General features: G+C 70.6%; 53 protein-coding genes and 1 other RNA gene (1 of these 54 running past the window's edge). 29 read left to right on the top strand and 25 right to left on the bottom strand.

Annotated elements, in window-relative coordinates:
* A protein-coding gene (locus ABD747_RS09690) for a glutamine synthetase family protein (RefSeq protein ID WP_344803836.1) crosses the window boundary here: on the bottom strand, positions 1–1,187 show its 5' portion. 151 nt of this gene lie to the left of the window's left edge; only the first 1,187 of its 1,338 coding nucleotides appear in the window; it begins with the start codon at positions 1,185–1,187; the stop codon falls past the left edge of the window.
* On the opposite strand from ABD747_RS09690, the gene ABD747_RS09685 reads away from it, so the two are divergent.
* From ABD747_RS09685 to ABD747_RS09640, 10 genes are all read left to right on the top strand, one after another.
* Positions 1,186–1,428 (top strand): hypothetical protein, encoded by a 243-nt coding sequence (locus ABD747_RS09685; RefSeq protein ID WP_344803834.1) that lies wholly within the window; start codon positions 1,186–1,188, stop codon positions 1,426–1,428. The two genes, ABD747_RS09690 and ABD747_RS09685, sit on opposite strands and share 2 nt — an antisense overlap.
* A gap of 404 nt (positions 1,429–1,832) precedes the next feature.
* Positions 1,833–2,426, top strand: coding sequence for a DinB family protein (locus ABD747_RS09680; protein ID WP_344803832.1), 594 nt, complete (start codon positions 1,833–1,835; stop codon positions 2,424–2,426).
* A gap of 258 nt (positions 2,427–2,684) precedes the next feature.
* Positions 2,685–3,152, top strand: a complete 468-nt coding sequence (locus ABD747_RS09675; RefSeq protein ID WP_344803830.1) for a DUF2231 domain-containing protein — start codon at positions 2,685–2,687, stop codon at positions 3,150–3,152.
* 83 nt (positions 3,153–3,235) lie between these two features.
* Positions 3,236–5,275 (top strand): sensor histidine kinase, encoded by a 2,040-nt coding sequence (locus ABD747_RS09670; protein ID WP_344803828.1) that lies wholly within the window; start codon positions 3,236–3,238, stop codon positions 5,273–5,275.
* A 154-nt stretch (positions 5,276–5,429) separates the two neighbouring features.
* Entirely contained in the window at positions 5,430–6,629 is a 1,200-nt protein-coding gene (locus ABD747_RS09665; RefSeq protein ID WP_344803826.1) for a sensor histidine kinase, read from the top strand.
* Positions 6,630–6,668: 39 nt separating this feature from the next.
* Positions 6,669–7,337 (top strand): response regulator transcription factor, encoded by a 669-nt coding sequence (locus tag ABD747_RS09660; RefSeq protein WP_344803824.1) that lies wholly within the window; start codon positions 6,669–6,671, stop codon positions 7,335–7,337.
* A 1-nt stretch (position 7,338) separates the two neighbouring features.
* Positions 7,339–7,716 carry a response regulator gene (locus ABD747_RS09655; protein ID WP_344803823.1) on the top strand — a complete coding sequence of 126 codons (378 nt, stop codon included), beginning with the start codon at positions 7,339–7,341 and terminating at the stop codon, positions 7,714–7,716.
* Positions 7,717–7,858: 142 nt separating this feature from the next.
* Complete coding sequence (locus ABD747_RS09650) at positions 7,859–9,613, top strand: choice-of-anchor D domain-containing protein (protein ID WP_344803822.1); 1,755 nt, start codon at positions 7,859–7,861, stop codon at positions 9,611–9,613.
* An 88-nt stretch (positions 9,614–9,701) separates the two neighbouring features.
* A complete protein-coding gene (locus ABD747_RS09645; RefSeq protein WP_344803821.1) occupies positions 9,702–10,583 on the top strand; it encodes a DUF2510 domain-containing protein in 882 nt (293 codons plus the stop codon).
* Between the two features lie 52 nt (positions 10,584–10,635).
* Entirely contained in the window at positions 10,636–11,508 is an 873-nt protein-coding gene (locus ABD747_RS09640; protein ID WP_344803820.1) for an oxidoreductase, read from the top strand.
* Between the two features lie 105 nt (positions 11,509–11,613).
* On the opposite strand, the gene ABD747_RS09635 is transcribed toward ABD747_RS09640, so the two are convergent.
* The 5 genes from ABD747_RS09635 to ABD747_RS09615 all read right to left on the bottom strand — a co-directional run bounded on the left by ABD747_RS09635 (position 11,614) and on the right by ABD747_RS09615 (position 15,520).
* Positions 11,614–12,777, bottom strand: a complete 1,164-nt coding sequence (locus ABD747_RS09635; protein WP_344803819.1) for an alkaline phosphatase family protein — start codon at positions 12,775–12,777, stop codon at positions 11,614–11,616.
* A 50-nt stretch (positions 12,778–12,827) separates the two neighbouring features.
* Positions 12,828–13,637 carry a tyrosine-protein phosphatase gene (locus ABD747_RS09630; RefSeq protein ID WP_344803818.1) on the bottom strand — a complete coding sequence of 270 codons (810 nt, stop codon included), beginning with the start codon at positions 13,635–13,637 and terminating at the stop codon, positions 12,828–12,830.
* A gap of 409 nt (positions 13,638–14,046) precedes the next feature.
* Positions 14,047–14,490 (bottom strand): Fur family transcriptional regulator, encoded by a 444-nt coding sequence (locus ABD747_RS09625; protein WP_344803817.1) that lies wholly within the window; start codon positions 14,488–14,490, stop codon positions 14,047–14,049.
* A gap of 84 nt (positions 14,491–14,574) precedes the next feature.
* Positions 14,575–14,760: an SPOR domain-containing protein gene (locus ABD747_RS09620; protein WP_344803816.1), complete on the bottom strand. Its 186-nt coding sequence runs from the start codon at positions 14,758–14,760 to the stop codon at positions 14,575–14,577.
* Between the two features lie 52 nt (positions 14,761–14,812).
* Entirely contained in the window at positions 14,813–15,520 is a 708-nt protein-coding gene (locus ABD747_RS09615; protein ID WP_344803814.1) for a VIT1/CCC1 transporter family protein, read from the bottom strand.
* 123 nt (positions 15,521–15,643) lie between these two features.
* Here ABD747_RS09615 and ABD747_RS09610 point away from each other — a divergent pair, with 123 nt between their 5' ends.
* From ABD747_RS09610 to ABD747_RS09585, 6 genes are all read left to right on the top strand, one after another.
* A complete protein-coding gene (locus ABD747_RS09610) occupies positions 15,644–16,789 on the top strand; it encodes a phospholipase D-like domain-containing protein (RefSeq protein ID WP_344803812.1) in 1,146 nt (381 codons plus the stop codon).
* 39 nt (positions 16,790–16,828) lie between these two features.
* The gene (map, locus tag ABD747_RS09605; RefSeq protein WP_344803810.1) at positions 16,829–17,674 is read left to right on the top strand and encodes a type I methionyl aminopeptidase; all 846 of its coding nucleotides are present in this window, start codon (positions 16,829–16,831) and stop codon (positions 17,672–17,674) included.
* Positions 17,675–17,846: 172 nt separating this feature from the next.
* An RNA gene (rnpB, locus tag ABD747_RS09600) (RNase P RNA component class A) lies at positions 17,847–18,229 on the top strand.
* Between the two features lie 102 nt (positions 18,230–18,331).
* Positions 18,332–18,601, top strand: coding sequence for a hypothetical protein (locus ABD747_RS09595; RefSeq protein ID WP_344803808.1), 270 nt, complete (start codon positions 18,332–18,334; stop codon positions 18,599–18,601).
* Between the two features lie 179 nt (positions 18,602–18,780).
* The gene (locus ABD747_RS09590) at positions 18,781–20,361 is read left to right on the top strand and encodes a M15 family metallopeptidase (RefSeq protein WP_344803806.1); all 1,581 of its coding nucleotides are present in this window, start codon (positions 18,781–18,783) and stop codon (positions 20,359–20,361) included.
* Entirely contained in the window at positions 20,358–21,125 is a 768-nt protein-coding gene (locus ABD747_RS09585; RefSeq protein ID WP_344803804.1) for a hypothetical protein, read from the top strand. Before ABD747_RS09590 ends, ABD747_RS09585 begins: the two co-directional genes overlap by 4 nt.
* A gap of 25 nt (positions 21,126–21,150) precedes the next feature.
* On the opposite strand, the gene ABD747_RS09580 is transcribed toward ABD747_RS09585, so the two are convergent.
* From ABD747_RS09580 to ABD747_RS09570, 3 genes are all read right to left on the bottom strand, one after another.
* Positions 21,151–21,324, bottom strand: a complete 174-nt coding sequence (locus ABD747_RS09580) for a hypothetical protein (protein ID WP_344803802.1) — start codon at positions 21,322–21,324, stop codon at positions 21,151–21,153.
* 130 nt (positions 21,325–21,454) lie between these two features.
* Complete coding sequence (locus ABD747_RS09575; protein WP_344803800.1) at positions 21,455–22,873, bottom strand: RNB domain-containing ribonuclease; 1,419 nt, start codon at positions 22,871–22,873, stop codon at positions 21,455–21,457.
* An 85-nt stretch (positions 22,874–22,958) separates the two neighbouring features.
* Positions 22,959–23,885: a zinc ribbon domain-containing protein gene (locus tag ABD747_RS09570; protein WP_344803799.1), complete on the bottom strand. Its 927-nt coding sequence runs from the start codon at positions 23,883–23,885 to the stop codon at positions 22,959–22,961.
* Between the two features lie 131 nt (positions 23,886–24,016).
* Between ABD747_RS09570 and ABD747_RS09565 the strand changes: the two genes are divergently transcribed.
* Positions 24,017–25,279: a multidrug effflux MFS transporter gene (locus ABD747_RS09565; RefSeq protein WP_344803797.1), complete on the top strand. Its 1,263-nt coding sequence runs from the start codon at positions 24,017–24,019 to the stop codon at positions 25,277–25,279.
* Between the two features lie 11 nt (positions 25,280–25,290).
* Here the strand turns inward: ABD747_RS09565 and ABD747_RS09560 are convergent, their stop codons facing one another.
* Entirely contained in the window at positions 25,291–26,463 is a 1,173-nt protein-coding gene (locus ABD747_RS09560) for an L-talarate/galactarate dehydratase (RefSeq protein ID WP_344803795.1), read from the bottom strand.
* An 85-nt stretch (positions 26,464–26,548) separates the two neighbouring features.
* On the opposite strand from ABD747_RS09560, the gene ABD747_RS09555 reads away from it, so the two are divergent.
* Positions 26,549–27,337, top strand: coding sequence for an IclR family transcriptional regulator (locus tag ABD747_RS09555; protein ID WP_344803793.1), 789 nt, complete (start codon positions 26,549–26,551; stop codon positions 27,335–27,337).
* Between the two features lie 110 nt (positions 27,338–27,447).
* Here ABD747_RS09555 and ABD747_RS09550 read toward each other — a convergent pair whose 3' ends face one another.
* Both ABD747_RS09550 and ABD747_RS09545 read right to left on the bottom strand, forming a co-directional pair.
* Complete coding sequence (locus tag ABD747_RS09550; protein WP_344803791.1) at positions 27,448–28,026, bottom strand: histidine phosphatase family protein; 579 nt, start codon at positions 28,024–28,026, stop codon at positions 27,448–27,450.
* Complete coding sequence (locus ABD747_RS09545; protein WP_344803789.1) at positions 28,023–28,937, bottom strand: acyltransferase domain-containing protein; 915 nt, start codon at positions 28,935–28,937, stop codon at positions 28,023–28,025. Before ABD747_RS09545 ends, ABD747_RS09550 begins: the two co-directional genes overlap by 4 nt.
* A gap of 80 nt (positions 28,938–29,017) precedes the next feature.
* Between ABD747_RS09545 and ABD747_RS09540 the strand changes: the two genes are divergently transcribed.
* Together ABD747_RS09540 and ABD747_RS09535 are read left to right on the top strand one after the other, a co-directional pair.
* Complete coding sequence (locus ABD747_RS09540; RefSeq protein WP_344803787.1) at positions 29,018–30,523, top strand: aminopeptidase P family protein; 1,506 nt, start codon at positions 29,018–29,020, stop codon at positions 30,521–30,523.
* Between the two features lie 10 nt (positions 30,524–30,533).
* Positions 30,534–31,661, top strand: coding sequence for a magnesium and cobalt transport protein CorA (locus ABD747_RS09535; RefSeq protein ID WP_344803785.1), 1,128 nt, complete (start codon positions 30,534–30,536; stop codon positions 31,659–31,661).
* Between the two features lie 76 nt (positions 31,662–31,737).
* Here the strand turns inward: ABD747_RS09535 and ABD747_RS09530 are convergent, their stop codons facing one another.
* The gene (locus tag ABD747_RS09530) at positions 31,738–33,537 is read right to left on the bottom strand and encodes an SLC13 family permease (protein ID WP_344803783.1); all 1,800 of its coding nucleotides are present in this window, start codon (positions 33,535–33,537) and stop codon (positions 31,738–31,740) included.
* 129 nt (positions 33,538–33,666) lie between these two features.
* Between ABD747_RS09530 and ABD747_RS09525 the strand changes: the two genes are divergently transcribed.
* Both ABD747_RS09525 and ABD747_RS09520 read left to right on the top strand, forming a co-directional pair.
* Entirely contained in the window at positions 33,667–34,041 is a 375-nt protein-coding gene (locus ABD747_RS09525) for an ArsR/SmtB family transcription factor (RefSeq protein WP_344803781.1), read from the top strand.
* Positions 34,034–34,507 carry an SRPBCC family protein gene (locus ABD747_RS09520; protein WP_344803779.1) on the top strand — a complete coding sequence of 158 codons (474 nt, stop codon included), beginning with the start codon at positions 34,034–34,036 and terminating at the stop codon, positions 34,505–34,507. Before ABD747_RS09525 ends, ABD747_RS09520 begins: the two co-directional genes overlap by 8 nt.
* A gap of 123 nt (positions 34,508–34,630) precedes the next feature.
* On the opposite strand, the gene ABD747_RS09515 is transcribed toward ABD747_RS09520, so the two are convergent.
* The 3 genes from ABD747_RS09515 to ABD747_RS09505 all read right to left on the bottom strand — a co-directional run bounded on the left by ABD747_RS09515 (position 34,631) and on the right by ABD747_RS09505 (position 37,524).
* Entirely contained in the window at positions 34,631–35,140 is a 510-nt protein-coding gene (locus tag ABD747_RS09515) for a YflT domain-containing protein (RefSeq protein ID WP_344803777.1), read from the bottom strand.
* A 50-nt stretch (positions 35,141–35,190) separates the two neighbouring features.
* Positions 35,191–36,669: a D-alanyl-D-alanine carboxypeptidase/D-alanyl-D-alanine endopeptidase gene (dacB, locus tag ABD747_RS09510; RefSeq protein ID WP_344803775.1), complete on the bottom strand. Its 1,479-nt coding sequence runs from the start codon at positions 36,667–36,669 to the stop codon at positions 35,191–35,193.
* A 165-nt stretch (positions 36,670–36,834) separates the two neighbouring features.
* Complete coding sequence (locus ABD747_RS09505; protein ID WP_344803773.1) at positions 36,835–37,524, bottom strand: VOC family protein; 690 nt, start codon at positions 37,522–37,524, stop codon at positions 36,835–36,837.
* Positions 37,525–37,567: 43 nt separating this feature from the next.
* Between ABD747_RS09505 and ABD747_RS09500 the strand changes: the two genes are divergently transcribed.
* From ABD747_RS09500 to ABD747_RS09490, 3 genes are all read left to right on the top strand, one after another.
* Entirely contained in the window at positions 37,568–38,902 is a 1,335-nt protein-coding gene (locus ABD747_RS09500) for a magnesium transporter MgtE N-terminal domain-containing protein (protein ID WP_344803771.1), read from the top strand.
* Positions 38,895–39,485 (top strand): DUF1003 domain-containing protein, encoded by a 591-nt coding sequence (locus ABD747_RS09495; RefSeq protein WP_344803769.1) that lies wholly within the window; start codon positions 38,895–38,897, stop codon positions 39,483–39,485. The genes ABD747_RS09500 and ABD747_RS09495 overlap by 8 nt, the downstream gene beginning before the upstream one ends.
* Positions 39,486–39,884: 399 nt before the next feature.
* On the top strand, positions 39,885–41,051 hold the full coding sequence (locus ABD747_RS09490; RefSeq protein ID WP_344803767.1) for an Mrp/NBP35 family ATP-binding protein: 1,167 nt from the start codon (positions 39,885–39,887) through the stop codon (positions 41,049–41,051).
* 156 nt (positions 41,052–41,207) lie between these two features.
* Here ABD747_RS09490 and ABD747_RS09485 read toward each other — a convergent pair whose 3' ends face one another.
* From ABD747_RS09485 to sigE, 4 genes are read right to left on the bottom strand one after another with little or no spacing between them, the layout of a single operon-like run.
* A complete protein-coding gene (locus ABD747_RS09485; protein WP_344803765.1) occupies positions 41,208–41,630 on the bottom strand; it encodes a sec-independent translocase in 423 nt (140 codons plus the stop codon).
* Between the two features lie 4 nt (positions 41,631–41,634).
* Entirely contained in the window at positions 41,635–43,131 is a 1,497-nt protein-coding gene (locus ABD747_RS09480; protein WP_344803763.1) for a trypsin-like peptidase domain-containing protein, read from the bottom strand.
* A gap of 3 nt (positions 43,132–43,134) precedes the next feature.
* Positions 43,135–44,691 carry a zf-HC2 domain-containing protein gene (locus ABD747_RS09475; RefSeq protein WP_344803761.1) on the bottom strand — a complete coding sequence of 519 codons (1,557 nt, stop codon included), beginning with the start codon at positions 44,689–44,691 and terminating at the stop codon, positions 43,135–43,137.
* Positions 44,691–45,368 (bottom strand): RNA polymerase sigma factor SigE, encoded by a 678-nt coding sequence (gene sigE, locus ABD747_RS09470; protein ID WP_344803759.1) that lies wholly within the window; start codon positions 45,366–45,368, stop codon positions 44,691–44,693. The genes ABD747_RS09475 and sigE overlap by 1 nt, the downstream gene beginning before the upstream one ends.
* 220 nt (positions 45,369–45,588) lie before the next feature.
* Between sigE and dapA the strand changes: the two genes are divergently transcribed.
* Both dapA and ABD747_RS09460 read left to right on the top strand, forming a co-directional pair.
* Entirely contained in the window at positions 45,589–46,509 is a 921-nt protein-coding gene (gene dapA / locus ABD747_RS09465; protein WP_344803757.1) for a 4-hydroxy-tetrahydrodipicolinate synthase, read from the top strand.
* A 20-nt stretch (positions 46,510–46,529) separates the two neighbouring features.
* Complete coding sequence (locus ABD747_RS09460) at positions 46,530–47,207, top strand: O-methyltransferase (protein WP_344803755.1); 678 nt, start codon at positions 46,530–46,532, stop codon at positions 47,205–47,207.
* On the opposite strand, the gene ABD747_RS09455 is transcribed toward ABD747_RS09460, so the two are convergent.
* From ABD747_RS09455 to ABD747_RS09435, 5 genes are all read right to left on the bottom strand, one after another.
* Entirely contained in the window at positions 47,197–48,480 is a 1,284-nt protein-coding gene (locus ABD747_RS09455) for a glycoside hydrolase family 32 protein (RefSeq protein WP_344803753.1), read from the bottom strand. The genes ABD747_RS09460 and ABD747_RS09455 overlap by 11 nt on opposite strands.
* 170 nt (positions 48,481–48,650) lie before the next feature.
* Entirely contained in the window at positions 48,651–50,048 is a 1,398-nt protein-coding gene (locus tag ABD747_RS09450; protein WP_344803751.1) for a glycoside hydrolase family 32 protein, read from the bottom strand.
* The gene (locus tag ABD747_RS09445) at positions 50,045–50,947 is read right to left on the bottom strand and encodes a carbohydrate ABC transporter permease (protein ID WP_344803749.1); all 903 of its coding nucleotides are present in this window, start codon (positions 50,945–50,947) and stop codon (positions 50,045–50,047) included. The genes ABD747_RS09450 and ABD747_RS09445 overlap by 4 nt, the downstream gene beginning before the upstream one ends.
* Complete coding sequence (locus tag ABD747_RS09440; protein WP_344803747.1) at positions 50,944–51,894, bottom strand: carbohydrate ABC transporter permease; 951 nt, start codon at positions 51,892–51,894, stop codon at positions 50,944–50,946. Before ABD747_RS09440 ends, ABD747_RS09445 begins: the two co-directional genes overlap by 4 nt.
* Positions 51,894–53,297, bottom strand: coding sequence for an ABC transporter substrate-binding protein (locus ABD747_RS09435; RefSeq protein ID WP_344803745.1), 1,404 nt, complete (start codon positions 53,295–53,297; stop codon positions 51,894–51,896). The genes ABD747_RS09440 and ABD747_RS09435 overlap by 1 nt, the downstream gene beginning before the upstream one ends.
* Before the next feature lie 137 nt (positions 53,298–53,434).
* Here ABD747_RS09435 and ABD747_RS09430 point away from each other — a divergent pair, with 137 nt between their 5' ends.
* Positions 53,435–54,526 (top strand): LacI family DNA-binding transcriptional regulator, encoded by a 1,092-nt coding sequence (locus ABD747_RS09430; RefSeq protein WP_344803743.1) that lies wholly within the window; start codon positions 53,435–53,437, stop codon positions 54,524–54,526.
* 44 nt (positions 54,527–54,570) lie between these two features.
* Positions 54,571–55,998 carry a GH32 C-terminal domain-containing protein gene (locus ABD747_RS09425; RefSeq protein WP_344803741.1) on the top strand — a complete coding sequence of 476 codons (1,428 nt, stop codon included), beginning with the start codon at positions 54,571–54,573 and terminating at the stop codon, positions 55,996–55,998.
* The last annotated feature ends 80 nt before the right edge of the window (positions 55,999–56,078 follow it).

The following is a 56,078-nucleotide window of genomic DNA, read 5'->3' as shown; positions in this document are numbered from 1 at the left end:
GCCTCGTCCAGGTTGCGCGGCAGTGGCTCGATGCCGAGAGCCCGGCGCTCTCGCTCGGTGAGCGACCAAACGTCGTCCTCCGCGCCCTCCGGCAGCTCGTACTCGCCTTCGATCCCGGCCAGCCCGGCGGCCAACATCAGCGCGAACGCCAGATACGGGTTGCAGGCCGAATCGACCGAACGCAGCTCGACCCGGGCCGAGGCGCCCTTGTTCGGCTTGTACATCGGCACCCGGACCAGCGCGGACCGGTTGTTGCGGCCCCAGCAGATGTAGCTCGGCGCCTCGCTGCCCCCGACCAACCGCTTGTAGCTGTTCACCCACTGGTTCGTCACCGCGGTGATCTCCGCGGCGTGCCGGAGCAGTCCGGCGATGAAGTAGCGCGCGGTCTTGGACAGGTGGTATTCCGCGCTGGCGTCGTAGAACGCGTTGTTGTCACCCTCGAACAGCGACATATGGGTGTGCATCCCCGAGCCGGCGTGGTCGGTGAACGGCTTGGGCATGAACGAGGCGTTGATCCCCTGGGACAGGGCGACCTCCTTGACCACCACCCGGAAGGTCATCAGGTTGTCCGCCATCGACAAGGCATCGGCGTAGCGCAGGTCGATCTCCTGCTGACCGGGCGCGCCCTCGTGGTGGGAGAACTCCACCGAGATGCCCATCTGCTCGAGCATGGTGATCGCCCGGCGGCGGAAGTCGCTGCCGGTGCTCTGCGGGGTGTGGTCGAAGTAGCCGGAGGAGTCGACCGGGACCGGCGGCTCCCCCGGGATCACCGGATCCTTGAACAGGAAGAACTCCACCTCGGGGTGGGTGTAGAACGTGAACCCGAGATCGGCGGCCTTCTTCAGGGTCCGCTTGAGGACATAGCGGGGGTCCGCGTACGACGGCGAGCCGTCCGGCATCGCGATGTCGCAGAACATCCGGGCGGTGGCCGGGCTGGTGTCGCGCCACGGCAGGATCTGGAACGTGGACGGGTCGGGCCGGAGCACCATGTCGGACTCGTAGACCCGGGCGAACCCCTCGATCGCGGAGCCGTCGAAGCCGAGGCCCTCGGCGAATGCGCCCTCCAACTCGGCCGGCGCGATCGCGACCGACTTCAAGAATCCCAGTACGTCGGTGAACCACATCCGAACGAACCGGACGTCGCGCTCCTCGATGGCCCGCAACACGAACTCGGTCTGCTTGTCCATGCCCGCAAGTCTGCCGATCACTGTGTTACAGCGTTGTTACGCGGTCGTCGAGCCGGGTCGATCCGCGGATGATCAACCGGCCGACCTCCGGCCGGTGCTCCGGGAGGCGTTCGCTTCTGAGCATCGCGAGCATGGTTTCGACGGCTCGCCGGACGAGGATCCCCCGTTCGCCACCGACCCCGGCACGCTGCTCACCACCAAGATCGCCCGGACCGTGATCGCGGGCGAACTCCACACCTGAGACCCGCGGCGCGCAGTCCTCCTCCGATCGGGGGACGGCCGCTTCCCCCGCACAGAGGGTCGATCGGCGGACTGACCGGGACTCCCCCGTCCAGCAGAGTGTCGGTCATCGGATCCAGTCCACACCACCGAAGGAGATCCACCGCCATGATCCTCACCACCCCGCTCACCGTGATTCCCGACGGAACCCCGATCTCGCTCACCTTCATCGCGGCGGCCCTGTCGTTCCTGCCGTCCCTCTTCGGCTTCTGACGCGCCGAACCGCCGCCGCGCGGGAGGGTCGGCCCGCGCGCACCATGCCGGGAGGGCGCCGGCCCCCGGTGACGCCGCCGAGGCCCCGCGATCAGAGCCCCCATCCGCCGCCGCCGGCGCTACGGCCTAGCGTCAGGCGGTATGCGGCGATTCATGGACGAAGACCTGAAGGGTGCCGAGTTCCGGGAATGCGAGTTCGACGGGGCGCGATTCGTCGGAGTCCTCATGCAGGACGTCGCGATCGACGGCCTTGTGGACCATCTCGTCGTCAACGGCGTCGACGTGACCGCGTACGTCGGCACGGAGCTCGACCGGCGCCATCCCGTACGAGTGCTGATCCGCTCCGACGAGCCCGCCGATCTGCGAGCGGCCTGGCGGCAGCTCGACGCCGACTGGGAGGCGACGATCTCTCTGATCCGCCGGACACCCGGCGTCGAGCATGAAAGCGTCAACGGCGAGTGGTCGGCGGTGCAGACGCTGCGGCACCTCGTCTTCGTGCACGACTCGTGGTTCCGGCGCTGCTGCCTCGGCTCGACCGCACCGTTCACCCCGATGGGCATCGGGCCCTCGGTCGAGCCCTACCGCGAGGCGCACGGTCTCGACCTCTCGGTCGAGCCGAGTCTCGACGACGTGGTCGGGGTGCGCCGGGCGCAGGCCGCCGAGCTGGCGTCGTGGCTGGCATCGGTCACGCCGGAGCAACTCGCGGCGACCGCACCCGTTCCCGACGACGACGTCTGGCCGCCGTAGGCCCGAGGTCGCACGGTGCGACGGTGTCTCGGCACCGTGCTCACCGAGAACTGCGAGCACCACCGCTTCACCGTCCGCGACCTGGACCTCATCGACGACCGCGACGCCTCGCGCGGCTGACGGACCCAGCCGACCGGCGCCCAGGCGCCCGTGGCACCTCCTCCTCGACAGCGCACCAGCACCGCCGTCGGCGCTCAGAAACGTCCAAGAAAACCTGCGGAAGGTTGGTCCTGCCATGACCGAGTCGAGGAGCCGACCATGATCACCATCTTTGGACTTCCGCTGCATCCCCTGATCGTGCACGCCACCGTCGTGATCGTCCCGACGGCCGCGATCGCCGTGCTCGCCTACGTCGTCTGGCCGAGGTTTCGAGGCTGGCTCGGGTGGGGCGTCGTAGCCCTGGCGGCCGCCGCGCTGCTGTTGGTGCCGCTGACCACGCAGTCGGGCGAACAGCTCGAGCATCAGCTGGGCCGCTCCGCTCTGATCGAGCGGCACGCGCAACTGGCGGACAGCCTGCTCCCCTGGGTGATCGCGCTGCTCGTCGGAGCGATCGGGACGTACCTCTGGCGCCCGGGTGCCCCACGGCTCACCCGTGGTGCAGTCCTGCCGCGCTGGCTCATCGGCCTGGCCCTGGTGGTCGCCGTCGTCGCCGCCCTGGGCACACTGGTGGATGTCGTGTTGGTCGGGCACAGTGGCGCAACGGCGGCGTGGTCCGGGGTCGGCTGAGCCCCGGTGCGATCGTGACGCTGCGCATCCCGCGCCTGGGTGAGGAAGCCTGGCCGGCACGACGGCGGTGAGGGAGGCCGGCCGTGATCGAGCAGCGTCGCAGCACGATCGCGATCCGCCTGCTCTTCGCCGGCTACGCGGTTGCGGTCGGCCTCTGGCTACTGCTCGGCGTCCTGACCCTCGTCGTCCGCCCGAGCATTGCCCCGGTACCCGCCGGTGAGGCGGTGATGGAGTACGCGTTCAGTCTGCTGAACCTGAGCCTCGCCCTGCTGCTCTTCGCCCGCCGACCCGACGACCTCGTGCCGAGACTGCTGGCGTTCGCCCTGCTGGGAACCGCGGCCACGTTCAACATGCCCAGCCATCGGGCGTTCTACCTGATCGGCACCCCGTGGCCGGTGCAGCTGATCCATTTCGCCATCCACATCACCTCGGGCGTGTGTTATGTCTGGGCGGTCGTGCTCTTCCCGGACGGGAGCTGGCCTCGCCGGATCCGGCTCGGCCGGCGTACGACCTGGGTGATCGTGGGCTTGTGGACGCTGGCCGTGGCCGTGATCAGCTGGCGCGGCAGCTTCTTGGCCCATCCCCAGTTCTTCATGGTCTTCTTCGGCATCGCCGTGCCGATGCTCGGCATCGGTGCCCAGACGCTCCGGTTGCGCGACGACCGGGCGGACGCTCAGCAGCGAGCGGTCGCCCGGCTGATGGGCGCGGCGCTGCTGCCGTCGCTCGCCGGAGGGTTGCTCTGGCTGGGCGGCCGCTGCCTGGTCTTGCTGGGGCAGCCCGCGGCCGCGACCTTCTGTGCCCGGATCGAGGACCTGTTCCCGGCGCTGTTCGCGATCGTGCCGATCGTCCTCGTCGCCGGCGTGCTCCGGTATCGGTTGTGGGACATCGACCGGCTGCTCAGCCGGGTGCTGCTCTACGGGGCCCTGTCGCTGGGCGTCGGCGGCTGCTACGTCGTGATCGTCGCCCTCGCGTCGCGGCTGGGCGGCGACGGCCTGTGGCCGACGGTCGTTGCGGCGACGGTCGCCGTGGCGCTGGTCGAACCGCTCCGGCTGGCGGCTCGGCGGTGGGCCAACCGGGTGGTGTTCGGCCAGGAGCTCAGCCCGACCGAGGCAACCCGCAGCCTGATCTCCGGCCTGGAACGGCTGAGTGCCGGACGTGAGATCGACCAGCTGGCCGCCGTCGCCCTTGCCGCGACCCGGGCCTACGACGCGTCCATCTGGCTCGACGACAACGGCACAACGGTTCGGCTGGCACACGCCGGGCCCGGCCGGCGAACCGAGCTGGCCCGGCACGACGAGGTCTGGCCGATCCGGTACGAGGGTGCGGAGCTCGGCAGCCTGACGCTCGGCGTGGTCGACGGTGAGCACCTTCCGCAGGCCGACCGGGCAACCGCGGCACGGATCGCCGATCATGCCGGTCTGGTCCTGCACAACGCTCAGCTGACCGTCCGGCTGGTCGACCGGGTCGCCGAGCTCGCCGATCGTACGGAAGCGCTGCGGCAGACTCGCCTCCGGCTGGTCGCGGCGCAGGACCAGGAACGCTACCGGCTCGAACGCGATCTGCACGACGGCGCGCAACAGGCGTTGGTCGCGGCGGTGATCGGCGCCGCGGCCCTCCGACCACCGATGGACGAGGCGGCGTGCGACGAACTGCACGAGGTGCTGCAGACCGCCCGGCACGACCTGGACGACGTGCTGGCCGACGCGCCGGCGGCCCTGGCTCGAGGTCTCGGCCCGGCGTTGCGCGATGCCGCCGCACTCGCCGAGCGCGGCGGGCTGGTCGTCTCGGTCGACCAGAGCGGCACGTGGCCGGTCGACTCCGAGGTCGAGTCCGCGGTCTACTACTGCTGCCGGGAGGCGCTGCAGAACGTTGCCAAGCACGCACACGCGCGGCATGCCCGGGTCGGGCTGGTGCTGGGACCCAGGGTGCGGTTCTCGGTCGCCGACGACGGCACCGGGATCGATCCGGGCTCGGCCACCGACGGCGCCGGTGGCCTGCTGCAGCTCGGTTCCCGGCTCGCGTTGCTCGGCGGCACCCTGACGGTCGAGAACGGCCCCGGCGGAACCGGAGTCGTGGTCCGCGGATCGATCCCGGCCCGCGCGAGCGAACAGGAAACACCGTGAGCGAGCGTCGAGTAGGCGCGCCGGTCTTCCGTGGTCGCGGAACGGAAGGCAAGATCGAGGCGAGCCATCGTCTCCGCGAGGCGAGCGGGCCTTCCGGGCCGTGGCCGCGGACGACCGGCTTCCCGGCGCCGGGCACGAGCGAACAGGAAACACCATGAGCAAGGTCGGCTGGACGGCCGGAGTGCTGCGCGGGCTGCTCGCGCTGGTCCTGTTCGCGATCTTGGCGCTCGGCTACCGGGCCGCGACCGGGCGTACCGATCGACCGCCCTGGTGGGGAGTGCTGGCGGCGACCGTCGTCGTCGCCGTGGTGCTCTGGCTGGTCCAGGAACCGGTGGAGCGGCTGGCGAATCGTGTGGTGCATCGGCAGCGCGCCGACGCCGAGGCCTCGATGGACGCTTTGCTGCGGAGCATGGCCGATGCGTTGCCGGTCGACGAGGTCGTGGTCCGGCTGGCCGAGGCCGCCGGACGGAACCGGCAGCGCGCCGAGGTACGTGTCTGGCTGGCCGACGGCTCCTCTTGGGGTCAGGCGTGGCCGTCGGGCCAAACCGCCGACACCGTGGCCTATCGGGTCGACGTCCGGCACGGCGAGGACCGGGTCGGCGAGATCGAGATCGCCGCCGGCGCGGAGCCGTTGACGCCGTTCGACCGCCGGCTGCTCGACGAGCTGGCCGCTCCCGCCGGCGTCGCGTTGTCGACCGTACGGCTGACCGTGGACCTGCGCCGGCGCGAGGCCGAGCTGATGCAGCTGGGCGAAGCACTCGCCGCGTCGACCACGAGACTGAGGGAGGCTCGCGCCGAGCAGCGGCATCGGCTGCGGGCCGAGGTCGAGCACCGCGTGTCGCCGCACCTCGTCGCGGCGACGGACGAGCTGGCCGCCGACCGGCCCGATCCGGCGATCGTCCGGCAGGAGGCGAGCCGGGCGCTGGACGAGCTCCGCGTCCTGGCCCGCGGCATCCACCCACCGCGGCTGTCGGAGGACGGCCTGGTCGCCTCGCTCGACGGGTGGATGGAGCGCCACGATCGTCTGCTGAGGATCACCGGCGCCGCCGGCGAGGCCGTGCCCGACCAGGTGCTGCGGGCCGCGTACTTCTGCGTGGTGACCCTGCTCGACACGCTGGTGGACGCCGGGGCGGAGGAGTTGCAGCTCGGGTTGTCGGACGACGACGCCGTGCTCCAGCTCCAGGTCGGCGGCCGGATCGCCGCACCGGCTCAGCCGGATCCGAGCGCCGTCCGGCTGGTTCGGGACCGGCTGGAGGCCTTCGACGGCAGCCTCACGTCATCATTGACCCACGACATGATGACCTTCACTGTCCGACTGCCCCGAACACCGAACCCCGAGCGGCCAGCGCCATGACCGCCACCTCCCACTCGTTCGTCACGAGAGGCTCCGCCGATGACCGTCCGGCTGATCGTCGCCGACGACAACTTCCTCGTCCGCGAGGGAACCTGTCGGCTGCTCGGCGGTGCGGACCGGCTCGAGGTCGTCGCGGCCTGCGCCGACTACGACCAGACCGTCTCCTCGATCGCCGCCACCGGCCCTGACGTCGTGCTCACCGACATCCGGATGCCGCCGACGCGAACCGACGAAGGGTTGCGGATCGCCGAGGTGTGTCGCAGCGCGTCGCCACCGATCGGCGTGCTGCTGTTGAGCCAGTATGCCGAGGCGGGATACGTGAAGGCGCTGCTGGCCCGCGGCACCGAGGGCCGCGGCTATCTGCTCAAGGAACGGGTGGGCGATCTGGACGAGTTGGTGCAGGCGATCGAGGCCGTGGCGGCGGGTGGGTCGGCCATCGATCCCAAGGTGGTGGAGGCGCTGGTCGCCGGCCGGGCCCGCGGCGGCAGTACGGCGCTCGCCTCGTTGAGCCCGCGGGAACGTGAGGTGCTCGCCGCGATCGCCCAGGGCAAGACGAACACGGCGATCGCGGGAAGTCTCTTCCTCAGCCAACGCGCCGTGGAGAAGCACATCAACTCGATCTTCGCCAAGCTCGACCTGAGCGGCGATCAGCACAACCATCCCCGGGTCCGGGCGGCCCTGATGTTCCTTGCCGACGACGGGGGCTGAGATGGCATCGGTGATCGTCGTCGACGACCATCCGCTTGCCCGGCGGGCGGCGTCGGCCCTGGTCCGGTCCAGCGCGTCGCTGGAGCTGGTCGGCTCCGCGGCGTCCGGGGCGGAAGCACTGGAGCTGGCCGAACGGCTGCGGCCGGATGTGGTGATCATGGACGTCCGGATGCCGGACCTCGACGGCATCGAGACCACCCGGCTGTTGCTCTCCCGGCTTCCCGACGTCCGCGTCGTGCTGATCTCCACCGGCATGGTCGGCGACCTGCCACCGGGCATCACCGACTGCGGCGCCGCCGGGTTCGTCAGCAAGCAGGATCTGACCCTGGACAGCCTGACCGCGGTGATCGACGGCCGGGGCCGCACAGCGCAAACCTGATCGCGGACCGCCACGCACGGGGGTGCCAGCACCCCCTCCGGGATCGACAGGTCCGCACCATCGTCGGAGCTCCGCATTTTCGCGACAGTTGTGACATCGATCCGCAAGGGGCGGGTCAGAGAACAACTCGGGAGCTCACATCATGATCAACAGCAGCATGATCAACAACAGCAGCTTCGTCCGGCGGGCGCTGGTCGCGCTCAGCGTGCCGGCCACCTTGGTGGCAGCCGCGATCGGCACGACGATGCCGGCAAGCGCCGACGTGCCGTTCGGCACGCCGCACCAGCTGGTCCAGCAGGCCGCCGACGGCGAGCTGAACTGGACGGTGCCGCAGGGCACCAGCTCGGTCCACGTGCATCTGGTCGGCGGCTCGGGCGCCGACGGCGGAACCGGGGCCGGATCGCCGGGAGGCACCGGCGGTCACGGTGCCATCGTGGACGAGACCATCGCGGTGAAGGCGGGACAGCACCTCGACCTGCTGCCCGGGACCGCGGCCGGTCCGGACGGTGCCGAGCACTCCTACGGTGACGCCCACGGCGGCCGCGGCGGCCACGGCGATCTCAACGGCAACGGCGGTCGCGGCGGTGCGGCCACCTGGGTCACCCTCGACGGCCGGGTGATCGGCGTCGCTGCCGGCGGCGGTGGCGGCGGCGGCGGCGGGGCCGTCTTCAGCTATGCCGGCGGCAACGGCGGGGACGCCGCCCACGGCGGTTCCGGCGGCTCGGGCGCCGGTGCCGGGAGCGGCGCGTCCGGCAACATCGCCGGCAGCTCCGACATCTACCACGGCGAGGACGGCAAGGACGCGCCCAGCGCGAGCTTCGCCGGCGGCGGCGGTGGCGGCGGTGGCGGCTGGAACGGTGCCGCGCTCGGCGGCGGCCACGCCGGCGGGACCGGGACGTACGGCGGTGGCGGGGGCGGCGGGGGGGCCGGCGGCCTGTCGTACGCGATCGAGGCGAACGCCACCTTCGACAGCCGCACCGTCAGCGGTGACGGCCTCGTCCTGCTCGAGTGGGCGACGGGCTCGGAGACCACCTCGACCCTGACCGCACCGGCCTCGGCGCCACAGGGAACTCCGGTCACGCTGACCGACACGATCTCGCCGGCGCTGACCGGCGGCCCGGCGATCGGCGGCACGGTGACGTTCGAGATGATCGACATCAACTCGTACGTGAAGACCACGATCGGCACCGCGGACGTCGTCGACGGTGTCGCCAAGCTCACCACCACCTCGCTGCCGCCCGGTCAGTACCAGGGGATCCACGCGATCTATGCCGGCGATGCGAGCTACCTGGGTTCGACCAGTGACTTCGTCTACCCGAAGATCACCGCTCCGATCCAGACGGTGAGCCTCAACCCGACCTCGCTCGCGTTCGGCAGCCAGACACTCAACACGACGAAGACCAAGGACGTCCAGCTCACCAACACCGGCAGCGTCGACCTGACCGCGACCTCCGCCGGCACCGACAACGCCGACGTCAACATGCCCAACACGACCTGCAGCACGCTCAAGCCCGGCGACTCCTGCACGGTCACGATCTCCTACCGGCCACACCAGCTCGGCCCGATCAGCGCGCACATCACGCTCAACACGACGTTCGGCGCGTTCAGCATTCCGGTGACCGGGACCGGGATCGCTCCGGCGCCGGCGGTGACCAAGGTCTCGCCGAGCTCGGGCAGCCATCGCGGCGGCACCCGGATCACCGTCACCGGGACGAACCTGACCGCGGTCCGCTCGATCACGGTGGGCGGAGTCAAGGCCACCGCCGTCTCCTGCACCTCCGCGACCAGCTGCCAGGCCACCACCCCGGCCGGCACGGTGGGCACCCACCATGTCCGGGTGACCACGGCAACCGGTACGTCGCCGAAGGTCTCGGTGGACCACTTCACCTACAAGTGATCCGTACCCTCGCCAGCTCGCCGACGCCGGTCCCTTACCGAGGGGCCGGCGTCGGCGTGCGGCTCGGCGAGCGACGCAGAATGGACCCATGAGCGGCGCGCCCGGATGGTATCCGGACCCCGGCGGGCAGCCCGATTGCTACCGCTACTGGGACGGCGAGCGATGGTCGGCGCAGACCACCGCCGATCCCGGCGGCGCCGCGCCCCAGTCGATGACGGCGGCCGCCCCTGCCGCCCGGCCGCGGGCGGCCCGCTGGCTGATCACGATCACCGTGCTCGCCGTCGCCGTCGCGATAGCCGCGGTCGCGCTGCAGATCAGGGAGCGCCACGATCAGCCGGTCCTCTTCCCCGATCCGACCGCCGGCGCGACCCGGTCGCCGCGCGCCGACGCCACCCCGAGCGGATCACCGAGTCCCGAGCCCACCGCCCGCAACATCGGCTGTCCGGAAGGTGCGCCCGACGCTCGCGCACCGCACCCGGCGGACGATCGGGTCTACGGCGGCAACCTGTCGTTCCCACGGGTCGCGGCGTTCACGCCGGAGCGGTCGGAGAACCGGCTGACGTTCGCGTACGACCTCACCCAGCAGGTCCGCACCGTCAGTCTCGACCCGCCCTGGATCGCCCAGCTCGGGGTCGGCCGGTTGATCGCGGACGGGTATCCGCGCGATGCCGAGCACACCGCCGAGTTCGTCACCGAGTGCATCGTGGCCAGCGAGCTCTACGAGCCGTACGATCCGCAGCGGCGCGACGTGGTCAGCCGCGCGATCCGGGTCAGCGGCACCGACGCCTGGCTGCTCACCACCGACGTCGTGGTGAGCGTGCCGCAGCTGGGTTTCGCCGGTGATCATCTGGCCGTCGTCGTCGTCCCCGACGGGGCTGACTGGGGTCTGTTCTTCGGCGCCGTGCCGATCGGCGATCGCGAGCTGACCACGACCCTGACGCGGACGATCTTGTCCCTCCGGGTCGGCTGAGCGAGGACGCTCGGACGAAACCTGACTCGGGGCGGAGCGTAGGTTCGACGTCGTGACTCAGACTTCGACGTACGCCATCGCCGGCCGCCCGATCGGACGGGTCGGCTTCGGCGCGATGCAGCTTCCGGGCCGGGGCGTGATGGGGCCGCCGCGCGACCACGACGAGGCGATCGCCGTGCTCCGGCGGGTGATCGACGCCGGCGTGAACCACATCGACACCGCCCAGTACTACGGCCCGGACGTCTCCAACCAGCTCATCCACGAGGCTCTCTATCCCTATCCGGACGACCTGGTGATCGTCTCCAAGGTCGGCGCCGTCCGCGACGCGCAGGGCGGCTGGCCGCCGGCCCAGCACCCGGCGCAGCTCCGCGCGGGGGTCGAGGACAACCTGCGCACGCTCGAGGTCGACCGGCTCGGTGCGGTGAACCTCCGGCTGCTCGACCACGACGTACCCGAGCAGGACCGGGCGCCGCTGGAGGATCAGCTGGCCGAGATGGCCGCCCTGCGCGACGAGGGCAAGATCGCGGGCATCGGCATCTCGACCGCGACCCTCGAGCAGGTCCGGCAGGCGCACGAGACGGTGGGTCTCGCCTGCGTCCAGAACGCCTTCTCGCTGCTCGACCAGAGCGACCGGCCGGTGCTCGACTACTGCCTGGCCAACGAGACCGCGTACGTCCCCTACTTCCCGCTGGGCTCGGCCTTCCCGCATCTGCCCAAGGTGACCGACGACCCGACCGTGCAGGCGATCGCCGGCGAGAAGGACGCCACGCCGGCCCAGGTCGGCCTGGCCTGGCTGCTGGCGCTGGCCCCGAACCTGTGCGTGATCCCCGGCACCTCCTCGCTGGCCCATCTGGAGGAGAACCTCGCGGTCGCCGAGGTCACGCTCGAATCCGACGATCTCGAGCGGCTGTCGGCGATCGGCTGACGACGAACCCGAAAATCCGCACCTCGTCGTCGGCCGATCACCAAGCGCGGGCGGCGGTGGGCTCAGGCGGAGCCGCGCCGAGTGCACGAGGGGCGGATTCTCGGGTCAGCGGCCGACGACCAGGCTCTGGCCGCGGTCGAGCTGAGACCCCGGGACGGCCGGCAGGCCGAGCAAACCGGTGGCGAGGTTCGCCACGTCGCCGTTGCGGATCGGCTGCGGTCCGGCATAGCCGGGACGGCTGCGACCGGGATCGACGAAGCCGGGGTTGAGCCGGTACAGATCGTTCGCCGCCACCCCGCTGCCCCAGACCACCAAGGGAATCCGGTAGTCCGCGATCTTGGTCGGGTCGTCGTGGGAGGCGCCGAGTCCGCCGTGGTCGGCGGTGAGCACGACGACCGTGTGCCGGCGGAGGGTGGGCCGCTCGTCGATCGTCGCGATCACCTGGCCGAGGAGCCGGTCGGTCTGCCGCACCGCGGCCAGGTAGTCCTTGCCCATGAAGCCGTGCGCATGGCCGGCGACGTCCGGCAGCGACAGGTGCAGGAACGTGAACTGCGGCGGCGCCGAGACCAGCCGCCGGTCGAGCGCCCGGACGAGCCGGGCGTTGTCGGTGTCCAGCACCACGGTGTCGATCTTGCGCCGGCCGTCGTCCCGGCCGATCCGGTCGGGTGCGCCGGCGGTGTTCCAGCTGCGGGCGAAGAACGCGAACTTCTTCTTGCCCGAATACAGCGCGGTGCTGCCGCCCCGGTCGTGGACGACGTCGAACACGCTGGCGACGTACGCACCAGCCGCGCGATGCACCGTCGTGCCGTTGTCGACGTTGAACGTGACCCCGTGACCGCCGTGCTTCGCGCTCACGCGGCGGCCGGTGAACATGCCGGTGTGGTTGGGCAGGGTGATGGTCAGTTCCTGCTCGGATCGCGCGTTCAGGGTGGTCGCGCCTTCGCGGATCAGCCGATGCAGGGTGGGTGTGCCGGCCGGGCCGAGCCTGGTGATGGCGTCCGGATTCAGCGCGTCGACGGAGATGGCCAGCACGTGGTCGACCTGATCGGCGGGGGTGGGCGTCGAGCTCGGGGTCGCGCCGGACGGGTCGCTCGGGGTCGTCGCCGGAGTGGTCGCCGGGGTGGCGGTCTCGGTGGCCGGCGGTCCGGGCGTGATCGAGGAGCTGGGCACGATCGAGGGCAGATCGGAGGGTGCCGCCGGCTGACGTGCCACCGGCTGACAACCGCCGGCGGCGAGCGCGACGGCAAGGACGAGCGTCGCACCCAGCATTCGCCCGCCGGCGCGTCGCCCTCGTGACCTGTCCACCCGACGGCCCGGGCTCAGCTGTCCTCGAGATAGCGGGCGCGCAGTTCCCGCTGTTCGTCGCGGCCGAGGCCCAGGCCGTCGGCGAAGTAGCCCTCGATCCCGCCATACGTCGCGTCCACCTCGGCGAACGCCCGCTCCAGGTAACTCCGGTCCACCCCCAGCACGGCCAGCAGCACGGCACGCTCGCCGCCGGCGTGCTCGAAGGCGACCAGGACCGGCTCGAGTGCGGGCACGAGCTGGGTGTTGGTCAGCAGGTACTCCTCGTACACCGCGACCCGCGGGACGCCGAGCACGCTCAGCAGCGAGGCCGCCGCCCAACCGGTCCGGTCCTTGCCGGTGGTGCAGTGGAACAGCACCGGCGTCGCCTCCGCACCGAGCAGACCCCGGAAGAGCCGCCGATACGACGCCCGGGCGCTGGGCAGCGTGATCATCTGCGCATAGCTGTCGGTCATCAGCGCGGTCAGGCTGGCGCCGCCCAACGTCGCCCGGGCGGCAGCCAGCCGCGCCGGATCGGACAGCAGCGCGGTCAGGTTGCCCGGTACGGCGTGGGGCGCGTCGGCGAGCACGTCCAGCACGACCTCGGTCGCCCCGTCCAGCGCGATATCGGGCTCGGTGTCACGCTCCGCCGCCGAACGCAGGTCGTACACCGTCTTGATGCCGAGCTCGACCATGCGCCGCCGGTCGGCGTCGTCGAGCCGGCTCAGCTCCGTGGAGCGATAGACGGTTCCCCAGCGGACCGACCGCCCGTCCTCGGCCCGCCACCCGCCCAGGTCACGCAGGTTCGGCAGGGTCGCCACGTCGATCGCGGCTCCGGGTGTCGGCACCCGGACATCCTCGCACCGCCCTCACCCCCAACACCTCGGATCCCGTACGACTCCGCGGATCCCCTGTAACTCCCCGGATCCCTGTAACTCCCCGGATCCCTGTAACTCCCCGGATCCCCTGCAACTCCCCGGATCCCCTACAGCTCCTCGGATCCCCTACAGCTCCTCGGATCCCGTACAGCGGATCCGAACCGTCCGGAGGGATCCGAAGATCCCGGCCAGCGCGCGCCCCTTCCAGCTATCCCCCGTACCGCGCCGGATCCCCTGTAGCTCCTCGGATCCCCTGTAGCTCCTCGGATCCCCTACAGCGGATCCGAACCGTCCGGAGGGATCCGAGTTCAGCTCGGGACCGGGTCGTCGTCGGCCGGAGCAGACCTGGGGGCGGCCCGGCAGCAGGAAACAGGCGTGGCTACGGGGCGGTGCGCTCAGCCGCACACGAGGCGCACACACCCCAATAGGTGACCTCTGCCTCGTCCACCATGAAACCCTTGGTGTCGTCGGGCACGGCGCAGGGGATCGTACCGACCGCGCAGTCGACATCGACGACCGAACCGCAGCGGCGACAGACCAGGTGATGGTGGTTGTCGCCCTCGTTCGTCTCGAACCGCATCACCGATCCGGCGGGCTCGAACCGGCGCAGGATCTGATGGTCGGTCAGCGTGTTGAGGGCGTCGTACACGGCCTGGGTGGACACCGTGCCCAGCGCGGCCCGGACCCGCTCGGCGACCTGGTCGGCGGCGATGTGCGGATTGGCGTGCACGGCGTCGAGAACGGCGAGCCGCGGCTGAGTCACCCGCAACCCGACCGCGCGCAGCCGGTCGGGCCAGGGCTCGTGCACCCAGGTGGTCACCATGGGTACGAGTGAATCACGCTCTCTGGAATCGTTCAAGAAAGCTCGCGGCGGACCGGCGCTCAGGGCAGGATCGGCCCGCCTCGATCAGTCCTCGCCCCAGTCGTCGTCCTCCCAGGCGGCGTTGCGCTCCTCGACCTTCTCCAGCGCACGCTCGGCCTCCTCCTTGGAGGCGTACGGCCCGAGCCGGTCGACCGCCTTACTCGCGTTCTTCGGTTCCGACACAGCCGACTTCGTCTTCAGGTCGAACCACCACTGATCGTCGTTCGCCATCACCGCCTCCTTCGCCGAGACCCGTCCTCGTCCGAGACGCTACCCCGGCGGATCAGAACGCGATCAGGTAGCCAGCGCCGAGGGTGAGCAGCATGGTGCCGACCCCGATCGCCAGCGACCGGCCGACGGTCCGGGCGACGCTGACCCGCCCGCTTCGCGCGGCGACGACGGACGTGACCACCAGGGCCAGCGCGACGATCACGATGGTCCAGATCGCTCGGGCGTCCTCGGGTGCGACGAGGATCGCCGCCAGCGGCACCCCGGAGCCGATCGCGAACGAGATTCCGGCGATCACCGCTACCGTGCCCGGCTTCGTGATGTCCGCCTCCGACCACCCGTGCTCGGCCCGCAGGTGGGCGCTCAGCGCGTCGCGGGCCGTCAGCTCGCCGGCCACCTGCCGCGCCAGCTCGGGCGTCAGGCCACGCCCGCGGTAGTGCTCCACCAGCTCGTCGAACTCCTCCGCCGGCGACAGCGCGAGCTGGCGGCGCTCCTCCTCCATCAGCGCGAGCTCGGCGTCGCGGTCGCCGGCGGCCTCGGCGTACTTCGCCCCGGCCAGTGCGATCGTGCCGGCGATCATGGCCGAGACGGCGGCGATGATCAGGGTGGTGAGGGTGGCACCGGCACCGGAGAATCCCTCGACGATGCCGGCGGTGGCGATGATCCCGTCATTGGCGTCGACGGTCATCGCGCGGACCCGCTCGCGGTCGAACCCCCGGCGCACCGACCAGCTCCGGAACGTGTCCCCGGCCGTCACCCTCACCCCCCGATCATTGCGCGTCGACGCGGCTCGACCGAGCAGACTCGCGCGACGCCGGCCGGCGACCCCTCCCCGATTTACGGTGTACGCGACGCTCCGGCCGACCCAGCGAAGGGCGACTCGATCATGATCCGCAGACATCTCCGACGCACCTTGCTCGTGCTGCTCGGCAGCCTTCTCGCGGCCACCGGGTTCGGGGCGGCCCCGACGCAGGCCGCGCCGAACTGGCTGGCGACCAGTGCGTACTTCAACGATCCGCGTGCCACCGGGGACGCCAGCAACGTGACCCGCAACCTGGTCATCCACCACTTCGACCACGCCCCCGCCGGGTCACTGGTGCGCGGCACGACCTGGAATCTGACCGACACCGCGATCAGTGACGCCATGGTGCGCGCGATCAACTGGGGCGTCACCGTCCGGTTGATCGTGGCCAAGGCGAACTGCAGCAGCTCGGCGGTAGCCGCCGTCGTGGTGGCGACGATCTTCCACTCGAGCTCGTACGTCCGCTGCACGGTGGGCTCCGCCCGCAGCGCCGGCGGCACGATGCATCAGAAGTCGTACACGTTCTCGGCAGTGGACGGCGTCCGGCACGTCGCCGTGGTCGGCTCGGCCAACGCGACCGTCGAGGGTTACGCCGACCAGTGGACCGACCTGTTCCAGTTCGTCAACCGCAAGGACGTCTACGACGCCTACAACTCGGTGTTCGCCCTGCAGCAGCGCGACCGGAACATGGCGAAGCCGTATCGCTCGTACAGCTTCAACGGCGGCAAGGGCGGCGCCCAGTTCTTCCCGGTGAACGACCCGACGCCGACCGCTGCCGACGACCCGGTGCACGCCCGGCTGACGTCGCTGCCGAAGGGCCGGGGCACGGTGATCCGGGTGGCGACGTACGCCATGCACGGCAGCCGCGGCTCCTGGCTGACCAACGACCTCATCGCCCACGCCAGGGCCGGCTCGACCGTCGTCGTGCTCACCGGTCCCCCGGCCGACGACGCCCTCGAGCGCCGGCTGCGGGCCGCGGGGGTTTCGGTCACCCGGGCGTTCGACCCGGGCTGCAGCGAGGTGGAGAACGGCAGCTGCAACTACATCCACCTGAAACTGATGACGGCAACGTACGTCAGCGGTGGCGCGCGTCAGTATCGGGTCTGGACCGGCTCGGACAACTGGTCGACGGACTCGCTGAACAACGACGAGGTGACCCAGAAGATCGCCGGCAAGGCGCCGTACGACCAGTACGTGTCCTTCATCGACAAGATCCGCCGCGTCTATTGAGCCGAGCCAAGGCGTGGTGCGCCCGCATAGGATCGCCCGGTGCCCATCCAGCCGGCGGTGATCTCGCCTCGCCGCAGCGTTCCCGCCTCGATCGACCGTCCGGAGTATGTCGACCAGGCCGCCCCGCTGCCCTATCACGGTCCGCACGTCCAGTCGGCCGAGACGATCGACAAGATGCGGGTCGCGGGCCGGCTGGCCGCTCAGGCGATGGCTGCGGCCGGCGCGGCGGTGACACCCGGGGTGACCACCGACGAGCTGGACGCGATCGTGCACGAGTTCCTGCTCGACCACGGCGCCTACCCGTCCACGCTCGGCTACCGCGGCTTTCCGAAGTCCTGCTGTACGTCGGTGAACGAGGTGATCTGCCACGGCATCCCTGACGCCCGTCCGCTGGAGGACGGCGACCTGGTCAAGATCGACGTCACCGCCTACATCGGCGGCGTGCACGGGGACAACTGTGCGACGTACTTCTGCGGCGACGTGCCGGCGGAATCCCGGCTGCTGACCGAGCGGACCAAGGAGGCGCTCGACCGGGCGATCAAGACGGTCAAGCCGGGCCGGCCGGTGAGCGTGCTCGGACGCGTGATCGAGAGCTATGCCAAGCGGTTCGGCTACGGGGTCGTGAAGGAATACACCGGGCACGGGGTGCACACCACGTTCCACTCGGGGCTGGTCATCCCGCACTACGACGAGCCGCGCTACGACACCGTGATCGAGCAGGGGATGACGTTCACCATCGAGCCGATGATCACCCTCGGCAGCGGGCAGTCCTACATGTGGGACGACGACTGGACCGTGCTGACCGTCGACGGCAGCCGCTGCGCCCAGTTCGAACACACGCTGGTGGTGACCCGGACCGGTGCCGAGGTGCTTACCCTGCCCTGATCTCTCGCCCACACCCTGATTCCGTCCCTTCAGTCGCGCCTGACCCGCGGATTCGGCGCCTCGAGCGTCGCTTGGAGGGAGATATTCAGGGTGACCCTTCCGTTCCGTGCTGCGAGTAGGCACGTCTCGGTGGCGCGTGCGGAGCGCGAGCCCGGATAAGGTGTCCGCGGGACGAGTCGGCCAGGCGATCGCGGCGGGGCAGCCAGCCCCGCTGAGGAAAGTCCGGACTCCACAGAGCACGGTGGTGGGTAACGCCCACCCGGGGTGACCCGCGGGAAAGTGCCACAGAAAGCAGACCGCCGCCGGAAGATCGGCGGTAAGGGTGAAACGGCGGTGTAAGAGACCACCAGCACCCCAGGTGACTGGGGTGGCTCGGCAAACCCCACCGGGAGCAAGACCAAAAGGGCGCGCAAGCGCCTGCGGGAGCGTTCGAGGGCTGCTCGCCCGAGCTCCCGGGTAGGTCGCACCAGGCCGCTGGCGACAGCGGTCGCAGATGGATGATCGCCGGCTCGCGCGAGCGAGTCACAGAATCCGGCTTATCGGCCGGCTCGTCCCCGTCCGGCCGGTAACGAACAGGTCTCCGTCGTATCAACCGGTCCGGTCGGCGGTCCAATCCTCCAAAGGCCGCGTGGGCGGCCGCGCGAGCGGAGGAGCGCCATGTCCAGCATCACCGACGACACCACGTCGCAACAGAGCGAGGGCGGCAACGTGCTGACCCTGCTTCCGGCGTACTGGCGTCGTGTCATCTACATCGTGTACGGCCTGCTCGCCCTGGTCGGTACCGCGGTCTCCGCCTATTACGGCGCGCTGCCCCAGCTCGACATTCCGTACTGGGTGACCGGCGGGCTGGCGGTGCTCGGGGCCCTCGCCGCCCCGATCTCCGTGCTGGCCGCGACCAACGTGAAGGCCGACCCCACCAACGGTTGACCCGGCTGCAGTTCGGGCCGGGCACGGGCAGGGATCCTGGCGCCCGAGCCGACTCGTGGCTCGGTAGCACGGCACCGGCCGGCGACGGGACCGGTGAGATCGGGGGTCGCTGTCTCTTCTGTCACACGCGTCCCCTGGGTTAGCCTGCTGGTCTCAGCCCCGACCCCGACAGGTTCTTCGTGACCCGACACGATCCAGTCGCCGGAGTCAGGTGGAGTCCGCGGCGAGCCGTACGGGGGTTCGTCGCCGCGGGCACCCTGGCCGCACTCCTGGCACTGTCCCTTCCCGCCGACGCCGATCCGACCCCGGTCGAGCCCGCCTCACCCGTCCCGTCCAGCGCCGCCGATCCGGGCAGCCCTGCACCGACCACACCCGATCCGACGGCGGCGAATCCGTCCCCGGCCACCTCTGCCAGCCCCCCTGCCTCCGCCAGCACCCCTGCCTCCCCCAGCACCGGCGCCTCCGCCAGCCCCACCGCCTCCGGAAGCACCTCCGGCCCCGCCAGCACCGGCGCCGGGTCCGCCAACACGGCCACCGGGTCCGACAACCGGACGGGCGAGAACACCGGCGCCGCGGACGGCGACTCCCGCGCGATCACGCTGGCGGTGGTTCCGGCCGGCAGCCCGGTCGCCGGGCGCTACTTCTCCGACCTCGGCCGCTTCGCCTTCAGCGGCACCGTCGGTGCGCAGGACGCGACGCACACGGTGGCGATCTATCGGCGCGCGACCGGTGCCACGAGCTGGCAGAAGCTGGCCCAGCCGACCTCGGCCGCCGACGGCTCCTTTACCGCGACCGTGCCGGTCACCGACGCGGGCGCGTTCACCATGGCCGCCAGCATCTCCGGACCGCCGAGCGACGACGACGCGATCGTCAGCAACGAGATCGCCGTGACCGTGGAGCGATCGACCGTGACGATGGACAAACTGGTCGGCTCGATCGACTCGCTGAAGGACCCGACGGTCACCGGACGGGTCTTTCCGGCGCGATCGGGCGTGGCGATCATCGTGGACGTGAACGTGTCGGGGAAGTACGTGAAGACCGCCGCCGCGACGACCGGCGCGACTGGGACGTACAAGACGACCGTCCCGTACGGCCGTGGGAACCTCGCGTCCTATACCGTCCGGACCCGTTATGTCACGGCGAACCGACCGACCCGGTCCGAGGCCAGCGGCGCGTCGTCGTTCAAGCGGGTCGCGGTGATCAATGCCGTGGTCACCAACACCACGGCCGCCGAGGTAGCCAAGACCTATCGCGCCGGGTGCCCGGTGGGGGCGTCGAAGCTCCGCACGATCACGATGAACTTCTACGGCTTCGACAAGAGGATGCACCGAGGAGTGCTGATCGTCCGCAAGGACCTGACCGGCAAGGTGATCCGCGGCTTCTCCTCGGCCATCTCGCACCGCTATCCGGTCGCCAAGATGAACAACCCGAACGTGTACGGCGGCAACGACCCGAAGCAGATGGCCGCCGACAACACCAGCGGCTTCAACTGCCGCAAGGTGGTCGGCAACCCGTACAAGATGTCGCCGCACAGCTACGGCATCGCGATCGACGTGAACACGGTGCGCAACCCTTACCGCGACGCCAAGGGCAAGTGGTGGCCGGCGAACGGCAAGAAGTACGTCAAGCGGACCCCGCGGAAGTTCGGGATGCTGACCAAGAACTCCTCCCTGACCAAGTCGCTGCGCACGGACAAGTTCTTCTGGGGTGGCTTCTGGTCTCCCGGCCGGGACTATCAGCACTTCGAATATCGCGGATGAGGGCGCGCGCTGCCGTTCCGGCGGCCGTGCTGCTCGCGCTCGCTGCCTGCTCCGGGTCGCCCCGCCCGAACGCCCCGAGCGAGTCGAACGCCCCGAGCGAGTCGAACGCCCCGATCTCACCGGCGGCTTCCCCCGCGGCCGGTCCCACGACCAGCGACAGCCCGAGTCCGACCTTCACGCCGATCCCCGAGCCGACCACGACGAACACGCTGCCGCCGCCGCCGGCACCGACCAGGGCGGCGCCGTCCACCGCCGGCGACCTGACCGCGAGGGCCCTGCCCGTGCCGGCGGGCTGGCGGACCGTCGCCCGGAAGGGCGGCGAGGAAGAGGGCTACCTGGGCAACGGGACCTGGGTCCACGAGCGAGATCCGCGCTATGCCGCCTTCGACGTGATCACCATCGGCTGCGCGCCCGTCACCCGGGACGACTACCGCGACCCGACCGCGGCCCTGGAGGGGACCTACGACCGCCACGGCGAACCCGGCATCGGACTCGTGCTGCAGTTCGCCTCCGCCACGGACGCGAGCGCATACTTCGACCTCTACCGCGCCCAGGCCGCGGCCTGCCACGGCGACGACGCGCCGGTCCGGATCGACGTCCAGCAGCGACAGGGCGGGCTGATCGATCGCCGCAGCTATCCCGACGGAGACTGGACCGAGGTCGGCAACGTCGTCGGCCGCCGGGTCACCCTGATCATCCTCAGCGACCCGGGACATCGGATCGGAACCGGTCAGGCACGGCGGCTGCTGGCCGCGATCCGCTGAGCGCCGGCCCGGACGGAGGGCCGGCTCAGTCCTCGGTCAGCGCCCGGCGGGGCACTCCGTCGCTGGCCGGCCGGCCCTGGAGCAACCGGCGCGGCGTCGCCTGAGCGTCCGATCCCCGCCCGTTCTGCCACCAGTGCCGGCGTCCGTGCGTGTCCTGCTCGCCCGCCGGCGCACTCTGCTGCATTCCGCTGTTGACCACGTTGTCCAGTCCCCCCGAACCGTTACGCCGCTTCCGCTGGACCGCGATCCTACTGAGCGGTAGCAGGCCGCGCCGCTCGAGTGCGGGAACACCAAGGTGCCCGCAAGCCAATGCTGAGCAACGCGAGGGTCTAGACCAGTTCGAAGGTGACCGCGCCCCTCTCGACATCGGCGGAGGCGACCCGGAGCCGCACCTCCCGGCCGAGTGGGAGATCGGTCCCGACGGCCTGCGCCTCCACCGCGGGATCCTTCAGCACCACGGTGCCGCGGCGCCCGTCGGAGTCCACGTCGACCACCGTCCCGGTGAAGGTCTCGCCGGCCCGATCGCGGAGCACGAACACCTCCATCAGGTCCACGATCGCCCGCTCGTACGCCTTCGCCGCCCGTTCGGCGGCCTGCATCTCCGCGGGCAACCCGCTCAGCGCTGACCGTACCCAGTCCGGCACCGCAGCCCCGGCGCACAGCGCGAGGCAGATCTCGCCGGCATAGCGGTCAACCCGCCGCCGCAGCGGAGCCGTGACGTGCGCGTACGGCGCCGCCAGCGCCGCGTGCTCGGGGTGATCCGGCACGACACCGTCGAAGGCCTGGTAGCCGGCACCCCGGAACAGCGCCGTGCACGCGTCGAGCATGGCTGCGTCCGCCGGCCGGCTCGCATCCAGGCCGCGGACGAACTCGGGATAGCTGACCTCGGCCGCCCAGCGGATGTGCAACCCGCCGGCCACCGAGCGCAGCCGGCGCAGCGAGCCGCCGTCGGCGGGCGGCACGCTGCGCACGATGCCGATCTTCGCGTCGAGCATCAGCCGGGCGGCGGCCATCCCGGTCAGCAGCGAGATCTGGGCGTTCCAGCCCTCGACCGGCAGCGACGAGCGGTACGCCAGCGACCAGCCGCCGGATCCGGTCCGGATCTCCTGCTCGGGTAGATTCAGGCTGACCCCACCGCGATCCCGCTCCTGCCGCTCGCGCAGCGGGCCGACCTCCGCCAGCAGGGCCAGCGTCTCCCGCGGCCTGCCGCCGTCGATCTCGGCCTGCGCCTGGTCGTACGACAGCTGGGCGCGGCTGCGCACCCGTGCCCGGCGTACGTCCGTGGCCTGCAGGCCGCCGGCGGCGTCGACGGTCAGCGTCCACAGCAGCGCCGGCCGGATCTGATCGGGCAGCAGGCTGGCGGCGCCCTCGCTCAGCGCCGGCGGGTGCAGCGGCGTGCGCCGGTCGGGCGCATAGAGCGTCACCCCGCGCCGCCGAGCCTCGGCGTCGACCGGGCCGCCCGCGGGCACGAACGCGGCGACGTCGGCGATCGCGTACGAGATCAGATAGCCGTCACCGTGCCGCGCGATGTGCAGCGCCTGGTCCAGGTCGCGCGACCCCTCCGGATCGACGGTGAGCAGGTCCAGGTCGGTGCGATCGAGCTCCGGTAGCGCCGGCGCCGCCTGTGCGGCCGCCGCGAGCACCTCCGACGGGAAGTCGTCGGGGATCCCCAACCGGACCCGGAGCGCCGCGAGTGCCGCGGCCATCCCCTCGGGTACGTCCTCGACGGCAACCTTGCGCGCAGGCACTCGATCACCCTAGCCGCGGCCACGGCCGAGTTGTCAGAACCTCAGCACGCCGGAGCGTGCTCACGTGCTGACAACTCGCGGACAGTCAGAGCCCGGACTCGGCGGTCCGGATCAGGATCCGGGTGCACTCCTCGCAGCGCAGCACCTCGTCGGCCGGGGCGCCGGCGTACCCACGCAGGTCTGCCGCGTTGATCTCCAGCTGGCAGCCGGTGCAGCGCCGGCGGCGGAGCTCCGCCGCGCCCACGCCACCGTGACCGGTCGCGATCTTGACGTACAGCCCGAGCAGGTCGGTCGGCAGCTCGGCCGCGACGGCCGACCGCTCGGTCTGCCGGTCGGCCAGCTCGCCACCGATGCCGGCCAGGGCGTCGTCCCTGGCCCGGGTCGTGGTCGCGATCTGCTCGTCGGCCGCCGCGGCTCGCTCCCGCAGCGTCGTCCGCTCCGCCTCGGCGGCCTCCAGCGCCTCCATCACCTCGAGCTCGGCGTCCTCGAGGTCGCCGATCCGGCGCTTCAGATGGGCGACCTCGTCGACCAGCCCGGCCAACGCCTTCGCGTCGCTGACCGAACCGTCGGCGATCCGCTTCTCGTCGCGGACCAGGCGCTGGCGGACCGGCTCGAGATCGGTCTCCGCCTTCGCTTGGTCGTCCTCCAGATCGGCCACTCGGGTGTCGGCCGCGACCAGGTCGGAGGAGAGCGTCGCCCGCTCGGCCTGGAGCCGGGCGAGCTCGGAGTGCTCGGGCAGCGCGCGGCGGCGGTGCTCCAGCTGCGCGATCGCGCTGTCGATGGTCTGCAGGTCCAGCAGCCTGAGCTGGATCGCCGGGTCAGCCTTGATGTCGTCCCCCTGAACGGTTCGTTCTCCCGCGGATCCGATCAGCCCCCGCAGGTTCGTTCGCCACCCTACTGACCCGCTCGGGCGTCCCGCACGGCGGCGGAGAGCGACCGGTGCCCGACGATCACGAAAATGAGGGGTCGATCCGGGAATGAACCGCGGCCGTGACAGGTTGCAGCGTTTCATACGGCGTACGAGGTTCCTTCGGGACAGCGTGCGACGTGATCAGTCGGCCGACCAACGATGCCGCGGACGACGCCCCAGCACGACCCGTTCGTGCGTACGTCCGTCTCTGCACCGTATCGAGGAATCGTCCTATGACCGCCATCGCCGAACAGCCGGCAACCGCCGCGGCCGCCAGCACCGAGTCGCCGCTGGCGGAGCGGTTCGTCGGCAGCCGCTATCTCAAGCTCATCCTCGTCCTCGGCGCGCTCAGCGCGATCGGCCCGCTGACCGTGGACACCTACCTACCGGCCCTGCCGTCGCTGACCGCCGAGTTCGGCGCGACCGACGTCCAGGCGCAGACCACCATCACCGGTCTGCTGGTCGGCCTGGGTCTCGGCCAGCTCGTCATCGGCCCGCTGTCGGACGCGGTCGGCCGGCGCAAGCCGCTGCTGATCGGCCTCGCCGGCCACGGGCTGATGTCGGTGTTGTGCGCGCTCGCGCCGAGCATCACCTTGCTCGCCGTCACCCGCACCCTGCAGGGGGTCGCCGGTGCCGCCGTCGCCGTCGTGGCGATGGCGATGGTGCGCGACCTGTTCAGCGGCTTCCGCGCGGCCCAGGTGCTGTCCCGGCTGGTGCTGGTGCTCGGCGTCGCCCCGATCCTGGCGCCGTCGCTGGGCAGTGCGCTGCTCCGGTTCACCTCGTGGCAGGGCATCTTCGTCGTGCTGGCGTCGGTCGCCGTGGCCTTGTTCGTGCTCGCCTTCGTCGCGCTGCCCGAGACGCTGCCGCCGACCCGCCGGATCCCGGCGTCGGTCCGCGGCACGTTGCGGGCCTACCGCGGCCTGTTCCGCGACCGGACCTTCCTGGTCCTGGTCGCGGTGGCGGCGCTGATGTTCTCGGTGCTGTTCGCCTACGTCGCCGGGTCGAGCTTCATCCTGCAGGACCAGTTCGGCCTCTCCCCGCAGCAGTTCGGCATCGCCTTCTCGGCGACCGCCATCGGGATGATCTTGGCCACCCAGATCAATCCGCTGCTGCTCAAGCGCTGGACGCCGATCCAGATCCTGTCGGCGGCGGTGGTGATCGCGCTGGTCGGTGCCGCGGCGCTGCTGGCCACCTCGATCACCGGTTTCGGCGGGCTGGCCGGCTTCATGGCGCCGCTGTGGATCATGGTCGCCTCGCTCGGTCTGTCGTTCCCGAACGCGCCGGCGGCCGCGCTCAGCCGGCACGGCGAGACGGCCGGCACGGCGGCCGCGATGCTCGGCGCGTCCCAGTTCGTGCTCGGCGGCCTGGTCGCGCCGCTGGTCGGCGCGCTGGACAACGGCACCCCGGTGCCGATGGCCGCCATCATGCTCGGCGCGCTGAGCGTGGCCGGACTGCTGCTGCTGGGCTCGCGCCGCTCGGTCCGCGCTGCCGGCTGAACCGCTGAGGCTCAGGCCCGGCCGAACTCGGCGGTATCGGTGACCCAGGCGTACGCCTGCTCGCTGAGGGTGAAGCCCAGCCCCGGCCGCCGCGGCACCCACATCCGGCCGTCACGGATCTCCAGCCGCTCGTTGAACAGCGGGTTCAGCCACTCGAAGTGCTCCACCCAGGGCTCGCGCGGGTAGGCGGCCGCCAGGTGCAGGTGGATCTCCATCGCGAAGTGCGGCGCGAGCTGGAGGTTCGCCTGGTCGGCCAGCGCCGCCAGCCGCAGGAACGGCGTGATGCCGCCGATCCGGGGCGCGTCCGGCTGGATCACGTCCGCCGAGCGGTGCTCGATCAGGGCGATGTGCTCGGCGACGCTGGACAGCATCTCGCCGGTCGCGATCGGCGTGTCCAGTGCGGCGGCCAGCTGGGCATGGCCCTCGGCGTCGTACGCGTCCAGCGGCTCCTCGATCCAGACCAGCCCGAACTGCTCCAGGACCCGTCCGAACCGGAGCGCGGTCGTCCGGTCCCACTGCTGGTTGGCGTCCACCATCAGCGGGACGTCCTCGCCGAGGTGCTCGCGCACCGCCGTCACCCGGGCCAGGTCGATCCGGCTGTCCGGCTGCCCGACCTTGATCTTGATCCCGCCGATCCCCTGCGCCAGCGACTGCGTGGCCCGGGCCCTCACCTCCTCGATCGGGGCGTGCAGGAAGCCGCCCGAGGTGTTGTACGTCGGCACCGAGTCCCGGTAGGCACCGAACAGTTTCGCCAGCGGCAGCCCGGCGCGCTTGGCCTTGAGGTCGTACAGCGCGATGTCGATGACGGCGATCGCCTGGGTCGCCACCCCACTGCGGCCGACGGATGCCCCGGCCCAGAGCAGCTTCGTGTAGATCTTGCCGATGTCGTTCGGGTCCTCGCCGATCAGGTTGTCGGCGATCTCCTTCGCGTGGGCATATTGCGCCGGGCCGCCGGCCCGCTTGGAGTAGCTGAACCCGATCCCGGACTGCTCCTGCTCGGTGGCGATCTCGGCGAACAGGAAGACGATCTCGGTCATCGGCTTCTGCCGCCCGGTCAGCACCTTTGCGTCGCTGATCGGGACCTCCAGCGGGAGGGTGAGGGTCGACAGCTTCACGTGCCGGATCCGGTCGCGGCCCCCGATGGTCTGCTCGGTCGCGTGCTGGGCGTCGGCGATGATGGTCATTCGGCCTTTCTCGTACTCAGTGTCTACATATGTAGACGATTGTTGGATATGGAGAATTCTGCTCGCCGACCACTAAAGTGTCAACGTGACCGCGGAGACAAGTGCCGGCGTGCGGGAGGTCAAGTCCGCGGCGCGGACGGTCGAGCTGCTCGAACTGCTCGCCGCCCGGAGGACGACCGGAGCCCGGCTGCGAGAGCTGAGCGACGAGCTCGGCGCCCCGCGGAGCAGCGTCTATGCCCTGCTCCGCACCCTGGTCGACCGGGGCTGGGTCCGCACCGACCCGACCGGAACGCTGTACAGCATCGGCGTCCAGGCCCTGATCGCCGGCACGACGTATCTCGACGTCGATCCGCTGCTGCGGATCATCCAGCCGCAGGTGAACGAGCTGAGCACCCGGCTGGACGAGACCATCCACTACGGCCGGCTCCAGGGCGCCGACATCGTCTATCTCGCCACCCACGAATCCAGCCAGTACGTCCGCCCGTACAGCCGGGTCGGCCGCCGGTTGCCGGCCTACGCCACGGCGCTCGGCAAGGCGATCCTCGCGGCCCGGCTGAGCGGGTCCGGCGTCGACGACCTGGCGGACCACCTGCCGGCGAGACTCACGCCGCTGACCCCGCGGACGATCGTCGAGCGACCCGCTCTGATCGCCGAGCTGGAGCTCACCCGAAGCCGGGGCTATGCGATCGACGACGAGGAGAACGTGGTCGGCGTCCGCTGCCTCGCCCTCCCGCTCCGGCTCGGGCCGGCCACCGCGGACGCGATCAGCTGCTCGGTGCCGATCGAGCGCCTGGACGGCCGGGAGACCGAGATCGTGACCGCCCTACGCCGCACCGTCGCGACCATCGAGCGGATGGTCCCGATCGTCGACTAGGGACAGCGTCGCATTTCGGGCGCTCGAACCGCGATTTCGCCCGAATCGGGCACCACCCGGCGGTCGAGCGCGCGAAATGCGTCACACCGGCCGGTGCACGCGCGACTCGCTCAGGCCGGCGCGTTCCACCGCTGGATGCTGCGGCCGGCGTCGTCGTCGATCAGGATCGAGACGGTGGCGGTGTCCAGCTCGAAGTGGGCTCCGACGGCGATGTCCAGGCCCAGCCAGACCGTCATCAGGGCCCGCAGCGCGTGCCCGTGGGCGAAGCAGATCACCGGGTCGGCGCCGGCGGACTCGATCCGGTCGATCAGCCGCCGGAACCGGATCCGGACCTGCTCGATCGTCTCGCCCCCCGGGCCGCCGCCGTGGGTCCAGATCAGCCAGTCCGGCACCTGCTCGCGGATCTGCGCCCGGGTGAGCCCCTCGTATGCCCCGTAGTTCCACTCGGCCAGGTCCTCGTCGAGCACCGGCTCGTAGCGGCCGGTGAAACCGGCCAGCTCGGCGGTCACCCGGGCACGCTGCCGTGGGCTGGACAGGACCAGCCCGAAGGCGGCCGGATCCAGCCGGCCGAGCAAGTCGCGGGCCTGCTCGCACCCGTGCTCGGTCAGCGGCAGGTCGGTATAGGAGGTGTGCTGGCCGCTGCGGCTCCACTCCGTCTCGCCGTGCCGGACGAGATACAGGCTGGTCATCGGTCCTCCGCCGCTCGGATCATGCTCTGTTGGATGCGCCCCCGGCGAAGTGTCCAGTGCTCCCCCGCCGCCAGCCGGTCCAGCACCGCACGCTCCAGGCTCGTGCCGCGCGGCAGGGCGTCCGCCACCACCGGCGGCCGCCGGGCGAAGGTGAAGAAGATCGCGTCCTCGTCGCCGTCGTCGACGCGGTCCTCCAGCGTCCAGCGCTGCTGGAACGCGGCGATGTTCGACCCCGGCAACGCCGCCGCCAGCTCGGGCGCCAGCAGCCAGCTGTGGCACCAGAACTCGGTGGTCACCACATCGGGGAAGTGGGCAGCGAAGAACCGCTCGGCGCGTGCGAACGAGTCGTCGACGCCGGCCGGTGTCAGCGCTCCCGATCGCGGCCCCTCCTCGGCGCTGCGCCGCGGGATGTGGGTGGACAGCACCCACTCGGCGCAGTCCTGGAGCCATTGCAGGTTGAACTGGAGCCGGCCGAGCCACGCGAAGCCGCCGGCCCAGGCGATCCGTAGCCAGCCCTGCGTATGCAACCCGAACCGGCCGTACGTCAGCCGGTGCACCCGCACCTGCTGGCCGAGGTCGGACAGGTCCAGCCAGGCCTGGTCGAGCGGCACCCCGCGAGCGCACTGGTAGTCGACGACGTGTTCGGCCGTCGCCAGCAGCGCGATCATCGGCAGCAGACCGTCGTCCGGCCCGTCCGGCAGCCCGGCCCAGGGGTCGTCACCGTCGACCTGCAACCGCCCGACGCCCGCCCGCAGCCGGTCGACCCGATCCCCCAGCTCCACCCGGTGAGCCGGTTCCGCGAGCCAGTCCGCCGCCGCGACGTCCAGATCGGCGAGGTCGGTCTCGTCGAACCCGAGCCGGCGGGCCCGCGCCAGCAGACCCGGTACGTCGATCGGCGCCTCGGTCCGCACTCCGCCACCCTAACGATTCCTCGATCCCGCAGGATCGTCAGCCCGGACGTCGGTTCGCATCCGAGTGCAACAATGCGAATATGAGCGAGCGCCAGGTCGAGTCGCCGAGTCGGCAGTCCACGTTCTCCGACGCTTTCCGGGCGTTCATCGGCACGGGCTGGGCGCCGACCACGTCCGACCTGCCGGCCCGGCTGCCGGCGGCGGGCCCGGCCGAACAGCGGCGGCGGGCGGTGAGCGCGGCCTTCCCCGGCGAACGGCTGGTCGTGCCGGCGGGCGGGCTGAAGGTGCGCTCGAACGACACCGACTACCGGTTCCGGCCGAACTCGGCATTCGCCCACCTCACCGGCCTGGGCACCGACCGTGAGCCCGAGGCGGTGCTGGTGCTCGATCCGACCGACACCGGCCACGACGCGACGCTGTACTTCAAGCCGCGCGCGCCCCGCGACTCCGAGGAGTTCTTCGCCGACACCCGCTACGGCGAGCTGTGGGTCGGTCGCCGGCCCACCCTGGACGAGCTGGCCGAGCTGTGCGGCATCCGCTGTGCGTCGATCGACGACCTGGACAACGACCTGGCCAAGAACGCCGACACGACGACCATCCGGGTGCTTCGCGTCGCCGACCCGGCGATCACCGCCAAGGTGGACGAGATCCGCGCCGAGCAGCCGGAGGAGGCGGACCGCGCCGAGGTCCTCGACCAGGACCAGACCCGGGACCACGACCTCGCGGTCATGCTGGCCGAGCTCAGGCTGGTCAAGGACGCCTTCGAGATCGAGCAGCTGCGCGAGGCCTGCGTGCGCAGCGCGGAGGCGTTCGAGGCCGTCGTCGCCCAGTTGCCGGAGGCCGTCAGGCGCGGCCGGGGCGAGCGCTGGATCGAGGGCGTCTTCGGCCTGCACGCCCGGCACGTCGGCAACGCGGTCGGCTACGACACGATCGCCGCCTCGGGCGATCACGCCTGCACCCTGCACTGGATCCGCAACGACGGCGATCTGGACGCCGACGACCTGCTGCTGATGGACGCGGGGATCGAGCTGGACACCCTCTACACCGCCGACATCACCCGCACCATGCCGATCTCCGGCCGGTTCAGCGACGCGCAGCGCGAGGTGTACGAGGCCGTGCTGGAGGCGCAGGAGGCCGGGATCGCGGCCGCCCGCCCCGGCGTCACCTTCTCCGATGTGCACAAGGCCGCCGTCGCCGTGCTCGCCCGGCGGCTCGAGGAGTGGGGCATCCTGCCGGTCACGGCCGAGGAGTCGCTCGCCGACGACGGCGGGCAGCACCGCCGCTGGATGGTGCACGGCACCTCGCACCACCTCGGCATCGACGTCCACGACTGCGCCCAGGCCCGCAAGGAGGCCTACAAGGAGGGTGAGCTGCGGCCGGGCATGATCATGACCGTCGAGCCCGGTCTCTACTTCGCCGCCGACGACGAGCTGGTGCCCGAGCGCTTCCGCGGCATCGGCGTCCGGATCGAGGACGACATCTTGATCACCGATAGCGGCAACGAGAACCTCTCGGCCCAGCTGCCCCGGTCCAGCCACGACGTCGAGTCGTGGATGGCGAGAATCATGGGTCACATCGAACACTGAGGAGGCGGCCATGCCCAACGCGCCGCAGCGTCGAAGCCTGCCCTCTCTGCGGGGGCTGAACCGGCGCATCCCGTACGTCCCCATCGACGTCCTGGCCCGGGTGCAGAGCCAGCCGATCGTCGAGCCGGCGATCCCGACCCCACCGCCGAGCTCCGTCGTCGCCTGGGGCTGGTACGTCGACGGGGTCCGGCGACCGATCGACGACATCGGCACCGCCGCCAAGCTCGCCTGCGCGGGTGACGGCTTCGTCTGGCTCGGGCTGAAGGACCCGCAGCCGGAGGATCTCAATGTCCTTGCCGAGCAGTTCGACCTCCATCCGCTCGCGATCGAGGACGCGGCCGAAGGTCACACCCGATCCAAGCTGGAGATGTTCGGCGACGACCTGTTCATGGTCATCTCGACGGTGGCCTACGTCGACCACGAGGAGCTCACCGACACCTCCGAGATCGTCTCCACCGGCCAGGTGATGGTCTTCCTCGGACCACACTTCGTGATCACCGTCCGGCACGGCGAGCATGCGGAGCTGAGCGCGCTCAGGCGGTCGCTGGAGGCCCAGCCCGAGCGGCTGGCCCAGGGGCCCGCGACCGTGCTCTATTTCATCGCCGACAAGATCATCGACGACTACCTCGCCGTCGTCGCCGAGATGGAGACCGACGTGGACGAGGTCGAGGCCCGGGTGTTCTCCCGGCAAGGCCAGCACGAGGTCGATCAGGTCTATCAGCTCAAGCGTGAGCTGATCGAGTTCAAGCGGTCGGTGAACCCGCTCGGTCCGCCGTTGATGCGCCTCGCCACCCGCGATCTTCCGGTCGTTCCGGAAGAGACCAGGGCATACTTCCGGGAGCTGGCCGATCACCACACCGAGGCACGCGAGGCGATCGCGTCGTTCGACGAGGTGCTCAGCTCGATCCTGCAGGCCGGTCTGGCCCGCGCCTCGGTCGCCGACAACGAGGACATGCGCAAGATCTCGGCCTGGGTGGCGATCGTGGCCGTGCCGACCATGGTGGCCGGCATCTACGGGATGAACTTCGACTACATGCCCGAGCTGAAGTGGCACTACGGCTACTTCGGCGTGCTCACGCTGATCGGGCTGATCATGCTCGGCCTCTACATCATGTTCAAGCGCAAGCGCTGGCTGTGATCGGCGCTGGAGCAGCGTCGCCCAAGCAGCTGCGCGAGCGACGAACGACTCGGATCAAGCCCTGCGCGAGCGCAGCTCAGAACAACTGAGGCACGAGCCCGATCGAGACCAGCCCGAACAGGGCGACCATGACCAGGCCGAGCCTCCAGTAGTCGCCGAAGCGGTAGCCGGCCGGTGCCATGATCATCATGTTCGCCGGTGTCGCGATCGGGGTGAGGAAGGCGGCGGCGGACGCGACGCACAGGCTCATCAGCACCATTCGTACGTCCATCCCGAGCTGCCCGGCCGCCGAGACCGCGATCGGGATCATCACCAGCGCCGTCGCCGCGTTGCTGATCAGCTGGCCGAAGACCACGGTGACGACGAACAGCGCAGTCAGCACCGCATACGGGCCCGCCCCGCCGACCCCGCGAACGATGGCCCCGCCGACCAGCTGGCCGGCGCCCGAGACCGAGATCGCCGTGGACATCGGGATCATCCCGGCCACCAGCAGCACGGTCGACCAGGGGATCCGGCGATAGGCCTGCTGGACCGTCAGCACCCGGAAGATGATCATGGCACCGGCGGACAGCAGGGCCGCGATCGCGGCCGGCACTACGCCGGTCGCCAGCAGGACGACCATCACCGCCAGGATGGCCAGCGCGCGGCCGGATCTGGCAGCCAGCGGCACGGCCTGCCGGCGGACCAGTTCCGGCGAGTCGATGACCAGCACGTCGTCGTCCCGAGCGCCGGCGTCGAGCGCGCTCCAGGACCCCTCCAGCAGCAGCGTGTCGCCCACCTGGAGCACCGTCTTCTCCCGGCCGCGGTCCCGACCCTGCCGCTGGACGGCGAGCACCACGAGGCTGCCGTCGCGGACCAGCCGCCCGGGACGGACCACCTCTCCGATCAGCCGGGAGCGCGGCGGGATGATCACCTCGCCTACTCCCGAGGTCTTGGTCACCAGGGCGGCCGCGGTCTGCTCCCGGGTGCGGACGTCGTCGATCCGGAGCCGCTGGTCCGCGGCGTAGCGCTCGACGATCGGCACCGCGCCGGTGACCGTCAACCGATCGCCCACGGCCAGTGCGCCGTCCGTGCTGGGCCGGTCGTGCGCAGCGTCATAGACCATGATGACGTTGAGACCCGGGTAGGCGGCGAGATCGAGTTCCTCCCGGGGGCGGCCCACCAGCGCCGACGACTCGACCAGGCGCAGATGGCTCAGGCTCTCCAGCCCGTAGTGTCTGGCCAGCGTTGTGGCGTGCTGGCTCAGGTCGGCGAACGCCTCGCCGCGACGGTCCGGGACCAGCCGCCAGCCGAAACCGACGATGATCAGCAGCGTGCCGGCCAACAGAGGGATCCCGGCCAGGGCGAACTCGGCGAACCCGAACCGGCCCAGCCCAAGATCGCCGGCGGTGTCGGCGAAGATCACGTTCACCGGGCTGCCGGTGAGCAGCAGCATCGAGCCCGCGCTCGCCGCAAAGGCCAGCGGCATCAGCAGTCTGGACGGCCGGAGACGCTGGCGCACCGCGACCAGCACCGCCATCGGGAGGAGCGCGGCCACCGCACCGTTGATGCTGATCACCGCGGTGAGCCCCGCGGCGAGCAGCATGGTGAAGATCAGCAGACGACGCGGTCCCGAGCCAGCCACGCCGAGCAGCCGCTGCCCGATCCAGGCCGTCACGCCGGTCGAGTCGAGTCCCTCGCTGACCACGAACAGCGACGCGATCAGGACTACGGTGGCGTCGCCGAACCCGCGCAGCACCTGCTGCGGATCCAGCACGCCGACCGCCCACAGCGCGATCGCCGACCCGATCGCGACGACTTCCACCGGCAGCCGATTCCAGACGAACAACGCGATCGTCACACCGAGCACGACCAGGGTCAGCAGAGCCTCGCTCACCCGCCCATCTCACCAGACGCCACGGATCCGGCCGATCACCCGTCGAGGGTCCGGGCCGATCTCCCCCGTCCGCCCCCGGTCAGCCGCGCACGCTCTTGACACCGCGTCGATAGCGCTCAATACTTAGTCATGTGCCTAAGTATTGAGCAGCTCGACCGACTGTTCCGCGCGTTGGCCGACGGCACACGGCGCGCGATGGTGGAGCGGCTGTCCCGAGGTCCGGCGTCGGTCAGCGAGCTGGCGAAGCCCTTCGCCACGGCGCTGCCGACGGTGGTCCAGCACCTGACCGTGCTGGAGCGCGCCGGAATCGTGAGCTCGGAGAAGACCGGTCGGGTGCGGACGTACCAACTGGTCCCCGGCGCGCTGCAGAGCGCCGAGGCCTGGATCGGCCGGCAGCGGCTGCCGGCCGAGCGCCGGCTGGACCGGCTGGACGAGTTCCTCCGCCGGTCGTCGCCCGGCTCCCCAGAAACCGTTGACATTGAAAGGAACGAGAGAGATGACTGAGACGATCGAACGGACCGAGACGCACGCCACCTTCGTCATCGAGCGGGACTACCCCGCGCCCGTCGACACGGTCTGGCACGCGCTGTCCGCCGAGGAGGCCCGCGACCAGTGGTTCGGGGCCGGCGAGGCCTTCGACATCCGGGAGAAGTCACACGACTTCCGGGTCGGCGGGCAGACCTTGGAGGAGGGCCAATGGCACGACGGCCCGCAGTCGACCTTCCGCGCCACCTATACCGACATCGTCGACCAGCATCGGATGGTGTTCACCTACGACATGTGGGTGGAGGGTCGGCACCTGTCCACCTCCCTCACCACCATCGCGCTGGTCCCGGAGGACGGCGGCACCCATCTCGTCTACACCGAGCAGGGCACCCACTTCGACGGCCTGGACAGCATCGAGGGTCGCGAGGAAGGCACCCGAGGGCTGCTCGAGCAGCTCGGCTCCTACCTCGCTGCACACCGGTAGGGCCGGCGAGCGTCAGCTCGACGCGCGGCTGTCGCCGATCGACCTCGTACGCCGTGATGGAGAGGCTTGACACGAGTGAGGAATCCGCTCGCGGTCGATCGGCGACACGCTCGCCCGGTTGCGCTACTCGAAGGCCGACGCGCGGGCGCCCGGCATCTGGTTCAGCTTCTCCCGGGCCTCGGCGGCGACCTTGTGCTCGCACAGCACCTCGTACTTCGTCGCCACGATCTGGCTGACCGAGGTGAAGTCCCGCTTGCCGCGCGACAGCGCATAGGCGGCGGCGGAGAAGCCGACGCCGAGCGCGATGCCAATCGCCAACGAGAACAGGATCAGCAGCAGCCAGCTGGTCGGCCGGCCGAAGATCAACATCACGATGGCGACCAGCAGGCCGGTCGAGATCCCGGACTGCACCCCTTGGCCCAGTACCGTGCTCCAGCTCCGCCGGCCGAGCACCCGCTCGACCGATCGCAGCTCGGTGCCGACGATCGCCATGTTCTCCACCGGAAAGCGCTCGTCGGCCAGGAAGTCGACGGCCTTCTGGGCGTCGGCATAGCTGTTGTAGATGCCGACGGACTGCGGAAACTGCAGCTCGAAGATCTGGGCCGGCGAGCCGGGCTGACGGGGAAGGGACATGGCGCGAGACCTCCTGGCTAGAGGACAAATCTACCGCCGCGCCGGCAGCCTCAGCCGTTCCAGTTCGCCAGGGTGACCACCAGCGTGTTCTCCACCGGACGCGGGGACGTCCGGCTGTACTGGCTGAGCATGGAGAACACGTACAGGTGTCCGTTGCGGCCCCTGACGTAGCCGCTCAGCCCGGTGACGCCGGTCAGGCTGCCGGTCTTGGCGTGCGCGTTGTTCGCCGCCCGGGTGTTGGTCATCCGGTAGCGCAGCGTGCCGCCGACCGATCGCTTGGCGTTGCCGGCGACCGGCAAGGCGGCGTAGAAGGACCCGAACCAGCGTTCGTTGCGGACCGCTGCCAGGGTCGAGGTCAGCGCGCGTGGCGTCAGCTTGGTCGCCCGGCTGAGGCCCGATCCGTCGACCAGCACGACCCCGGCCAGCGGCACGCCGAGCGAGGTGAGGTACGTCCGGGTCTGCGCGATGCCGCCGGCCCAGGTCCCCTTGCCGCCGCTCTTGCGGCTCATCGCCTTGGTCAGCGCCTCCGCGTGCATGTTGTTGGAGTACTTCAGGAACGGCTTCAGCATCGACGACAGCTGCATCGAGGTGTCCCGGCCGATCAGGTGCCGGCCGGTGGCCGGGGTGGTCGCGATCATCGTCGAGCCGGCCACGCTCACCCCGACCTTGGCCAGTTCGGCCCGCAGCACCGCACCGGCATACAGCTCGGGCCGGTCGACGGTGATCTGCACGCTGCTCGTTCCCCGGTTGGTCGGCACCCGCCCACTGACGGTGATCTTGTTCGTGCCGTACGTCCGGCTGATCTTGACGGTGTTGGTGTTCCCGCCGCTGGTCGATCTGTTCACGATCTTGACCACCTTCGCGGCGGCGGCCGGGGAGAAGCTGATCTTCGCCGGCTTGCCCTTCTTGCCGGGCTGATAACGGACATAGATCGTGCCCGCGTCGTAGTCGGAGTTCGGGGCCACGGTGAGTGCGGTGATCGGCGCCGCGTAGTAGGCGGACGCATAGCTCTTCGACCAGTGCGGGTTGTAGCGGGCGGAGTCGAACCAGGTGCCGTCCACCACCAGCCGGCCGGTGAAACGCTTGATCCCCGCGGCCTTGATCTTCTTGGCCAGCGCGGCGTAGTCGGAGACCCGCGCGGTCGGATCCCCATAGCCCTTGAGATAGAGCCGGCCGTCGACCACTCCGTCGACCACCGGTGCGCGCCGGATCACCTCCGTCTTGAACCGGTACGTCGGCCCGAGCACGTGCATGGCAGCGACCGCGGTCACGATCTTGGTGTTGGACGCCGGGGTGGTCGCCCGGGTCGGGTGGTAGCCGTAGATCTCCGCACCGAGGGTGGCGTCGTAGACCACGGCCGCGGTCGTCGCCTTCTTCACCCGCGAGTCCGCGAGGACCTTGGCCAGCTTGCTCGACAGCGCGGGGTCCTTGGCCGCGGCGGTCGCCGGGACGACCGGACCGGTCGGGCCGGCCAGCGCCAGGCCTCCCAACACGACCATGATCAACGATGCACGGAATCGCGGGGGCATGGGTGCACTCCTTCGTGCCTGCAGCGAACTGACCGGACCCCGAGCGGCGACAGAGTAACCCGTGTGACGAGTGGGACAACAGGCCGAGCGCCCCAACACTCAACCGCTGGTCGAGATGACCGCCTGCGTGCCCGTCACCCGTCGAAGGGCCGTCGGACCCGTCGCTCAGCTCCGGACGAAGACGCAGAACTCGTTCCCCTCCGGATCGGCCAGCACGTCCCAGCCGATCTCCTCGTCGCGGGCCCGGAGCAGCGTAGCGCCGGCGGCCAGCAAGGTCGGTGTGTCACCCCAGACGTCCCAGTGGATCCGGTTCTTCACCGTCTTCGGCTCGGAGACGGCCCCGAACACGACCTCACACGGCAACCCGGCGCCCGGGCCGAGCACCCGGTCGCCTTCCTCGGAGCCGGCGTCGCGCCGCGGCTCCAGTCCGAGCACGTCGCCCCACCAGGTCGCGATCGCGGCCGGATCGTGCGCGTCGACGATCAGTTCGTACAGCCGGTAGCCGGGCACTCGATCGACCGGCCGGACGAAGCCGCAGAACTCACCGCCCTCGGGATCGGTCAGCACCGTCCACGGCTGTGCGGTGTCGACCACGCTCGCCCCGGCCGTGACCAGCCGCGAGATCGCGTCGGTGTGCACGTCGAGATGCACCCGCTGCTTGACCGTCTTCGGCTCCGGCACGGCGTTGATCCAGATCGCCTGCTCCGGCTCGGCGCCGACCAACCGCACGTTGTCGCCGCGATCCTCCATTCGCAGGCCGAGCACCTCGGCCCAGAAGGCACCCAGCACCGCCGGGTCGGCCGCGTCGATGCAGAGGTCCTTGAAGCTGGTCCGGTCCGTCCTCGTGTCCGCCATCGGGGAAGCCTATGACGGTGGATCGCTGGGATAACCTCGCACCGTGGCTACCTCGACGGCCAACTCGGTCTTCGTCTCGCGGATCCGCGGCCTACCCGTCCTGGACGCGGCGGCCGACCAGGTGGGCCGGGTCCGCGACGTCGTCGTCCAGCGGCGAGCCGAGGGGCGCGCCCCGCGGGTGAAGGGCCTGGTCGTCGAGCTGTTCGCCCGCCGGCGGATCTTCATCCCGATGGAGCGCGTGCGCAGCGTCGATCCGTCCCAGGTGGTCATCAGCGGGGTGGTCAACACCCGCCGGTTCGAGCGTCGCGACACCGAGACGCTGGTCATCGACGACCTGTTCGACCTGGTCGTGCTGCGCGCGGACCACCACGGCTCGGCGGTGATCTTCGACGTGGCGATGCGGCTGGTCCGCAGCCGCGAGTGGGAACTGTCCGAAATCGCACTCCGCGACCAGCCGTCGACCCGGCCGTTCGGTGTGCAGCGATTCGGCCGGCCCGGGCACGTGGTGATCGTGGACTGGCACGAGGTGGCGCTGTTCGCCGACGCCCAGGTGCGCAGCACCGATCAGCTGATCGCCCAGATGGAGGACATGAAGCCGGCCGACATCGCTCGCGAGCTGCACGACATGTCGCCCGAGCGGCGCGCCGAGGTCGCCTCGGCCCTGGACGACAGCAAGCTGGCCGACGCGCTGGAGGAACTGCCCGACGACGAGCAGGTGCAGCTGATCTCGGAGCTGGACACCGAGCGTGCGGCCGACATCCTCGAGGAGATGGATCCCGACGACGCGGCCGACCTGATCGCCGAGCTGAGTCCGGACATGGCCGAGGTGCTGCTCGACCGGATGGAGCCGGACGAGGCCAAGGACGTACGCCGGCTGCTGAACTACGCCGAGTTCACGGCCGGCGGGATGATGACTCCGGAACCGGTCATCCTCGCCCCGGACGCGACCGTTGCCGACGCGCTGGCGATGGTCCGCGACGCCGAGCTGACCCCGGCCCTGGCCTGCATGGTCTATGTCTGCCGGCCGCCGATGGAGACACCGACCGGACGCTACGTCGGTGGAGTCCACATCCAGCGGCTGCTGCGGGAGCCGCCGTCGACACTGATCTCCGGCCTGATCGACTCCGAGCTGGAGCCCCTGCAGGACACCGCGAACCTGCACGCGGTCAGCCGCTACTTCGCGACGTACAACCTGGTGAACGCACCGGTCGTCGACGGCCAGCACCGGCTGATCGGCGCGGTCACCGTCGACGACGTGCTGGACCACGTGCTGCCGCCGGACTGGCGCGGCACCCAGCTGGACGCGCTCTCCAGTCAGGCCGAGTCCGGTCAGTCCGAGGCGCGCTCGGCCGTCGCCGGCGGGGTGAGGCGTGGCTAGGGCCGACGAGCCGCAGCGGCTGAACACCCCGGGACGCCGCAAGCGCTCGCTGCTGCCCAAGATCCGGCTGGACCGGGACGCGTTCGGCCGGTTCGCCGAGGGCTTCGCCCGGTTCATGGGCACCGCCCGGTTCCTGGTCTGGATGACGGTGATCATCATCGCCTGGGTGCTGTGGAACGTCCCGTTCGGACCGCCCCGCCCCCGGTTCGACGAGTACCCGTTCATCTTCTTGACCCTGATCTTGTCGCTGCAGGCGTCCTACGCCGCACCGCTGATCCTGCTCGCCCAGAACCGCCAGGAGGCCCGCGACCGGGTTGCCACCGACCGGGACCGCGAGCAGGCGGCCCAGAGCCGGGCCGACATGGACTTCGTGGCGCGCGAGATCGCCGGTCTGCGGATGTCGGTCGGCGAGCTGGCCACCCGCGACTACGTCCGGTCCGAGCTGCGCGCCGAGCTGCGCGCGATCCTCGCCGAGCTGGAGTCCACCGGACACATCGAGAGCGACGACGCGCCCGATCCGGCCCCCCGGCCCTCGCTGCGGACCTCCGTCGAGCGACGCCGCGACCGCCCGCGTACCCCCTGACCCGCCGCGCCCTCCCGGCCCCGCCGCCCCTTCTCCGTCGGGCCGCCTCCCCGCCGCGCGCTACCCCGCTCGCGCTCCCGGAAACTGTGCAGCTCTCGCAGCGACACGCCGGTGGGCCCTGCAAGAGCTGCACAGTTTCTGGGGAGGCCGGGGAGGTCGAGCCGGGAAGCAGACCGCGCCTGTCGCCAGCACTGCGACCCGCTCTCGGCCGGCCCCGAGCTTGCCCGACCGGCCCCACTGCCGACGGAAACTGTGCAGCTGTTGCAGCGACACGCCGGTGGACTCTGCAAGAGCCGCACAGTTTCCGGGACGGGTGGTGGGGAGGACCGGCGGCGGGGGGATGGCGGGGCGGCGCGGACGGCCGCGGCTGGGCAGCGGCCGGCCGCATAGGCTGGCCGCATGTCTGCCGGTACGACCTCGACGCTCGAGTCCGACATCCGCCGCGCCCTGGCCGGGGTGAAGGATCCCGAGATCCGCCGGCCCATCACCGATCTCGGCATGGTCGAGAGCGTGGCGATCGACGACGCCGGCGCGGCCCGGATCCGGGTGCTGCTGACGGTCGCCGGCTGCCCGCTGAAGGACACCCTGCGCCGGGACGTGACCGCCGCGGTGGGCGCGGTCAGCGGGGTCAGCACCGTGGAGGTCGAGCTGGGCGTGATGAGCGACCAGCAGCGCACCGAGCTGCGCAACCAGTTGAGCGACGGCCAGGCCGACCGGGAGATCCCGTTCGCCAAGCCGGGCTCGCTGACCACCGTGATCGCCGTCGCCTCCGGCAAGGGTGGGGTCGGCAAGTCCTCGGTGACGGTGAACCTCGCCGCCGCACTGGCCGCCCAGGGCCGCAGCGTCGGCGTGCTGGACGCCGACATCTACGGCCACTCGATCCCGGGCATGCTCGGCGTCGCCGACGCCCGGCCGACCTCGATCGAGGACATGATCTTGCCCGTGCCGGTGAACGGGCTGAAGGTGATCTCGATCGGCATGCTCAAGCCGCGCCGGGACCAGGTGGTCGCCTGGCGTGGCCCGATCCTGGACCGGGCGCTGACCCAGTTGCTGGCCGACGTGTTCTGGGGCGACCTGGACTTCCTGCTGCTCGATCTGCCGCCGGGCACCGGTGACGTCGCGATCTCGCTCGGCCAGAAGCTGCCGAACGCCGAGGTGCTGGTGGTCACCACCCCGCAACAGGCGGCGGCCGAGGTGGCCGAGCGGGCCGGCACGATGGCGTCGATGATGAACCAGCGGGTGATCGGCGTGATCGAGAACATGGCCTATCTGGAGACCACGTGCCCGCACTGCCAGCAGTCGCACCGGGTCGACGTGTTCGGCAGCGGTGGCGGCACCGAGGTAGCGAGCACCCTCAGCACCCGGCTGGGCTACCAGGTGCCGCTGCTGGCCGAGATCCCGCTCGACCCGGCGGTCCGCGCCGGGGGCGACGAGGGCGTACCGCTGGTGGCCTCTGCGCCCGACCGTCCGGCCGCCGCCGCGCTCGCCGGCGTCGCCCGCGACCTGGCCAAGCGCGGCCGCGGCCTGCTCGGCAAGCAGCTCGGCCTCGACCCGATCGGCCGTTAGCTAGCCGCGGTCGGGCCCCGCTACCCGGAAACTGTGCCGCTCTTGCAGTCTCCACCGGCGTGTCGCTGCAACAGCTGCACACTTTCCCGCGAACGGGGCCGGCCGAGCCGAACCGAGCCGGTGAACGCGCGCTGTCGCGCGAACGGGCCCAAAGAGCTACGTCGCTTCGAGGTCGAAGGGGGCGTGGCTGCCGGCGGGGATGGAGGTGGAGGCCCGGGGGGTCGGGCCGCCGGGCGAGAGCGGCTTCTGGCCGATCGCCGTCGCGACGTCGTCCCGAGCGCTCTTGCCGGTGGTCGAGACGTCGTCGAACTCCTTCTTGACGTCGTCCACGACGGGCTGGATGTCGTCCAGCAGGTGCTTCTGCACGAACGTCTTCGGGTTCAGGTCGCGGATGTCCAGGTCGGAGAACTCGGGGCCGAGCTCCTGGCTCAACTGGTCTTGCGCGTTGCTGGCGATGTTGCGCAGATAGCGCAGCACCCGGGCCGCCTTGCGGGCGAACTCCGGCAGCTTCTCCGGCCCGAACAGCACAATGGCGATCACCACCAGCACCAAGAACTCCGGTGCATTGATGTCGAACATCGCCCTATCCCTCTCGACTGCCCAGCGTGACCTGGGCCTCGCGTACCTGACCGTCGCGGCGATAGGTCAGGGTGACCCGGTCACCCGGCCGATGCGACCGTACCGCGACGATCAGCTCCTCGGTGGCGCTGACGCCCTGGCCGTCGATCTTGGTGACCACGTCGCCGACGCGCATTCCTGCCCGGGCGGCGGGACCGTTGCCGCTGACCGAGCTCAGCCGAACCCCGGCCAGGTCGCCGGCGTCCTCCACGTTGGCACCGATCACAGGATAGGTCGCCTTGCCGTCGTCGATCAGCATCTTGCCGACCACCATCGCCTGATTGATCGGGATGGCGAACCCGAGCCCGATGTTGCCGGCCTGCGCGCGGTCGCCGCCGAGGGTGAGGATCGCCGAGTTGACCCCGATCACCCGACCGCCGGCGTCGATCAACGGGCCGCCGGAGTTGCCCGGGTTGATCGGGGCGTCGGTCTGGGTGCCGTTGATGTACGCGTTCGACGCCTCGCCCTCGCTGCCGACCGCGACCGGCCGGTTCCGCGCGCTGACGATGCCCTGGGTCACCGTGCCGGGCAGGCCGAGCGGGGAGCCGATGGCGAGCACGCTCTCGCCGACCTTCGTGTCGTCGGAGTCGCCGATGGGCATCGGGACCAGCGCGTGCGACGTCTTCACCCGGATCACCGCGATGTCGTACGTCGGTGAGCGGCCCACCAGGCTGGCACCGGCCTGGGTGCCGTCGGAGAAGACCACCCGCAGCCGCTGCCCCTCGGCGGCGCCGGCGACCACGTGGTTGTTGGTCATCACCAGCCCCTGGTCGTCCAACACGAAGCCGGAGCCGATCGTGCTGTCCTGGCCGCTGCCGACCCGGATCATCACCGCACTGGGGAGTGTCTTCGCGGCCACGGCGACCGCGTCCAGGGTGTCGGGGGCCGGCGCGACCGGCGTCTTGGAGGCGCGCGCGCTCGGCGTCGCCGCGGGACCCGCCGGGGTGGCCGGTTGCGAGGGCGCGGGAGCCAGCGTGCTGGTCGAGGTGCTCGGCGACGTCAGCTCGCCCAGCCGAGACCCGGCGTAGCCCGCCGCTCCCCCGATCAGCAGCGCGGTCAGCGCCGCGATCGCGATCACGGCGGCGGGCCGGATCCCGCGCCGGGCGGGCGCCGTCGAGCTCGCGGCCGGAGGCGGATAGCTCGGCCCGGCGGCCTGCACGGTCGTCGGTGGCGGCAGCGGCGGAACCCCGCCCGGCGCGGGATAGCCGCCCGGCGCGGAGTAGCCGCCCGCGCTCGGTGCCGCGTACGTCGGGCGGGCCGGCGGGAGCGGCTGGGTGTGCTCCTCGACGCCCCACGACCCGACGCCCAGCGGATCGGGACGCTGCTCGGCGCCGTACGGTCCGCGGTCGTAGGAGCCGTAGTAGTGATAGTCGGGCCGTCCGGCCGACGGCCCGTCAGCCGAGTCCGGTGCTCCACCGGCGTCCCTACCGACCCCGCCGGAGCGGGAGTCGTCTTCGGCCATAGGTCAACCCGTCACGGACTCGAGAATGCGGGACCACCCCGCGCGGACGCGGTCAATCGTAGTCTGCGGCGAAGACGGATCATGGGGCAAAGCAGCGACGGTGTCGGCCAGCAGGTCCGCGGATCCGTCGGTCACCACGGTGAACACGGTGTCGCCGGAAGTCCAGCTCGCCACCTTCGCCGCGCCGCCGCGGACGTACGCCCGCAGCGAGCCGTCCCACCGGGTGCCGGCCGGTGCGTGGCCGAGCAAGCCGTGCTGCTCGAACACACTGACCGAGGACAGCCCGTCGGAGTACCCCAGGTGCAACACCGACGGCGTGCCGGCGGAGTCGGTCCGGATCCGCACCAGCGACAGCCCGCCGAGCACGTCGGGGCAGCTCCAGCCGTCGGCTCGCAGATCCGCGCTGCTGGCCAGGGTCCGCGAGGTCGTGGTCAGCGAGACGGTCGCCTTCTTCGACACGTCGGCGATCGAGTCGGGCTCACCGATGCTGACACTGGTGAAGCCGGACGACAGCGTCGTGCGACCGTGCTCGTCGTAGGTCTCGTGCCACAGCAGCAGGCCCGATTCGGCGTCCAACCACCAGCGCGCCGCGGTCTGCCCGCTCGGCCCGATCGCCGACACCACCGTCGCCTGCCGGCCCGCGACATCGACCCAGCGGCTGCCGATCAGCAGGTAGTTGTCGGCCAGCAGGCTCAGCTCGTCGGAGTCGACGGCCCGCGCGGTGGTGTCGGTGCTGATCGTGCTCAGCAGCTGTCGGCCGCTGGCGTCGAGCACGGCCACCTCGCGACCACCACCACTGCGGGTCTCGACGGTGTACAGGCTGCCGAGCACGCGACCGTCGCTGAGCACCTGGAACGACTGCGTCCCCCGATAGCTCACCTCGCCGGCCGCGGCGGCCGACCGGCGCAGCTGCGCCAGTGCCTCGGCCTCGTTGAGCTCGCGCACCACGCCGATGTCGCCGGACGGTCCGAAGATCGCCGGCGGGGTGACCGTGAACGCGGCCCCGAGGGTCTGCCCGTTGGACATGGCCACGCTGCCGGCCGAGTCGGCCAGCGGCTCCTGGGCGGCCAGCGCGCTGAACTCGGCCTGCGCGCTGGTGGTCGGGTCGGCGATCGTGCTCGCGACCGGCGGTGCCGCGGACAACCCGACGGCGACGACCAGCACGGCACCCGCGCCGACGCTTCCCGCCGCGGCCGCGAGCCGGGCCGTGCGGCGGCGTCGACGTCGGTAGGGCCCGTGCCCGGTCCGCCGGAACGGTGCGGCCAGCAGCGGCTCCTGGGCATCGGTGCCGGCGATCGCGACCAGCCGGTTCGCGAGATCGTACGAGGGCGGCGGGGTGTCGGGGCTGGACTCCAGGTTCAGCAGCCGGCGGAGCCGGCGAAGCTCGGCCACCTCGGCCCGGCAGGCCGGGCAGCCGACCAGATGATTGAGCACCCGCTCACGGTCGGCGTCGTCGAGGGCACCGTCGACCAGTGCCGATCGCTGCTCGGCCAGCGCGGCACAGGCTCGCGACCGGCGCTCGGAACCGGCCGACTCGTGGTCACCTCCGGAGGCCACCACTAGCCCGACCTCGCAGGCTCCAGACCGGCCTCCACCTCCACGCCGAAGTAGCGCTCGTGCTCGTCGGTCGGTCGGCGATGGGCCAGCGCCGCACGCAGCTGGGAGCGGCCCCGGTGGATCCTGCTCCGGACGGTGCCGATCTTGACGTCGAGCACCGCGGAGATCTCCTCATACGTCAGGCCCTCGATGTCGCAGAGCACCACCGCGGCCCGGAACTCCGGCGGCAGCGCGGCCAGCGCGGCCGCCACGTCGTGGTCGAGCCCGGCGTCCATCAACTCCTCCGACGGATTCGGCCAGCGGCTGGCCAGCCGCTCCGCGGAGTTGTCGGCGAGGGCGGAGAACCGGATCTTCTGCTTGCGCCGCGCCGAGTCGAGGAACAGGTTGGTGGTGATCCGGTGCAGCCAGCCCTCGAACGTGCCGGGCTGGAAGCGGTGCAGGGAGTTGAACACCCGGACGAACACGTCCTGGGTCAGGTCCTCGGCGTCGTGTCGGTTGCCGGTCAGCCGGTAGGCCAGCCGGTACACCCGCGCACCGTGATCGCGGACGACCTCTTCCCACGTCGGCGGGACCCAGTCCACGGCCGGCGGCGGCTGCCATCCCCCGGTCGGCACGCCCGTCGTTGCGGGCGCGGCGGTAGTCGGCGGCTGCCAGGTCTGGGGGTCGGGAGCAGGCCACATGGCGGTTCCCTACCTCCTGTCGTGTCCGGGACCCAGTGGGGGCTGACTTACCATTCTCGCGGTCCTGGCTGTCAATCTGCTGAGCGAACACTGGTCTGCGACTGTGAGGTCGCGCACCGGTCCGGGTTCGGGCACCAAAACGGACGGTGCCGGGCCGGCGTTCCCGCCGCCCGCCGATTCGCGTTCCTGTCGGAGGGCCCGGCAGCGGTAGCGTCGTGCCATGAGCTCTCCCCTGGCGACCGCGGACGCTCCCTTCGGCCGCGTCCTGACGGCGATGATCACCCCGTTCGCACCCGACGGCTCCCTGGACCTGGTGACCGCTCAGAAGGTCGCCGGCTACCTGGTCGACAACGGCAACGACGGTCTGGTGGTGAGCGGCACCACCGGGGAGTCACCGACCACCAATCCGGACGAGGACGGCCGGCTGCTGACCGCCGTCCTGGAGGCGGTGGGCGACCGAGCCACCGTCGTGGCCGGCGTCGGCAACAACGACACCCAGGCGTCGGCTCGGCTGGCCCGGCAGGCCGCGGCGGAGGGGGCGCACGGCCTGCTGCTGGTCTCGCCGTACTACAACAAGCCACCGCAGGCCGGGCTCGTCCGGCACTTCCTGACCGTCACCGAGGCCGGCGGCGAGACACCGGTGATGCTCTACGACATCCCCGGCCGGGCCGGGGTCCGGATCGCTTTCGACAGCTACCTGGCGGTCGCGCAGGACGAGCGGATCGTCGCGGTCAAGGACGCCGTCGGCGATCTCCCCGGCGGCTGCCGGGTGATGGCCGAGACCGGCCTGGCGCTCTACTCCGGCGACGACGGGCTCAACCTGCCGTGGCTGGCCTGCGGGGCCGCCGGGGTGGTCTCGGTGGTGGCGCACGTGGCCGGCCGGGCGTACGCGGACATGGTCGCAGCGGTCGACGCCGGCGATCTCGCCACCGCGCGCCGGATCAACCGCGACCTGCTGCCGGTGGTCGCCGCGATCATGCCGCCGACGTCGCAGGGCGCCATCATGTCCAAGGCCGCGCTGCAGCTGCTCGGGGTGCTGGAACACCGGACCGTGCGCTCGCCGTACGTCGAGGCCGACGACGACCAGGTCGCCGGGCTGCGGAGCGTGCTGCGCTCCGCCGGATTCCTCGCCGCCGGCTGAGGCCCAGTAGGCTGACCGCCGTGACACCTCCGGCCAGCACCCCTCCGGCCAGCACGACCGCCGCCAAGGCCGCGCCCAAAGCGGCGTCCTGGGCCTATGCGGAGAACTTCCGCCCCGAGTCCGAGGCGGCGGCGTACGCCCGCGAGAGCGCGGTCGATCTGGGCGTCAGCCCGCTCGGCCGCGGCAGCGCGGCCGCGCTCACCGTGCTGGCCCGGGCGGTGGCCGCCAAGGCCGTCGTCGAGATCGGCACCGGCACGGGCGTGTCGGGGCTGGCTCTGTTCGCCGGCATGCAGCCCGACGGCATCCTGACGTCGGTCGACATCGAGCCGGAGCACCAGCAGATCGCCCGCAAGGCCTTCGGTCAGGTCGGCATCCCCTCCCAGCGCTTCCGGCTGATCAGCGGGGCCGCGCTGAGCGTGCTGCCGCGGCTGCGGGACGGGGCGTACGACCTCGTCTTCGTCGACGCGGACAAGGTGGAGTACGCCGACTACGTCGAGCAGGCCATCCGGCTGCTGCGCCCCGGCGGCATCCTCGCCGTCGACAACTCCTTGTGGCACGACCGGGTGGCCGATCCGCACAACAGCGACGACCAGACCCTGGTGATCCGCGAGACGCTGACCGCGATCGCCGAGAACGAGGACCTGGTCAGCGCGCTGCTGCCGGTCGGTGACGGCCTGCTGGTCGCGGTCAAGAAGTAGGCAGTCCCAGCCGCCAGAGCGTCACCGCACCGTCGGCCTCGATCGACCACTGCCCGTGGGCGCCCGGGTAGGCCCGGGTGGTGAACGTGCCCGTCGGGCCGAAGCACTCGATCAGGCTCCCGTCCACCAGCAGCCGCACCGGACCGTCGGACTGCGCGACGACGTACTCGTCCCGGGTCTGGGGGTCGGTCAGCCGGAGCACCAGCCGACCGGCCGACTGCACCTCGAACGCCGCCGCCTCGATCGGGTCGCCCGACGCACAGGACAGTTGCTCGCGGCGCAGCCCGGTGAACTCGGCGGCCGGCCGCATGAGGACGGTGTCACCCTCGAGCACCAGCTCACGCGGGGAGGTCAGCGTTCCGCACCAGCCGGCCGCACGGATCGCCTCGTCGCTGCGGCCGGTCCCTTCCCAGGCCCAGCCCCAGAGCAGCACCCGATCGTCCTCGACGAGCGCCTGCGGCGCATAGAAGGTCGGCCCGGCGTCGAGCGTGCCACCGGTCGACGGCACGAACCGCAGCCCGGTCCCGTCGGGCACCAGGTCTCCGACCAGATAGCGGACGCCGCTCAGCACATGGCTGCGCCACAGCGAGAGCACCAGCACCCAGGAGTCGCCGAGCCGGAACAGGTTCGGGCACTCCCAGATGTTCGCCGCGGCGACCGCGGACGCGATCGGGTCGTCGGCGGTCAGCAGCGGGCCGAGATAGGTCCAGGAGGCCAGGTCGTCGCAGCCGTAGAGCAACAATTGCGGCGAACCCTGCACCGCACCGGCACCCTGGACGGCATAGCGGTGACCGTCGTACTCGAACAGGAAGGGATCGCGTACGTCGGACACGGCCGGGTCGTCCGGGGTGCCGATTCGCCACTCGTCGTCTGCGGTCCAGGACCGCAGGCTGCGATCGCTGCGAGCCAGCGCGACCCCGGCGTCCTGGGCGCTCTCGCCGACCGCGGTGTAGACCGCGGTCGGCACCCCGTGGTCGTCCACCACACAGCCCGACCAGCAGCCGCCGCGGTCGGCGCCGCCCGGCCGGGGTCGCAGCGCCACCGGCTCGGCGGCCCAGGCCAGCAGGTCCGGTGAGCTGGCGTGGCCCCAGCCGATGTCGTCGTGCACCGGGCCGGCCGGGTTGAACTGGTAGAAGACGTGGTAGGTGCCGTCGATCCGGCAGACCCCGTTCGGGTCGTTCAGCCAGCCGTGCTCGGGATGGATGTGGAGCCGCGGGCGGTCCCGGTCGGTGGCCTGGGCGGTCTCGTTGACGACAGGGGCGTCGGTCGACATGACGTTTCGATCTCCTCGGTGGGGGTGGGTGCGCCGGTTCGGATTGATTCGTTTCGGCGTGGCCTGACCGGCACCGAGCGGTCAGACCCGCACGCCGGACGACGTGATCACGTGATCAACGACCGCTCGGAGGGTGAGCAGCACAGGACCGGCACCATGATCATTGTGGTCTACGCCGAGGCTCCGCCCGCGACCAGTTCGGCCGATCCGACCGCTGAGGGCAGCTCACCGGCCAGAGCCCACACCGTGCACCCGTCCGGCGCCGCGATCCGCCACGGCGGCGCGCCCACCGGATAGACCCGCGTGGTGAGAACCCGCCCGGCGCTGGTGAACACCTCGACGACGGAGCCGTCGACGAAGATCCTCGCGGCCGGGCGACCGGCGGCGGCATCGAAGGCATCCGGAGCCGTTACCGTGCCGCCGTGCACGTCGGCACGGCTGCTGGCTCCGGTCCGGTCGATGATCAGCGCGTTCGCCTCCGCGTCGCAGATCACCTCGAGGTACTCCTCGTCGCCGAACTGCAGCCGAACCCGGGCGCCGGCCGACGGCACGACGATCTCGCACTGAGGGCTCACCCGCGCCTCGCTCGCGCGAGTCGCCGGCCCGACGCGCAGCTCGGCAGTAGTCGGCAGCGGGGCCGATCGCAGACTGCCGTCGTCGTCCAGCCATACCTGGCGCGGCAACGACAGTGCCCCGGCCCAGCCTGCTTCGTGCCACTGGCTGGCCGGCCGACCTTCGGTGACCCACCCGAACAGCAGCGGGCCGAACGGTCCGTCGCGCAACGCCGACGCGGCGTAGAAGTTGGTGCCGTGGTCGACGATGCTCAGCCGAGTCGGCTCGCCGACGAGCAGAGAGAGAACGCTGTTCACCCCCCTGGCACGGCTCCAGGTGCCCACGATCGCGACGCTGCGGCCGGCAAGGTCGAGCACCTGCGGACATTCCCAGGCATCGCCGACCTCCGGCCCGTCACCGTCCTGGCCGGCCAGGAAAGCCAGGTCGTCGAGGCGGGTCCACTCGTGCAGGTCCGCCGACAGGTAGTGCCGGACCGCCGACCGGCCGTCGGCGTAGCCGGCTCCGACCACCATCTGCCAGCCGTCGTCGACCTTCCAGACGAACGGGTCGCGGAACATGATGGCGTCTTCCTCCGGCGCCGGATCCGGCACGACCTGGCTCGGCGGTCCGAAGCTGTAGCCGCCGTCGTCCGACACCGCGGTCAGGACGGACTGGTAGGGCGAGTCGGTTCGATACCCGGAGTAGAACGCCCGGATCCTGCCGTCGTCGAGCACCGTGTTGCCCGAATAGCACCCGTCCCGGTCGGGCCCGTCCGGAACGGGGGCCATCGCGGGCCGGTGCAGGCGCCACGTCACGTAGTCCTCGCTCGTCAGGTGTCCCCACTCCACCGGCGCGGCCATGTCTGTCGTCGGGCGTGACTGGAAGTACAGGTGCACCAGGTCGTCCAGGACGATCGGACCGTTCGGATCGTTGAGATAGCCGCGGGGCGGCCGCGGGTGGTAGCGGGGGCGATGATGGTCGGGCGGATCGGCCGGTTGTGCGCCGGGGCCGCTCACCGCGACGATCCAGCCGTGACTCCGGCGATGAAGTAGCGCTGAGCGAAGACGAACAAGATCACACTCGGCAGCATGGCCAGCACCACACCGGCGAGCACGACCGAGATCGAACCCGTGCCCAGGTTTCCCTGCAGGGCGACCAGGCCGAGCGGCAAGGTGAAGTTCTCCTGCGACTGCAGGAAGATCAGCGGACGGTAGAACTCGGCCCAGAACCCGGAGAAGTTGAGGATGGCCAGGGTCGCGATCGCCGGGCCTGCCATCCGTGCGTATACCGAGAAGAACACCTGGAAATGGCTCGCGCCGTCGATCCGGGCCGCCTCACCGAGCTCGCGCGGCATCTGCATGAAGTACTGCCGCATCAGGAAGGTCCCGAAGGCGCTGCCGAGCGCCGAGACCACGAGCGACATCAGCGAGTTGGACAGACCCAGATAGCGGATGATCACGAACACCGGGATGATGATCGTCTGCAACGGCACCATCATGGTGGCCAGGAAGACCACGAAGATCGCGTTCCGCCCCGGGAACTCGATCATGGCGAACGCATAGCCCGCCAGCGTGCAGGTGACGGTCTGGCCGACCACGATCAACACGGTGACGATCACGCTGTTGACGAAGAAGCGCGCGATGGGTATCTCCTTGAACACCGCGCTGTAGTTCGAGAAATCCGGATGCAGCGGAATCCACTGCGGCGGGTTCGTGAAGGCCTCGGCGGGCGTGCGGAGCGAGGTCGACAAGGTCCACAACAACGGACCCAGCGCGACGACCGCCGCCAGCAGGAGGAAGACGATCCCGACGATCCGCCCGATCCGGCCAAGCGCACTGGACCGGCGGACCGGGGACTTGACGGGTGCCGGCGCGGTCACCCGCAAGGCGGCACCGATGTCCGAACTGGTACTCACTGGTAGAACACCAACTTCCGTGCGGCGAGGAACTGGATTCCGGTGATCGCCAGGATGATCAGCAGCAGGCCGATCGCGATCGCCGAGCCGTAGCCGAACTCCAGGTTCTGGAAGCCCTTCTGGTACATCGAGATCGTGACGGTGGTGGTGGCCGTGCCGGGTCCGCCCTTGGTCATGATGTAGGGCTGATCGAACAGCTGCATCGCATTGATCAATGCGACCACCGCCGCGAACAGGATGGTCGGGCTGATCAGTGGGATCTTGATCCGCAGCAGCGTCCGCAGCGGAGACGCACCGTCGATCTGAGCCGCTTCCAAGACATCGGTGGGGACGGCCATCAGCGCGGCCACGAACAGGACGAAGGTGAATCCGGCCTGCTGCCAGACGGTGATCAGCACGATCGTCGTGGCGGCACCGAACGAGCTGTTCAGCCACGGCACGGCGGGTATCCCGATCAGACCCAGGTAGTAATTGACGACGCCGAACTGATAATCGAACAGATAGCCCATGAAGATGGACACAGCCGCGGTCGACGCCAGCAGCGGAAGATAGAAGGTGGTGCGGAAGAAGGTCCTCATCCAGGTCCTCCTGCGCTGGTTCACCAGCACCGCCAAGACCAGGCCCAGAGTCAGTTGCAGCACCACGATGGCGATCGCCATCCCGATCGTCACACCGAACGACTTCAGCACCGGTCCGTCGGCCAGCATCGACTTGTAGTTCTTCAAGCCGATGAACTCCGGCGGCGAGATGACGTCCCAGGAGGTGAACGACAGCAGGAACGAGGCGATGATCGGGATCGCGGTGAAGACGGCGACGAAGAGCACCGCCAACCCGATCATCATGAAGCCGAAGCGCCCTTCCCCCTGCTTGGTGGGATGCCGCTTCCGCCGTGGTGGGGAGGCTGCCGCCCGCGCAGTCACGGCGGCAGCGGCGGTGGGGGCGGACATCAGCTCCCCGCCGCCTTCTCCAGGTCACTCTGCAGTCCGTCGAGTGCGCCCTTGGCGTCACCGGAGGACATCGCCTGGGTGGTGCGCTGGTTCAAAGCGGTGGCCAGGGCGTTGTAGTACGGCGGGGCCGGGATCGGCGCGGTGTCCGGGTGCTTGGTCAGCGTGTCGTAGAACACCGACCAGTTCTTCGGACCGGTCGTGGAGTAGCGCTCGGCGGTCATCAAGGACTTGCGGGCGGGCGTCGTGACGTTGCCCGGGAACACGATGTCGAAGGTCTCGGGCTTCACCAGCAGCTTGATCACTTCCCAGGCCAGATCCTTCTTCTGGGACGTCTTGAAGATCGCGTAGCCACCGGCGCCGAACAGATGGCGCTGGCTCTGCCACTTCGGGAACAGCTGGACGTCGAAGCTGCCCTTCTTCATCCCGGCGTTGGTGAGTCCGCCGGCCCAGAAGCCGCCGCCGATCGCCATCCCGATCCGGTTCGAGGCGAACAGGCCCTGCAGCGTGGCGCCACCGCCGACGTCCGGCTTGGGCGACAGCCCCTTCTTGTTGAGGTCGATCATGTACTGCAGCGCCTCCACGGTGCCGGCCGAGTTGGCGGTCGGCGCGCCCCACTTCCAGCCGCCCTTGCGGCCGGCGGCGGCCGGGTCGCCGGAGTACGCCGCGTTCCACAGCCAGTCGCCGCCGTCGTACTTGCCCTCTTCGAGCAGATTGGCGTTGTTGGCGTACATGAACGACGTCCAGCTCCCCCAGAGCCGGACGACCCAGCCGAACCCGTTGACGCCCTTGATGCTCGCGGTCTTCGCCGCGGCGTTCTCGAAGTCGGACAGCGTCCAGGATCCGGTCGGAGTGTCGACGCCGGCCTGCTCGAACAGCTTCGTGTTGTAGAACATGTTGCCGGCGTTGAAGCTGTCGGGCAGCTCCCACAGGTGGCCCTGGTACATCATCGACTCGATCAACGCCGGATGGACGTCGGCGAAGTAGCTTTCCTTCAGGTCGGCCATGTCCTTGGTGACGTAGTCGTCGAGCGGGACCGCCAGCTCCTTCTGGGCCATCAGCTGCAGCCCCTCGGTCGCGACGCTGATGATGTCCGGCGGGGTGCCGGCAGCAACCTGAGTCAGCACCTTCGCCAGGAAGTCGTTCCAGTCGGTGCCGTTGATCGCGGAGATCTCGAACGTGATGGACGAGTCCAACTTGCTGATCTGCGGCTGAAGCCGGTTCTGCAGCTCGGTAGCCGCGGACTGCTCGCCGAAGTACAGCATCTTCAGCGTCTTCGACGACGAGCCGCCGCCGCTGCCACCACCGCAACCAGCGGCGGCGGCGAGAAGTCCGGACAGGCCGAGTCCCGCGGCTCCCTTGAGCAGGGTACGCCGGGCGAACGGGCTGGGTTGCGGATACGTCATCGGTGGGCGCTCCTTCGCACGAGATGGCGGGTGGCCAGGCGCCACCCAATACGTATTGGTCCGTAAGTTAGCAGCTTGCCGGCAATTTATGCAATACGTATTGGTCCCTTACCCACAAGGATTTCGAGTGTGTCATCATGAGTCACCGTCCGAACCCGACCACGCAGGGAGCAGCGATGCCGAAGCGCTCGGCCGATCGGTCACCGCGGGTGACCATGAGCGATGTCGCACGTCGTGCGGGGGTGTCGCAACCGACCGTCTCGTTCGTGCTGAACGACCGCCGCGACGTGGCCGTCGCCGAAGAGACCCGCCGCCGGGTGTTAGCCGCGGCCGCCGAGCTCGACTTCGTGCCGAACCGCGCGGCACAGCTGCTCCGGTCGAACCGGTCGTACCTGATCGGCATCGTCACCAACGGCATCGTCTCCCAGCCGTACGCCGGACGGATCGTGCTGGGCATCCAGCAGGTGGTGCAGCCGGCGGATTACCTCTGCCTGGTGATCGACACCACCGATGATCCGGACGAGGGAGACATCGCCGTCGCGAACCTGCTGGCGAACGGGGTCGCCGCCATGGTCTACGCCTCCCCGCGGCCCAAGGAGCTGCACCGCAGCCGACGACTGGATGACACCCGCACGCTGTTCGTCAACTGCTGGCCCGACAAGGGTGCAGTGGAGACCGTTCTCCTGGCCGACGAATATCACGGCGGACTCGCCGCGGCCGGCGCGGCGTTCGACCTCGGCCATCGTGACGTCGCCTTTCTCGGTGGCGACGAGGAGGAGTACGCCTGCATCGAGCGCCATCGGGGCTTCGTCGACGCCGCCCGGACGGCCGGGGTCGATCCCGGCGGCCTCACCCAACGCTACGGCGACTACTCGATCAGCTCCGGCTACGACCTGACGGTCCAGACGCTTCGCACCCACCGACCGACGGCGCTCATCTGCGGCAACGACCGGATGGCCATCGGAGCCTTGCTGGCCGTGCAGTCGCTGGGATTGGCGTGTCCTGACGACGTGAGCATCGTCGGGTTCGACGATCAGCCGGACGTGGCTGATCAGGCCCGTCCGAGTCTCACGACCGTCGGCCTACCGCACCTCCAGATGGGACGGCGAGCCGGCGAGCTGCTCCTGGAGGAGCCGAACGATCCGGTCGACCGCCTGATCATCCCGGCCGAACTGATCCGCCGGGAGTCGCTCGGGCCGCCACCCACCCGTCGGCGCCGGTTGCGCTGATCGACCGCCTCGACATGACGACAAACCAGAAGAGGAGTACTGCGGTGACCGTTCACTTCCGACCGCCGGGCGGCTACGTCGGCGACCTCATCCCGTTCGAGCGGGACGGCAGGCTGTGGCTGTTCTATCTCCTCGACGAGCGCCGTGATCCACCCACCGGGATGCCCTGGGCTCTCGCCTCGACCGAAGACTTCGTCAGCTATACCGACCACGGAGTGGTGTTGCCCTCCGGTGGCCCCGACGCGGCCGACTTCGACTGCTACACCGGCTGCGTCATCGACGACGGTGAGCAGCTGCACCTGTTCTACACCGGGCACAACCCCGCGCGTCGAACCGCGGCCGGCGACCTCCAGGTCGTCTGCCACGCCACCAGCGACGGCGATCTGACCCAGTGGCAACGACACCCCGACCACACCTTCGGCGCGCCGGCCGGCTACTGGCCAGAGGACTGGCGGGACCCGTACGTCTATCGCGTCACTGCCGACGAGCCGTGGCTCATGGTGCTCGCGGCTCGGCACATCGGTCAACCGGAGCGACGCGGCGGCGTGGTCGCCCGGCTCACCTCGACGGACCTGGTGACCTGGCAGCCGACCACCCCGCTGTGGGATCCCCACCGCTTCATCACCCAGGAATGCCCGGAGGTGTTCCAGTGGGGCGACTGGTGGTACCTGGTCTACTCGGAGTTCTCCGACGCGTTCCAGACCCGTTACCGGATCGCTCCCGGGCCCGAGGGGCCGTGGTCGGCGCCCGTCCGCGACTCCATCGACGGAAGGGCGCGCTACGCGTCCAAGTCGGTCGCCCGGGACGGCCGCCGGTTCTTCGTCGGCTGGATCGCGACCCGGCAGGGCGACCACGACGACGGCGACTGGGAGTGGGCCGGCGATCTAGCGGTTCTCGAGGCGTCGCAGCAAGCCGACGGCACCCTGGGGTTCGGCCTCCCGCGCGAGCTGGTCGACTCGTTCACGGACGCGTCGAACCTCCGGCTCGAGCCGATCGACGGCTCGGCGGGCACTCCCGGCTTCGGCCCCTCGGACGGCTACGCCGCCTGGCTCGGACCGATGCTCGCCGATCCCTGCATCGTCACACTTACCCTCGAGCTCACGGCCGGGAGCGGTGCCTTCGGACTGCTGCTGCGCACCGACGACACGGCTGAGACCGGCTACGAACTACGGCTGGAGCCGGCCCGGAACCGCATCGTCTTCGACCGGTGGCCGCGCGGGCGGACCGGGCCGGCGCAGTGGCAGGCGCGCGGCGACGTGCCTCACGCCGTCGAACTGGAGCGACCGTGTCCACTGCCGGCCGGAGCGCACACCGTGCAGGTGCTGATCGACGGGTCGACCTGCGTCGCCGTCGTCGACGACCAGGTTGCCTTGACCACCCGCCTCTACGATCACGCTTCGGGGCGCATCGGCCTCTTCACCTGTGACGGCCCGATTGACGTCACCGAGATGCTCGTCGCTCGACGCAGCTGAGTCCAGCTAGTGGTCCGTCGTTGATTTGATCTGGTGGAGGGTGTCGCGACCTCTGGACACCTTTTGGATGATGTCCTCAG

Source organism: Microlunatus ginsengisoli (assembly GCF_039537205.1).
In the GTDB taxonomy this organism is placed as follows: domain Bacteria; phylum Actinomycetota; class Actinomycetes; order Propionibacteriales; family Propionibacteriaceae; genus Microlunatus; species Microlunatus ginsengisoli.
This window is presented reverse-complemented; position numbering and strand designations above follow the sequence as displayed.

What these genes read in the sequence shown, in the direction of transcription:
- ABD747_RS09595 (WP_344803808.1), top strand. Translation starts at nt 18,332, where the DNA reads ATGTCCAGCATCACCGACGACACCACGTCGCAACAGAGCGAGGGCGGC.
- ABD747_RS09610 (WP_344803812.1), top strand. Translation starts at nt 15,644, where the DNA reads ATGATCCGCAGACATCTCCGACGCACCTTGCTCGTGCTGCTCGGCAGC.
- ABD747_RS09585 (WP_344803804.1), top strand. Translation starts at nt 20,358, where the DNA reads ATGAGGGCGCGCGCTGCCGTTCCGGCGGCCGTGCTGCTCGCGCTCGCT.
- ABD747_RS09435 (WP_344803745.1), bottom strand. Translation starts at nt 53,297, where the DNA reads ATGACGTATCCGCAACCCAGCCCGTTCGCCCGGCGTACCCTGCTCAAG.
- ABD747_RS09480 (WP_344803763.1), bottom strand. Translation starts at nt 43,131, where the DNA reads ATGGCCGAAGACGACTCCCGCTCCGGCGGGGTCGGTAGGGACGCCGGT.
- ABD747_RS09660 (WP_344803824.1), top strand. Translation starts at nt 6,669, where the DNA reads ATGACCGTCCGGCTGATCGTCGCCGACGACAACTTCCTCGTCCGCGAG.
- ABD747_RS09665 (WP_344803826.1), top strand. Translation starts at nt 5,430, where the DNA reads ATGAGCAAGGTCGGCTGGACGGCCGGAGTGCTGCGCGGGCTGCTCGCG.
- ABD747_RS09620 (WP_344803816.1), bottom strand. Translation starts at nt 14,760, where the DNA reads ATGGCGAACGACGATCAGTGGTGGTTCGACCTGAAGACGAAGTCGGCT.
- dapA (WP_344803757.1), top strand. Translation starts at nt 45,589, where the DNA reads ATGAGCTCTCCCCTGGCGACCGCGGACGCTCCCTTCGGCCGCGTCCTG.
- ABD747_RS09675 (WP_344803830.1), top strand. Translation starts at nt 2,685, where the DNA reads ATGATCACCATCTTTGGACTTCCGCTGCATCCCCTGATCGTGCACGCC.
- dacB (WP_344803775.1), bottom strand. Translation starts at nt 36,669, where the DNA reads ATGCCCCCGCGATTCCGTGCATCGTTGATCATGGTCGTGTTGGGAGGC.
- ABD747_RS09505 (WP_344803773.1), bottom strand. Translation starts at nt 37,524, where the DNA reads ATGGCGGACACGAGGACGGACCGGACCAGCTTCAAGGACCTCTGCATC.
- ABD747_RS09485 (WP_344803765.1), bottom strand. Translation starts at nt 41,630, where the DNA reads ATGTTCGACATCAATGCACCGGAGTTCTTGGTGCTGGTGGTGATCGCC.
- ABD747_RS09645 (WP_344803821.1), top strand. Translation starts at nt 9,702, where the DNA reads ATGAGCGGCGCGCCCGGATGGTATCCGGACCCCGGCGGGCAGCCCGAT.
- ABD747_RS09520 (WP_344803779.1), top strand. Translation starts at nt 34,034, where the DNA reads ATGACTGAGACGATCGAACGGACCGAGACGCACGCCACCTTCGTCATC.
- ABD747_RS09540 (WP_344803787.1), top strand. Translation starts at nt 29,018, where the DNA reads ATGAGCGAGCGCCAGGTCGAGTCGCCGAGTCGGCAGTCCACGTTCTCC.
- ABD747_RS09515 (WP_344803777.1), bottom strand. Translation starts at nt 35,140, where the DNA reads ATGTCCCTTCCCCGTCAGCCCGGCTCGCCGGCCCAGATCTTCGAGCTG.
- ABD747_RS09550 (WP_344803791.1), bottom strand. Translation starts at nt 28,026, where the DNA reads ATGACCAGCCTGTATCTCGTCCGGCACGGCGAGACGGAGTGGAGCCGC.
- ABD747_RS09565 (WP_344803797.1), top strand. Translation starts at nt 24,017, where the DNA reads ATGACCGCCATCGCCGAACAGCCGGCAACCGCCGCGGCCGCCAGCACC.
- ABD747_RS09535 (WP_344803785.1), top strand. Translation starts at nt 30,534, where the DNA reads ATGCCCAACGCGCCGCAGCGTCGAAGCCTGCCCTCTCTGCGGGGGCTG.
- ABD747_RS09455 (WP_344803753.1), bottom strand. Translation starts at nt 48,480, where the DNA reads ATGTCGACCGACGCCCCTGTCGTCAACGAGACCGCCCAGGCCACCGAC.
- ABD747_RS09525 (WP_344803781.1), top strand. Translation starts at nt 33,667, where the DNA reads ATGTGCCTAAGTATTGAGCAGCTCGACCGACTGTTCCGCGCGTTGGCC.
- ABD747_RS09685 (WP_344803834.1), top strand. Translation starts at nt 1,186, where the DNA reads ATGCCCGCAAGTCTGCCGATCACTGTGTTACAGCGTTGTTACGCGGTC.
- ABD747_RS09570 (WP_344803799.1), bottom strand. Translation starts at nt 23,885, where the DNA reads ATGAAACGCTGCAACCTGTCACGGCCGCGGTTCATTCCCGGATCGACC.
- ABD747_RS09560 (WP_344803795.1), bottom strand. Translation starts at nt 26,463, where the DNA reads ATGACCATCATCGCCGACGCCCAGCACGCGACCGAGCAGACCATCGGG.
- ABD747_RS09655 (WP_344803823.1), top strand. Translation starts at nt 7,339, where the DNA reads ATGGCATCGGTGATCGTCGTCGACGACCATCCGCTTGCCCGGCGGGCG.
- ABD747_RS09440 (WP_344803747.1), bottom strand. Translation starts at nt 51,894, where the DNA reads ATGTCCGCCCCCACCGCCGCTGCCGCCGTGACTGCGCGGGCGGCAGCC.
- ABD747_RS09625 (WP_344803817.1), bottom strand. Translation starts at nt 14,490, where the DNA reads ATGGTGACCACCTGGGTGCACGAGCCCTGGCCCGACCGGCTGCGCGCG.
- ABD747_RS09635 (WP_344803819.1), bottom strand. Translation starts at nt 12,777, where the DNA reads ATGCTGGGTGCGACGCTCGTCCTTGCCGTCGCGCTCGCCGCCGGCGGT.
- ABD747_RS09650 (WP_344803822.1), top strand. Translation starts at nt 7,859, where the DNA reads ATGATCAACAGCAGCATGATCAACAACAGCAGCTTCGTCCGGCGGGCG.
- sigE (WP_344803759.1), bottom strand. Translation starts at nt 45,368, where the DNA reads ATGTGGCCTGCTCCCGACCCCCAGACCTGGCAGCCGCCGACTACCGCC.
- ABD747_RS09490 (WP_344803767.1), top strand. Translation starts at nt 39,885, where the DNA reads ATGTCTGCCGGTACGACCTCGACGCTCGAGTCCGACATCCGCCGCGCC.
- ABD747_RS09430 (WP_344803743.1), top strand. Translation starts at nt 53,435, where the DNA reads ATGAGTCACCGTCCGAACCCGACCACGCAGGGAGCAGCGATGCCGAAG.
- ABD747_RS09680 (WP_344803832.1), top strand. Translation starts at nt 1,833, where the DNA reads ATGGACGAAGACCTGAAGGGTGCCGAGTTCCGGGAATGCGAGTTCGAC.